This window comes from Pseudomonas sp. BF-B-15, assembly GCF_019946675.1.
Lineage (GTDB): Bacteria > Pseudomonadota > Gammaproteobacteria > Pseudomonadales > Pseudomonadaceae > Aquipseudomonas > Aquipseudomonas migulae.
This window is the reverse complement of sequence record NZ_JAGYFZ010000008.1, coordinates 1-55450: the sequence shown is the minus strand read 5'-3', so window position 1 is coordinate 55450 and position 55450 is coordinate 1. Positions and strand designations below refer to the sequence as shown.

General features: G+C 61.0%; 58 protein-coding genes (1 of these 58 cut by a window edge). 30 read left to right on the top strand and 28 right to left on the bottom strand.

The window, feature by feature from the left end:
- From mdcH to pilG, 13 genes are all read right to left on the bottom strand, one after another.
- Positions 1-686, bottom strand: partial view of a malonate decarboxylase subunit epsilon gene (gene mdcH / locus KGA97_RS04515; protein WP_192416725.1) — the 5' portion only. It extends 226 nt beyond the left edge of the window; 686 of the gene's 912 nt are visible here — the first part of the coding sequence; the start codon lies at positions 684-686; the stop codon falls past the left edge of the window.
- A complete protein-coding gene (locus KGA97_RS04510) occupies positions 683-1303 on the bottom strand; it encodes a malonate decarboxylase holo-ACP synthase (protein ID WP_223480268.1) in 621 nt (206 codons plus the stop codon). Before KGA97_RS04510 ends, mdcH begins: the two co-directional genes overlap by 4 nt.
- Positions 1297-2100: a biotin-independent malonate decarboxylase subunit gamma gene (gene mdcE / locus KGA97_RS04505; RefSeq protein WP_223480267.1), complete on the bottom strand. Its 804-nt coding sequence runs from the start codon at positions 2098-2100 to the stop codon at positions 1297-1299. The genes KGA97_RS04510 and mdcE overlap by 7 nt, the downstream gene beginning before the upstream one ends.
- Positions 2097-2960 carry a biotin-independent malonate decarboxylase subunit beta gene (locus KGA97_RS04500; RefSeq protein WP_008045051.1) on the bottom strand — a complete coding sequence of 288 codons (864 nt, stop codon included), beginning with the start codon at positions 2958-2960 and terminating at the stop codon, positions 2097-2099. The genes mdcE and KGA97_RS04500 overlap by 4 nt, the downstream gene beginning before the upstream one ends.
- Positions 2953-3252, bottom strand: coding sequence for a malonate decarboxylase subunit delta (locus tag KGA97_RS04495; protein WP_154912939.1), 300 nt, complete (start codon positions 3250-3252; stop codon positions 2953-2955). The genes KGA97_RS04500 and KGA97_RS04495 overlap by 8 nt, the downstream gene beginning before the upstream one ends.
- Positions 3252-4127: a triphosphoribosyl-dephospho-CoA synthase gene (locus tag KGA97_RS04490; protein WP_223480266.1), complete on the bottom strand. Its 876-nt coding sequence runs from the start codon at positions 4125-4127 to the stop codon at positions 3252-3254. The genes KGA97_RS04495 and KGA97_RS04490 overlap by 1 nt, the downstream gene beginning before the upstream one ends.
- Positions 4127-5797, bottom strand: a complete 1671-nt coding sequence (mdcA, locus tag KGA97_RS04485; protein WP_008026213.1) for a malonate decarboxylase subunit alpha — start codon at positions 5795-5797, stop codon at positions 4127-4129. The genes KGA97_RS04490 and mdcA overlap by 1 nt, the downstream gene beginning before the upstream one ends.
- 201 nt (positions 5798-5998) lie before the next feature.
- Complete coding sequence (locus tag KGA97_RS04480; protein ID WP_008026207.1) at positions 5999-6454, bottom strand: chemotaxis protein CheW; 456 nt, start codon at positions 6452-6454, stop codon at positions 5999-6001.
- The gene (locus tag KGA97_RS04475; RefSeq protein WP_223480265.1) at positions 6447-12452 is read right to left on the bottom strand and encodes an Hpt domain-containing protein; all 6006 of its coding nucleotides are present in this window, start codon (positions 12450-12452) and stop codon (positions 6447-6449) included. Before KGA97_RS04475 ends, KGA97_RS04480 begins: the two co-directional genes overlap by 8 nt.
- A gap of 37 nt (positions 12453-12489) precedes the next feature.
- Positions 12490-14547 (bottom strand): methyl-accepting chemotaxis protein, encoded by a 2058-nt coding sequence (locus KGA97_RS04470; RefSeq protein WP_008026203.1) that lies wholly within the window; start codon positions 14545-14547, stop codon positions 12490-12492.
- A gap of 145 nt (positions 14548-14692) precedes the next feature.
- A complete protein-coding gene (locus tag KGA97_RS04465) occupies positions 14693-15226 on the bottom strand; it encodes a chemotaxis protein CheW (protein WP_223480264.1) in 534 nt (177 codons plus the stop codon).
- Between the two features lie 10 nt (positions 15227-15236).
- Positions 15237-15602 carry a twitching motility response regulator PilH gene (gene pilH, locus KGA97_RS04460; protein ID WP_007897961.1) on the bottom strand — a complete coding sequence of 122 codons (366 nt, stop codon included), beginning with the start codon at positions 15600-15602 and terminating at the stop codon, positions 15237-15239.
- Between the two features lie 57 nt (positions 15603-15659).
- Positions 15660-16064 (bottom strand): twitching motility response regulator PilG, encoded by a 405-nt coding sequence (gene pilG / locus KGA97_RS04455; protein WP_008026200.1) that lies wholly within the window; start codon positions 16062-16064, stop codon positions 15660-15662.
- Here pilG and KGA97_RS04450 point away from each other — a divergent pair.
- The 8 genes from KGA97_RS04450 to KGA97_RS04415 all read left to right on the top strand — a co-directional run bounded on the left by KGA97_RS04450 (position 16053) and on the right by KGA97_RS04415 (position 22455).
- The gene (locus tag KGA97_RS04450) at positions 16053-16223 is read left to right on the top strand and encodes a hypothetical protein (RefSeq protein WP_157214348.1); all 171 of its coding nucleotides are present in this window, start codon (positions 16053-16055) and stop codon (positions 16221-16223) included. The genes pilG and KGA97_RS04450 overlap by 12 nt on opposite strands.
- 202 nt (positions 16224-16425) lie before the next feature.
- Complete coding sequence (gshB, locus tag KGA97_RS04445) at positions 16426-17379, top strand: glutathione synthase (RefSeq protein ID WP_008026199.1); 954 nt, start codon at positions 16426-16428, stop codon at positions 17377-17379.
- A 77-nt stretch (positions 17380-17456) separates the two neighbouring features.
- Positions 17457-18356, top strand: coding sequence for an energy transducer TonB (locus tag KGA97_RS04440; protein ID WP_223480263.1), 900 nt, complete (start codon positions 17457-17459; stop codon positions 18354-18356).
- Positions 18357-18559: 203 nt separating this feature from the next.
- The gene (locus tag KGA97_RS04435) at positions 18560-19132 is read left to right on the top strand and encodes a YqgE/AlgH family protein (RefSeq protein ID WP_032832312.1); all 573 of its coding nucleotides are present in this window, start codon (positions 18560-18562) and stop codon (positions 19130-19132) included.
- Positions 19132-19569, top strand: coding sequence for a Holliday junction resolvase RuvX (gene ruvX / locus KGA97_RS04430; protein ID WP_007945492.1), 438 nt, complete (start codon positions 19132-19134; stop codon positions 19567-19569). Before KGA97_RS04435 ends, ruvX begins: the two co-directional genes overlap by 1 nt.
- Before the next feature lie 82 nt (positions 19570-19651).
- Entirely contained in the window at positions 19652-20155 is a 504-nt protein-coding gene (pyrR, locus tag KGA97_RS04425) for a bifunctional pyr operon transcriptional regulator/uracil phosphoribosyltransferase PyrR (RefSeq protein ID WP_008026190.1), read from the top strand.
- Between the two features lie 27 nt (positions 20156-20182).
- Positions 20183-21187 (top strand): aspartate carbamoyltransferase catalytic subunit, encoded by a 1005-nt coding sequence (locus KGA97_RS04420; protein ID WP_008026189.1) that lies wholly within the window; start codon positions 20183-20185, stop codon positions 21185-21187.
- Complete coding sequence (locus KGA97_RS04415; protein ID WP_008026186.1) at positions 21184-22455, top strand: dihydroorotase; 1272 nt, start codon at positions 21184-21186, stop codon at positions 22453-22455. The genes KGA97_RS04420 and KGA97_RS04415 overlap by 4 nt, the downstream gene beginning before the upstream one ends.
- A gap of 94 nt (positions 22456-22549) precedes the next feature.
- Here the strand turns inward: KGA97_RS04415 and KGA97_RS04410 are convergent, their stop codons facing one another.
- Entirely contained in the window at positions 22550-22981 is a 432-nt protein-coding gene (locus tag KGA97_RS04410; protein WP_223480262.1) for an NINE protein, read from the bottom strand.
- Between the two features lie 250 nt (positions 22982-23231).
- On the opposite strand from KGA97_RS04410, the gene KGA97_RS04405 reads away from it, so the two are divergent.
- Positions 23232-23852, top strand: a complete 621-nt coding sequence (locus KGA97_RS04405) for a C40 family peptidase (RefSeq protein ID WP_008036675.1) — start codon at positions 23232-23234, stop codon at positions 23850-23852.
- Positions 23853-23983: 131 nt separating this feature from the next.
- Here KGA97_RS04405 and KGA97_RS04400 read toward each other — a convergent pair whose 3' ends face one another.
- Positions 23984-25018, bottom strand: a complete 1035-nt coding sequence (locus KGA97_RS04400) for a type IV pilus twitching motility protein PilT (protein ID WP_223480261.1) — start codon at positions 25016-25018, stop codon at positions 23984-23986.
- 57 nt (positions 25019-25075) lie between these two features.
- On the opposite strand from KGA97_RS04400, the gene KGA97_RS04395 reads away from it, so the two are divergent.
- From KGA97_RS04395 to KGA97_RS04355, 9 genes are all read left to right on the top strand, one after another.
- On the top strand, positions 25076-25762 hold the full coding sequence (locus KGA97_RS04395) for a YggS family pyridoxal phosphate-dependent enzyme (RefSeq protein WP_008026178.1): 687 nt from the start codon (positions 25076-25078) through the stop codon (positions 25760-25762).
- Between the two features lie 36 nt (positions 25763-25798).
- Positions 25799-26617: a pyrroline-5-carboxylate reductase gene (gene proC, locus KGA97_RS04390; RefSeq protein WP_223480260.1), complete on the top strand. Its 819-nt coding sequence runs from the start codon at positions 25799-25801 to the stop codon at positions 26615-26617.
- Between the two features lie 24 nt (positions 26618-26641).
- Positions 26642-27229 (top strand): YggT family protein, encoded by a 588-nt coding sequence (locus KGA97_RS04385; protein ID WP_192227547.1) that lies wholly within the window; start codon positions 26642-26644, stop codon positions 27227-27229.
- A gap of 210 nt (positions 27230-27439) precedes the next feature.
- Positions 27440-28579: a homoserine O-succinyltransferase MetX gene (metX, locus tag KGA97_RS04380; protein WP_008036684.1), complete on the top strand. Its 1140-nt coding sequence runs from the start codon at positions 27440-27442 to the stop codon at positions 28577-28579.
- Positions 28580-28586: 7 nt separating this feature from the next.
- Positions 28587-29207 carry a methionine biosynthesis protein MetW gene (metW, locus tag KGA97_RS04375; RefSeq protein ID WP_008026169.1) on the top strand — a complete coding sequence of 207 codons (621 nt, stop codon included), beginning with the start codon at positions 28587-28589 and terminating at the stop codon, positions 29205-29207.
- A 26-nt stretch (positions 29208-29233) separates the two neighbouring features.
- Positions 29234-29668 (top strand): DUF4426 domain-containing protein, encoded by a 435-nt coding sequence (locus KGA97_RS04370; RefSeq protein ID WP_008036694.1) that lies wholly within the window; start codon positions 29234-29236, stop codon positions 29666-29668.
- On the top strand, positions 29665-30261 hold the full coding sequence (rdgB, locus tag KGA97_RS04365) for an RdgB/HAM1 family non-canonical purine NTP pyrophosphatase (protein ID WP_008036695.1): 597 nt from the start codon (positions 29665-29667) through the stop codon (positions 30259-30261). The genes KGA97_RS04370 and rdgB overlap by 4 nt, the downstream gene beginning before the upstream one ends.
- Complete coding sequence (gene hemW, locus KGA97_RS04360) at positions 30258-31463, top strand: radical SAM family heme chaperone HemW (RefSeq protein WP_223480259.1); 1206 nt, start codon at positions 30258-30260, stop codon at positions 31461-31463. Before rdgB ends, hemW begins: the two co-directional genes overlap by 4 nt.
- Before the next feature lie 22 nt (positions 31464-31485).
- Positions 31486-31809 (top strand): DUF3392 domain-containing protein, encoded by a 324-nt coding sequence (locus KGA97_RS04355; RefSeq protein ID WP_008026163.1) that lies wholly within the window; start codon positions 31486-31488, stop codon positions 31807-31809.
- Between the two features lie 121 nt (positions 31810-31930).
- Here KGA97_RS04355 and trmB read toward each other — a convergent pair whose 3' ends face one another.
- The 4 genes from trmB to KGA97_RS04335 form a co-directional block, all read right to left on the bottom strand.
- On the bottom strand, positions 31931-32656 hold the full coding sequence (trmB, locus tag KGA97_RS04350) for a tRNA (guanosine(46)-N7)-methyltransferase TrmB (protein ID WP_008026161.1): 726 nt from the start codon (positions 32654-32656) through the stop codon (positions 31931-31933).
- Positions 32657-32665: 9 nt separating this feature from the next.
- A complete protein-coding gene (locus KGA97_RS04345; RefSeq protein WP_008036703.1) occupies positions 32666-33460 on the bottom strand; it encodes a thiazole synthase in 795 nt (264 codons plus the stop codon).
- Between the two features lie 60 nt (positions 33461-33520).
- Positions 33521-33721, bottom strand: coding sequence for a sulfur carrier protein ThiS (thiS, locus tag KGA97_RS04340; RefSeq protein WP_008026157.1), 201 nt, complete (start codon positions 33719-33721; stop codon positions 33521-33523).
- Between the two features lie 90 nt (positions 33722-33811).
- On the bottom strand, positions 33812-34183 hold the full coding sequence (locus tag KGA97_RS04335; RefSeq protein WP_223434048.1) for a DUF423 domain-containing protein: 372 nt from the start codon (positions 34181-34183) through the stop codon (positions 33812-33814).
- Between the two features lie 74 nt (positions 34184-34257).
- Between KGA97_RS04335 and mtgA the strand changes: the two genes are divergently transcribed.
- Positions 34258-34980: a monofunctional biosynthetic peptidoglycan transglycosylase gene (mtgA, locus tag KGA97_RS04330; RefSeq protein ID WP_008026152.1), complete on the top strand. Its 723-nt coding sequence runs from the start codon at positions 34258-34260 to the stop codon at positions 34978-34980.
- 181 nt (positions 34981-35161) lie between these two features.
- Here mtgA and rpoH read toward each other — a convergent pair whose 3' ends face one another.
- From rpoH to ftsY, 4 genes are all read right to left on the bottom strand, one after another.
- Complete coding sequence (rpoH, locus tag KGA97_RS04325; protein WP_223480258.1) at positions 35162-36016, bottom strand: RNA polymerase sigma factor RpoH; 855 nt, start codon at positions 36014-36016, stop codon at positions 35162-35164.
- Between the two features lie 112 nt (positions 36017-36128).
- The gene (gene ftsX / locus KGA97_RS04320) at positions 36129-37151 is read right to left on the bottom strand and encodes a permease-like cell division protein FtsX (RefSeq protein WP_008026150.1); all 1023 of its coding nucleotides are present in this window, start codon (positions 37149-37151) and stop codon (positions 36129-36131) included.
- The gene (ftsE, locus tag KGA97_RS04315) at positions 37148-37819 is read right to left on the bottom strand and encodes a cell division ATP-binding protein FtsE (RefSeq protein ID WP_008026149.1); all 672 of its coding nucleotides are present in this window, start codon (positions 37817-37819) and stop codon (positions 37148-37150) included. The genes ftsX and ftsE overlap by 4 nt, the downstream gene beginning before the upstream one ends.
- The gene (ftsY, locus tag KGA97_RS04310) at positions 37816-39312 is read right to left on the bottom strand and encodes a signal recognition particle-docking protein FtsY (protein WP_223480257.1); all 1497 of its coding nucleotides are present in this window, start codon (positions 39310-39312) and stop codon (positions 37816-37818) included. The genes ftsE and ftsY overlap by 4 nt, the downstream gene beginning before the upstream one ends.
- A gap of 343 nt (positions 39313-39655) precedes the next feature.
- On the opposite strand from ftsY, the gene KGA97_RS04305 reads away from it, so the two are divergent.
- The 6 genes from KGA97_RS04305 to KGA97_RS04280 all read left to right on the top strand — a co-directional run bounded on the left by KGA97_RS04305 (position 39656) and on the right by KGA97_RS04280 (position 46506).
- A complete protein-coding gene (locus KGA97_RS04305) occupies positions 39656-41011 on the top strand; it encodes a M16 family metallopeptidase (RefSeq protein ID WP_008026145.1) in 1356 nt (451 codons plus the stop codon).
- On the top strand, positions 41004-42494 hold the full coding sequence (locus KGA97_RS04300) for a M16 family metallopeptidase (RefSeq protein WP_223480256.1): 1491 nt from the start codon (positions 41004-41006) through the stop codon (positions 42492-42494). Before KGA97_RS04305 ends, KGA97_RS04300 begins: the two co-directional genes overlap by 8 nt.
- Positions 42494-43108 (top strand): 16S rRNA (guanine(966)-N(2))-methyltransferase RsmD, encoded by a 615-nt coding sequence (rsmD, locus tag KGA97_RS04295; protein ID WP_008040791.1) that lies wholly within the window; start codon positions 42494-42496, stop codon positions 43106-43108. Before KGA97_RS04300 ends, rsmD begins: the two co-directional genes overlap by 1 nt.
- 148 nt (positions 43109-43256) lie before the next feature.
- Positions 43257-44489 (top strand): M16 family metallopeptidase, encoded by a 1233-nt coding sequence (locus KGA97_RS04290; protein ID WP_207284880.1) that lies wholly within the window; start codon positions 43257-43259, stop codon positions 44487-44489.
- A gap of 186 nt (positions 44490-44675) precedes the next feature.
- Positions 44676-45674, top strand: a complete 999-nt coding sequence (locus KGA97_RS04285; RefSeq protein WP_223480255.1) for a hydrolase — start codon at positions 44676-44678, stop codon at positions 45672-45674.
- 4 nt (positions 45675-45678) lie between these two features.
- The gene (locus KGA97_RS04280) at positions 45679-46506 is read left to right on the top strand and encodes an AraC family transcriptional regulator (RefSeq protein ID WP_223480254.1); all 828 of its coding nucleotides are present in this window, start codon (positions 45679-45681) and stop codon (positions 46504-46506) included.
- 95 nt (positions 46507-46601) lie between these two features.
- Here KGA97_RS04280 and KGA97_RS04275 read toward each other — a convergent pair whose 3' ends face one another.
- Together KGA97_RS04275 and KGA97_RS04270 are read right to left on the bottom strand one after the other, a co-directional pair.
- Positions 46602-47456 carry a sulfurtransferase gene (locus KGA97_RS04275; RefSeq protein ID WP_008026135.1) on the bottom strand — a complete coding sequence of 285 codons (855 nt, stop codon included), beginning with the start codon at positions 47454-47456 and terminating at the stop codon, positions 46602-46604.
- Between the two features lie 33 nt (positions 47457-47489).
- Entirely contained in the window at positions 47490-48161 is a 672-nt protein-coding gene (locus KGA97_RS04270; protein ID WP_008026133.1) for a TetR/AcrR family transcriptional regulator, read from the bottom strand.
- Positions 48162-48307: 146 nt separating this feature from the next.
- On the opposite strand from KGA97_RS04270, the gene KGA97_RS04265 reads away from it, so the two are divergent.
- From KGA97_RS04265 to KGA97_RS04245, 5 genes are all read left to right on the top strand, one after another.
- The gene (locus tag KGA97_RS04265; protein ID WP_008040788.1) at positions 48308-49738 is read left to right on the top strand and encodes a coniferyl aldehyde dehydrogenase; all 1431 of its coding nucleotides are present in this window, start codon (positions 48308-48310) and stop codon (positions 49736-49738) included.
- A gap of 28 nt (positions 49739-49766) precedes the next feature.
- Entirely contained in the window at positions 49767-50312 is a 546-nt protein-coding gene (locus KGA97_RS04260) for a twin-arginine translocation pathway signal protein (protein WP_192227538.1), read from the top strand.
- A gap of 133 nt (positions 50313-50445) precedes the next feature.
- Entirely contained in the window at positions 50446-52041 is a 1596-nt protein-coding gene (locus KGA97_RS04255; RefSeq protein WP_192227537.1) for a GMC family oxidoreductase, read from the top strand.
- Between the two features lie 115 nt (positions 52042-52156).
- Positions 52157-52636, top strand: a complete 480-nt coding sequence (gene coaD, locus KGA97_RS04250) for a pantetheine-phosphate adenylyltransferase (RefSeq protein WP_003177462.1) — start codon at positions 52157-52159, stop codon at positions 52634-52636.
- A 175-nt stretch (positions 52637-52811) separates the two neighbouring features.
- Entirely contained in the window at positions 52812-53063 is a 252-nt protein-coding gene (locus KGA97_RS04245) for a YfhL family 4Fe-4S dicluster ferredoxin (RefSeq protein ID WP_003195146.1), read from the top strand.
- Positions 53064-53172: 109 nt separating this feature from the next.
- On the opposite strand, the gene KGA97_RS04240 is transcribed toward KGA97_RS04245, so the two are convergent.
- From KGA97_RS04240 to KGA97_RS04230, 3 genes are read right to left on the bottom strand one after another with little or no spacing between them, the layout of a single operon-like run.
- Positions 53173-53496, bottom strand: coding sequence for a multidrug transporter (locus KGA97_RS04240; protein WP_223480253.1), 324 nt, complete (start codon positions 53494-53496; stop codon positions 53173-53175).
- A gap of 53 nt (positions 53497-53549) precedes the next feature.
- Positions 53550-54362 carry a bifunctional DNA-formamidopyrimidine glycosylase/DNA-(apurinic or apyrimidinic site) lyase gene (mutM, locus tag KGA97_RS04235; protein WP_008026119.1) on the bottom strand — a complete coding sequence of 271 codons (813 nt, stop codon included), beginning with the start codon at positions 54360-54362 and terminating at the stop codon, positions 53550-53552.
- A 29-nt stretch (positions 54363-54391) separates the two neighbouring features.
- Positions 54392-55207, bottom strand: a complete 816-nt coding sequence (locus tag KGA97_RS04230; RefSeq protein ID WP_207284943.1) for an HDOD domain-containing protein — start codon at positions 55205-55207, stop codon at positions 54392-54394.
- Positions 55208-55450 lie beyond the last annotated feature (243 nt).

Sequence of the window (55450 nt, the reverse complement as noted above, 5' to 3'; positions counted from 1 at the left end):
AGGGCTTCGATGTTGATGATTGGCCGGGCGCGACTGCCGCTCAGGTAACCCACCGACGGGCTTTTCAACTGCACGCGGGTGAAAGCTTCGGCCAGTATTTTCGCCGGCGCATCCAGCAGCGGGCAGTGCGACGGCACGCTGACGGCAAGTCGCTTGGCCAGGCCTGCGCCGCGCCCTTTCGCCAACTCGGCGACGGCCTTCATCGCACCGTCGCTGCCGGCAATCACCACCTGGTTATCGGCGTTGATGTTGGCCAGGTAAACCGGCGTGTCGACGCTGTGAACCTGCGCCAGCAAGCCTTCCACCGTGGATAAATCGAGACCGATGATCGCGGTCATGCCGTAGCCCTGTGGATAAGCCTGCTGCATCAATTCACCGCGCAGGCTGACCAGATGCAGCGCATCGCTGAAGCTCAAGGCACCCGAAACCACGGCGGCCGGATAAGCACCAATGGACAAGCCCGCCACGTAATCCGGCGTCATGGATAACTGACGCGAAGCCGCGACACCGGCAATCAACAGGCACAGCTGAACCGCCCGTGTCGATTTCAATGCTTCAGCGCAATCCAGCTGCAATGCGTCTTCGCCAAGCACTTCGCTCGCCTCGATCACCGTCTCGCGAGGCAAACGATGGAGCATGCCCGGCTGCTGCGCGCCCTGACCGGGGAACACCAGCAAACTGCTCACGCTGCTTGCTCCTGCGGGTTCCACGGATCAATCACAAGATAGGCTTCACTGGCGTTTTTCAGCAACACCCGACGCGCAGGACCGGCCCATTCACGCAGGGCGACGGCACCAAATGGCGTCTGCAATTGCATGTCCACCTGGCACTTGGCGCGGTCCAGAATTTTCAGCAGTTCCTGCGCCTTCAACCGTTCCAGAACCTGCGGCGTACGCAGGATCAGATCCAGATCGCTGCCCTCATGCAAGGCAACAACGCCACTGGCCAATTCAAATCCGGCACTGCCGCTGACGCCCCACACCCAACCGCAGCCATCGAGCAACGGCCGCAATTGGTTGAGGGCCTGCACGGCGGGCAAATCCCGATCGATCGAGACATGACACAGCGCTTCCGGTGTGACCCGACGCTGAACCGCATCGACCGCCATCACCGTCGCATACCGCTGCTCACGCAACCGTCCACGAACCCCGACCGCGATGAAACCCGGCGTACTCAACGCACGCCGAACCACCACCGGCTGACCCGCGCTGATCGACTCGATCACCCACGCAGGCGCCTGCGCAGGCAACTGCTCCGGGGTCATCCCCCACAGCAGGTCGTGAGCCAGAAACGTGTTCACCACTGCGCTCTCAGCAGTTGGCGAACCGTGCTCGACGCGGCGCGGTTGCTCGCGCCCAAGCGGCTGCTCAAATCGCGACCGCTTGCGGCAACATCGCCAATCGCCAGATTCAGGCATTCCGTCACCCGCGCCAGATCCGCTGATGTTGGCTGCTCAATCTGGTCCACCGACAAGGTTTCCCACAGCAAACCGAGACTGGCGTAACTGTCGATGTCATACGCCATCGGCGGCACGCTGGCGGCCAGTGCTTCCAGTTCTTCGACACTGCGCAAGGTCACCCGCGCCGCTGACGCCTTGCCCATCGCATGCACCATCACGCCCGGATCACGCAGGGCGATCAGCCGGTTAGCCTGGTAGCCATGAGCCAAAAACGCTCCGGACATCGCCTTGCCTACCAGCAAACCAATCACGGCGTGGCCAGCCAACCGGGCGCGGGCATAACTGTCCGCCGCGCCCGCCAAGGCCTGATGAATGCCCAGCGCTTCTTCGCGCCGACCGTAAGCCTGACTCGGCACATCGATGATCGCGATCACGGCGCGCTTATGCGATTTATCAGCGTCAGCCACGATGATTTCATCCACAGCCTTGGCCAAGCCCCAACCTTCCAGCAAACCCACTTCACCGTTGCGAGCGCGGACGAAGCGGTTGTCGGGATCTGCCACCACCGCGACAAACCGGACCGGTTGTTCACCCACCACACCATCAGCGGCTTTCAGTGATGCAGGCAAACCCTCCACCGGTTTCGCGCCTGCACTCAAGGCGTTGAACCAGTTCAAACCTCTCAGGGAATACGAACTCATGAGCGCTCTCCTTGATACAGATCGCGAACCGTTGCCGCATCGATTTGCGGCTCGGCGTCCAGGCGGGCCAGTCGTTGCAGGAACAGATCGGCCTGACGACTGCGTTGTTGTTCCGGCAAGCCCTGTTGCAGCAAGTCACTGACCTGTTGCCGGACCTGCGCCACGTCGTCAGCAACAAAGCGATCCACCAGACCGCTGGCAAAGCGTTGCTCGCCACCGGTCAGGCTCCAGATGAACGGACGGTCGCGGGAGTCGTATTCCTCAAGCCCGGCTTCCTGTTCGATCACCTGCGGGCCGTTCAGGCCAAGACGCGCTTCCTGAGTCACCAACAAATAGCTGCACAACCCGGCGGCAATCGACATCCCGCCAAAGCAGCCGACGCTGCCCGCCACCACGCCGATCACCGGTTGGTACTGGCGCAGATCGACAATCGCCGCATGAATGTCGGCAATCGCCGCCAACCCGAGGTTGGCTTCCTGCAAGCGCACGCCGCCGGTTTCCAGCAGCAACACGGCGCGGGTTGGAATGCCGTTGCGGTTGTCTTCAGCGGCGAGTTCCAGCGCACCGGCAATCTTCGCCCCGCCGACTTCACCGAGGCTGCCGCCCTGGAAAGCGCCTTCGATGGCGGCGATCACCACCGGCAAACCGCCGAGGCTGCCCTTGGCAATCACCACGCCGTCATCAGCTTGCGGCACCACGCCCTGGCGCGACAGCCAGGGCGACATGACGCGTTGAAACGGGTCGAGCAATTCGCGGAAGGTACCGGCATCGAGCAAGGCTTTCGCCCGTTGCCGCGCGCCGAGTTCGATGAAGCTGCGTCTTTGTAGGTATGGCTGGGGGAGCGCTGCACTGTCAGTCATGGCCGATCTCCTCAAAGCCTTGTTCCAGACGCAAGCGCACCACACCGGGGGTCGCGCCGAAATCGTGGATATCGATGGCCATTGCCGGTGGTGTCTGGCCGTCGAACATCCGTGCGAACAGATGCTGCCAGCGTTGTTCGGCGCCATTGACCGAGGTCTGCACCTTGATGGTCAGCTTGCCGGTCTGACCCGGTTCGATCAGCACTTCCAGATCGCCCGAGCCGACACAACCCACCAGCGTACGACCGCGTGGCGGCTGCCCGGCGGGGAATTCAAAGGATAAGGTTTCCATCAAAACGCTCCCTGGTTGATGCCGTCAGCCGACGCAATGCGGTCGATAAACAGGCAGGCTGCGAGCAAGTCCGCAGCGCCGCCGGGCGAGGCATTCAACGCGATTAATTGTTCGTCCAGCTCATGCAAGCGCCGGCGACCGGCAAGGCTGGCGCTGCCACCCGCGTCGAGCACTGCCTGGGCGCCGAGTTGCATGGTGTGCAGGCCTTGTTCGCCGGCGCGGTAGAGCACGCAGGTGTCACTCAGTTGAGTCATGATCGCCAGCAGCGCATCGAGCCGGGCGTTCTGTTCGCCATGGCCGGCGGCGCGGCTGCGTTTGAGTTGCGGCAGTGCGCGTTGAATCACCGAAGGGAAACCGAGTTGCGCTTCTTCACGGGCACCACGCGCGCCGTAGCGTTGGGCGACTTGCGCGCCGTGGCTCAGAGGACGCGGGGCGAAACGGTCGCCGAGTATCGCCAGTCGGGCGGCGCGCAGCGTCACCGTGCTTGCGTGGATATTCGAGCAGTCCAGCGCGGCGGCAGTGACCAGCAGGCCCAACGCCCAGATCGCGCCCCGATGTGTATTCACACCGTTAGTGGTGGCGAGCATGGTTTGCTCTCCTTCCCGGCCAATCCGCCCAATCGCTTCGCGCAGCGGTACACCGACTTCGCCAAACGCGATGGCCGATTCCGCCATTTCCTTGAATGCTGGCCAAAGCGACAACGCCGAAGCGTGCATCAGCCCGAGGTGCAAATCGGTGTGTGCGCCGTTGCCGCGACGATCCACCAGCGCCGGTTTCGGTGACAGGTCCGCTTCGTCGATCAGCGCGTCCACTGCCAGGTCCGCCAGCCGTTCGGCCAGCGACAGAGGTTTGGGTTGCAGGTTGAATGCGTGCATTACCAGCTCCTGAACTTGGCGGGCGGGTTGTAGAGGCCACCGGACCACTCGACCAGATCGGCCACGCTTTTGGCGGCGAGCAATTCGCGGGTGGCGTCGGTGCGACGGATGCCGAGGTCTTCAGGCAAGGCGATCAAGCCTTCGCGACGCATCCGGGCGGTGTCTTTCGGGTTGTGACGCAGGCCGATGGCAGTCACCCCAGCGACGGCGGCGATCATCGCCTGACGCTCTTCCAGCGAACGCGCCTTGTACAAATAGGCGATGCCTTCTTCGGTCAGCAGGTGGGTGACGTCGTCGCCGTAGATCATGATCGGCGCCAGCGGCATGCCGCTTTTCTTCGCCACTTCAATCGCGTCGAGGGTTTCGACGAAGGTCGGTTTGCCGCCCTCCTGGAAGGTCTCGACCATTTGCACCACGAGTTTTTTGCCGCGTTCGAGCAAGGGTTCCGGCGCATCGCCGTGGCGCATGTCGAGCCAGGCCGGCGTGCCGTGACGCCGCCCACGCGGGTCGTGCCCCATGTTCGGTGCCCCGCCGAAACCGGCCAGGCGCCCGCGAGTCACGGTGGAAGAATGGCCGTCGCCATCGACTTGCAGGGTCGCGCCGATGAACAGGTCCACCGCGTATTGCCCCGCCAGTTGGCTGAACATCCGGTTGGAACGCAGCGAGCCGTCGCGCCCGGTGAAGAACACGTCCGGCCGCGCAGCAATGTAGTTTTCCATGCCCAGTTCGGTGCCGAAGCAATGCACGCTTTCGACCCAGCCGCTTTCGATCGCCGGGATCAAGGTCGGGTGCGGGTTGAGCGTCCAGTTTCGGCAGATCTTGCCTTTGAGGCCGAGGGATTCGCCGTAGGTCGGCAGGATCAATTCGATGGCGGCAGTGTTGAAACCGATGCCGTGGTTCAGCGACTGCACGTTATGTTTTTCGTAGATCCCGCGGATCGCCATCATCGCCATCAGCACGTGCACAGGCTTGATGTGCCGTGGGTCGCGGGTGAACAGCGGCTCGATGTAGAACGGCTTGTCGGCCACCACCACGAAATCGACCCAGGACGCCGGGATGTCGACACGCGGCAGGTCAGTAACGTCATCGACAAGCTGGTTCACCTGAACGATGACGATGCCGTCGCTGAAGGCCGCTGGTTCGATCAATGCGGGCGTGTCTTCGGTGCTGGGGCCGGTGTAGATGTTGCCGGCGCGGTCGGCCATGAAACCGGCCGAGAGCACGACGTTGGGAATCAGGTCGACCACCAATCGTGCGTAGAGCTCGATGTAGGTGTGGATCGCACCGATTTCCAGCAGGCCGTCTTCCAGCAATTGGCTGATGCGCAGGCTTTGGGTGCCGGCGAAAGAGAAATCGAGCTTGCGGGCGATGCCGCGTTCGAACAGGTCCAGATGCTCGGAGCGCCCGACGCTGGGCATGATCATGTGCAGGTCGTGGAGCCTGGCAGGATCGGCCTTGGCCAGGGAGCGCGAAAGGAAATCCGCCTGCTTCTGGTTGTTGCCCTCCAGTACCACGCGGTCGCCGGGCAGGATTAACGCCTCCAGCGCTGCCACGATGTTGTCGGTGGGCAGCACCACACCGTCAGCCAGGCCCTTGACCAACGCCAGACGCCGCTGCTTTTCGCTGCGCCGCCGCGTCCATCGCGAGTCGGGGGATATTGTTGTTGTCATGACCACTCCACGGGTTCGCTGTCGTGGGAGTCACCTTAGGAGGGTTGGGTGGGGGGCATCAATCAAGCAGAGAGACGGATCGTTACGGTCAGGGTAATGGTTGGCAGGACGGACGCCTTCGCGGGCAAGCCTCGCTCCTACAGGGGGTTTGTGTGCGCCCCGATCCATTGTAGGAGCGAGGCTTGCCCGCGAAGGGGCCAGTCAGACCAGCCCGGCACTCACAAGCAACTCCTCCAGCGCCAGCAAGTCAGGCACTTTGGCCACTTGATCACCCACCTGCACCGCCGCCTGTTCCAGCGCACACAACGGCACATCCACATAGCTGAGCTGGCTGTCGAGCTTGTAGGAGCGAGGAATCCCCTGCACCAGCAACGCGATGAATTTCAGCTCCGGTCGCCCGCCGAGGGCATTGAGAATCACGATCCGCGCGCGCTCGCCAATGACGATTTTATCGCCGCATGCCGACTCAAAACTGAGCAACGGAATCTGCCGCTCCCGCCAGCTAACCCGCCCCAGGTACCACGGCGGCGTATCGAGATCGAACGCCCCCGGCTGATAGTCGATCAACTCCGCCACCGCGACGTTGGGCAAAATCAGGTTGCGGTCAGCCAGGGGCAACAGCAGCCCGGTGAGGTTGCTGGTGCGATGTTCAAGCATGGGTTTTGCTCCACAGGGCGATGCTTTCGAGCAGCACCGATTCCTGATACGGCTTGCCGAGGTAGTCGTTGACGCCAATGGCCATGGCGCGGTCGCGGTGTTTCTGGCCGGTGCGCGAGGTGATCATGATGATCGGCAGGTGTTGCAGTCGCTCGTCGGCGCGCACTTGGGTGGCGACTTCGAAACCGTCCATGCGCGGCATTTCGATGTCCAGCAGCATCAGGTCCGGCATGTGATCTTCGAGCAGCAGCATGGCATCGACGCCGTCCTTGGCCGTCAGCACGTTCATGCCGTGGCGTTCGAGTAAACGACTGGTGACCTTGCGCACGGTGACCGAGTCGTCGACCACCATGACCAGCAAGGGCTTGTGCGGCTCGGGTTCGGGGTCTTGAAGCAGCCGTCGTTGCGGCACCTGCGCCTGCATCGCGCGGATCGGCGCCAGCAGATCGATAATCAGCACCACGCGGCCATCGCCCAGAATCGTCGCCCCGGACAAACCCTGCACCGCCGCAAATTGTGGGCCGAGGCTTTTCACCACAATCTCGCGGGTGCCGGCCATGGCATCGACCTGCACCGCGATGTGGCGCTCGTTGCATTGCACCAGCAACACCGGCAACGGCAGGCTCTGGCCCAGCAGTTTCGGGCGTGTACTGGTTTTCAGCAGTTCACCGAGGTAACACAGTTCATAGTGCTGCCCGGCGTATTTGTAGGTCGGCGGATCGAGCCGGTAATGCCCTTCGAGTTCGTTGGGCAACACACGCACGATGCCGTCGATGGTGTTCAGCGGGATCGCATATTGATCCTCAGCGCACTGCACCATCAGCGCCCGGTTGACCGACACGGTGAACGGCAGGCGAATGCGAAAATGCACGCCCTGCCCCGCCACAGAGTCGATGCTCATCGTGCCGCCGAGTTGCCGGACTTCTTCATGAACCACGTCCATGCCCACGCCACGCCCGGAAATCTGGGTGATTTTCTCGGCCGTGGAAAACCCCGGCTGCAGGATGAACTGCAGCACGTCGCGGTCGCTGATGTCGCTGTCAGCGGCGAGCAACCCGCGCTTGACTGCCTTGCGCCGCACCGCGTCCAGCGGCACGCCGGCGCCGTCGTCGCGGATGTCGAAAATGATGTCGCCGCCCTCGCGGGACAGGTCGAGGGTGATCCGCCCTTGCGCCGGTTTTCCGGCCGCGATGCGCACGTCTGCGGATTCGAGACCATGGTCCACCGCGTTGCGCAGCATGTGTTCCAGCGGCGCGGCCATGCGTTCGAGGACGTTGCGGTCCATCTCGCCTTCGGCGTTGCCGACCACGAATTCCACCTCCTTGCCCAGCTCGCTGGAGACCTGGCGGACGATGCGCTTCAAGCGCGGCAACATCCGCTCGAACGGCACCATGCGCGAGCGCATCAGGCCTTCCTGCAATTCGGTGTTGATGCGGCCTTGCTGTTGCAGCAGGTTCTCCGCGTCCTGATTGCGCCGGTCGAGGGTTTCCTTGAGGTCAAGCAGGTCGGATGCGGATTCGAACAGCGCCCGCGACAGCTGCTGCAACTGCGAGTGACGGTCCATTTCCAGCGGGTCGAATTCTTCGTAGCCCGAGCGTTCAGCGTCGACTTGCTGGCGGCTGAGAATCCTGCCCTGGGTTTCGGTATCGAGCCGGCGCAATTGGTCGCGCATGCGCTCGATGGTGGTTTCCATTTCGTTCAGCGCCACGCGCGCATCGTTGACCTGCTGTTCGATGCGACCACGGAAGATCGAAGTTTCCCCGGCCAGGTTAACCAGATCGTCGAGCAGTTCCGCCGAGACCTTGACCATGTCGGCACCGGTATCGGCTTGTGGCGCAAGCGGCTCGACCTTGGGTGCAACCGGTGTGGCAACGGGTGTTTCCAGCACTTCCGGATGGCTGAAATTCCTGATCGCATCGATCAGCCGATCCGCTGGTGGCAACGGCTGACCGGCGCGGGTCGCGTCGAGCATCTGCGCCAGTCGGTCATGGCTGCTTTGCAGCAGGCCGAACAGCGCGGCGGTCGGTTTCAACACACCGGCGGACAAGCCTTCGTAGAGAAATTCCAGCTCATGGGCGAGGTCGCCGATCGGGCCGATTTCCACCATCCGCGCACCGCCCTTGAGGGTGTGCAGATCGCGCAGCAGAGTTTCCATTTCCTGACGATTGGCAGGTTCGGCCTGCCAGCGAACCAGCGCCGCGCCGGAGTTTTCGATGATGTCGAAACCTTCCTCGAGGAAGATCTCCAGCAACTCCGGATCATGCCCCGGCGAGTCCTCGGCCCGCACAGGCTCGGCGACTTCTGGCGCACTGGCGTTGCCTTGGCGGAACTGGCGAATGGCTTCGATCAGCTCACCCGGATCCCCCAGTGGCTTGTGGTGCTGCAATTGCTCAAGCAGTTGCGCCAGTCGGTCATGGCTCTGCTGCAACAGCTGCGCCAGGGTTTCGTTGTGGCAGTAACGGCGATCGACAAGCCCTTCGTAAAGGCTTTCCAGCTCATGGGCGAGGCCTGCGACCGGCTCGACTTCGGCCATACGCGCACCGCCCTTGAGCGTGTGCAGATCCCGCTGCAACGACAGCAACGGCGCGGCGTTGTCCGGGTCTTTCAGCCAGCGCTGCAAGGCCTGACCGGCGCTTTCGAGGATGTCCACCGCTTCTTCGAGGAAGATCGAAACGATCTCGTCGTCGAGATCAACAGCGCTGTCCACTGTAGGAGCCGGCTTGCCGGCGATGGTCGTTAACGATGACGCGTTTTCACTGGATGAATGCGGCGCCTGTGAGTCCATCGCCGGCAAGCCGGCTCCTACAGGGGTTTGTGCCAGTTCGGCGGTGGCGCTGCTTAGTTCGCGAATGCTCAGGGTGCGGCTGCCGTCGCTGCGGATCAGGCCCATGGCCGATGGGTCGAGGCTCTCATCGAGCAAGCCGCGCAAGGCCCGGATGCGCTCCGGTTGCGGGCTGACTTCCTGACCGGCCGCGAGTTCGTCGAGCATGTTGATCAGCGCTTCGTGGGCACTTTGCGCCTCATGGAAAAACGCCTCGCTGACCGCCAGGCTGCTTTCTTCCACGGCGCCGTAGAGATCGAGCAAGGCTTCGCAGAGCTCATCCACCGGATGCAGATCGGCAAGGTGCGCGCCTTCGCCGAGGGTGGTCAATTCATCCAGAAGCGCGCTGAGTTCCTGACGTTCACCGGGGTGCTGCTGCCAACGCTGCAACAGGCTTTCGGCGTCCAGCAGGATGTCCATGCCCTGGGCCAGGAAATTGTTGATCAACTGCGGATCGCGCTTGGTTCTGAGCGCCATGCTCGGCGTGCTCAACAGGGCTTCCAGGCGTTCAGCCAGCAGCGCCTGAGTTCTTTCGATCAACGAACGGGCCCCGGGAATCTCGGCCAACGGATCGACCTTGAGCTGTCGCAGCCCGACGCGGAACACGCCTTCGGCCTCCAGCAGCAGTTCGACTTCGTCGAGGTCCAGCGCGATCAGGTGCGCCTTGTATTCACGAGCCAGTTTGTCCAGCGGCGTCGCCAGCTCGGCAATCGGCAACACGCCGGCCATCGACGCGCTGCCTTTGAGCGTGTGCAAGGCACGTTGCAGTTCGTCGCTGGCCTGCAACGGCACATGTTCGGCGGCCTGATCGAGGAAGCGGTTGAGGCTGGCCAGATGGGTTTCGGCTTCGTTGCGGAAGATCTCCAGCAGCAACGGATCGAGGGCGGCGACATCCTGCACGTCCTCATCGGCCAACGGCTTGTCACCCTTGGCGAGTGCGTGTGCGCGGGCGGCCAATTGGTCGACGTCGTTGCGCTGACGCTGAGCATTGCCGGCAAATTCAGCCACCAGCTCCGGCAGCAGGTTCAATACATCGCCGAGCAATTGCTGCACCGCCGGCCCCGGTTCAACGCTGCGTTCCAGCACGCGGTTGAGCAGGTTTTCCACGGCCCACGCCAGTTCACCCAGCACCAGCGCGCGCACCATCCGGCCACTGCCTTTGAGGGTGTGGAAAGCTCGGCGCAGTTCGCCCAGGGTCGATTCGCTCTCGGGGTTGGCCGCCCAGCGCGGCAAGTATTCCCGGAGGATTTCCAGGACCTCGTCAGTTTCTTCGAGGAAGACTTCGCGCAGTTCATCGTCCACCGGTTCTTCACCCGGAGGCGGTGGCAACAGGCTGCCCGGCGTATTCAGGGCGGGTGGATTGACCGCCGACACCGGGTTGGCGAGGACATCGGCCAGGGTCTGGACGACGTCGGGATCGTCCAGTTCCTGCTGGTCCTGCATCACCTGCGCCTCACTCGGGCTTAGCACTTCATCCAGCACAGGGACATTGTGTTCACTGGGGAAAAAGCCGAGCGCTGCCAGGCTCTTTTCCGCAACGTCGAGCAATTGTTCACCGGACGCTTCAGCGTCGTCGCTCAGACGTTCAAGGTAATACTCGATGCTGGTGATGACGTCGGCCAGGCTGTCCAGCGCCTGCCAGCCAGGCTGGTCCGGGTCGAGCAGCAGATGCTCGCGGATAAAGTGATTGCAGGCGTCGATCAGGCTCGCCGCACGGCTCAGCGGGATCATCGCCAGCGCGCCGCGCACCTGAGTGAGCAAGGCCGGCAACGGTTGCAAATGCTGGCGGTCCCAGTCGGCGTCGATGTAGTCGACGATCATGTCCTTGGCCTGTTGCAGGCAGATGCGTGCTTCCTTGATCACGATCTGGTGGATCTGCGTCAGGTCGGTGGTCGGCAAGCGGCTGTCTTCCTGGCTCTCCGGCTCGACCGTGCCGACCATCCCGGCGAGTGTCGCCTCGACGTAGAGCAAGGCGCCGGCGACATCCATCAGGATCGCGTCGTTGGGTTCGCGTTGCCCCTGAGCGAGGCTCAACACCACCGCGAGCTGATCGATGATGACCTTGCGCGGCTGACCAAAACCGAGCACCGCCAGGGTGTCGGCGATTTGCCGCAAGGGTGCCAGCAAGCTATCGAGGTCTGAGGCATGCTGGCGGTCGCTGCGCACGAACAGGTCGAGGCGTTCCTTGACCCGCACCAGTTCTTCGCACAGCGCGGCCAGCACCGAGCGCATGGCATCGCGATCTGGGCCGGCCAGCCGCGCCCGTTCTTCGTCGACCATCGCGCTGTCAGGCAGCGCATCGTCCAGTCCATAGCGATCTTTCATGGTCAGCATCTGCCCGGTGGGGTGTTCGGCTTTGGCGATGTAAAACAGCAAACTCTTGAGCAACTCCGGCGGCGCCGGCTGATTGATCGCGCACATGCCCTGTTCAAGCAGGCGCTTGAGTTCTTTGTCGGCGTCCTTGAACAGGCTGCGCAGGGCCGGGCTGTTGGCGATCGAGCCGCCGCGCATGCCTTCGACCAGCGCCGAGGCAACGTGCCACAACGGGCTCAGCGGCGCATTTCCGCACAGCCCTTCGAGGCGTAAAAATACGGTGCTCAGGTAACCGAGATGGGTGTCGTCATCCTGCTCGCGCAGCAACCCGACCAGGGCCATCTGCAACATCTGGCGCAATTTGCGCAGCACGTTCGGCAGGTCCGCCGGCTCCAGCAGCGCCAGCGCCTCGTCATCCAGTGGCGGCAAGTCCGGTAATTGCGGGGTGAACAGGCTGGTTTCCGATAACAGGCTTTCGCCACGGGCACTGCGCAGGTCGTTGATCAACGGCAACACCACCAGCGGCAGGTCGCGGCGCGCGCCTTGTACGCGGTCGAGATAGATCGGCAGTTGACCGATCGCTTGCAGCAACAAGTGGATCGCCTCGTCGCGATGGATGACGCGGTTCTGCTGCAAGGCGGCGGTCAGTTGTTCCATTTCTTCGGCGAGCAGGGCCGCGCCGTAGAACTCGACCATCTGCAAGCTGCCGTGAACCTGATGGATGCACGCCAGGCATTCACTGAGGGCGTGCGTCGCCTGAGGGTCATCAAGCAACGTTTCAATCGCCTGGTGAGCCACTTTCAGTGTTTCGGCAATCTCGCCTTTGACCCACTCGAGGGCCACATAGTCGTGCCGATCACCCATAACCACTCCGTTCATCGTTCGAACGCCCTCGGGCGCCTCACACTTTATCCACAGTCTGCGCCTTGGCGGCCGGCAAGGTGAAACCGGACACCGAACGTCGCAGCTGGCTGGCCATTTTCGCCAGGTTGCCGATGCTCTCGGCCGTGGCGGTGGAACCGGACGAGGTCTGCGTGGTGATCTGCTGGATCACGTTCATCGTCAGGGAAATCTGCCCGGCCGAAGACGTCTGCTGTTGTGCCGCGTTGGAAATACTCTGGATCAACGCCGCGAGGGTTTTCGACACGCCTTCGATTTCTTCCAGAGCCACACCGGCATCCTGCGCCAGACGCGCGCCACGCACCACTTCGGTGGTGGTCTGCTCCATGGAAATCACCGCTTCGTTGGTGTCGGCCTGGATCGCCCGCACCAGGGTTTCGATCTGCCGCGTCGCGGCGGACGAGCGCTCGGCCAACCGTTGCACCTCGTCGGCCACCACCGCAAAACCGCGCCCGGCATCACCGGCCATGGAGGCCTGGATCGCGGCGTTGAGTGCAAGAATGTTGGTCTGGTCGGCAATGTCATCGATCAGGCTGACAATGTCGCCGATCTCTTGCGAAGACTCGCCCAGGCGCTTGATACGTTTGGCGGTGTCCTGGATCTGCTCGCGAATGTTGTCCATGCCGTGGATGGTGTTGTGCACCACCTCGTTGCCCTTGTTGGCGATTTCCACCGAGCGCTCGGCCACCGCCGAGGATTCGGCGGCGTTGGCCGACACCTGATCGATGGACTGCGCCATGTCGTTGATCGCGGTGGAGGCTTCGCTGATTTGTTGCGCCTGATGCTCCGAGGCCTGCGCCAGGTGCATGGCGGTGGCCTGGGTTTCCTGCACGGCGGCGGCGACCTGGCCGGCGGTGAGGTTGATCGTCGCCACCAGATCGCGCAGCTGGTCCACGGAATAGTTGATCGAATCGGCGATGGTCCCGGTGAAGTCTTCGGTCACCGAAGCGGTCACGGTCAGGTCGCCGTCAGCCAGGTCTTCGATTTCGTCGAGCAAGCGCATGATCGCGTTCTGGTTGCGCTCGTTCTTCTCGGCGGTTTCGCGCAACTGACGATTGGTCTCGCGCACCATCACCATCCCGATAAGGATGATCGACATCAGCGCCGCCAGACCCAGTACGTAGCCACCAATGGTGTCTGTATTGCGCCCGCTGGCGAGGTTTTCGAACCCGGAGGCCAGGTGCGAGGCTTCGTCGAGCAGGGTTTGCGACAGGCTGAATATGTTGGTCGCCGATTCGCGGACCTTGAACAGTTCCGGCGAGGTTTCGAGGATTTCATCCACCGAACCCGAGACGAATTCGAACAGCTCGGAAATCTCGATCAAGCGGGCACGGGCATCGTGGTCTTCGACCTGGCTGACTTTCAGTGCCGGATTGCCCTGGAGCATACCCGTGAGCACCAGGCCGAAACGCGCGGCGTCGCGGCCAAACGCGTCGGCGGCCTGTTGCGAATTTTCGTCGCCGGACAGCACGGTGTTTACCGCGCCGAGGATACGTTCGGCCAACAACGACTGACGCTGGGCCATCGCCACCTGAGCGGCGGGCGCGCCGCGTTGCAGGAGTATTTCGACGACTTTTTCGTACTCGACCTGCAACTGCGGCACGGTTTCAGCGAGGGTGGCGGCGACTTGATGCAGCGACAAAACCGTCTGTTCGCTGGATAGGATCGCGTCGGTGTTTTTCAGCACGCGCTCCCAATCCAGCTGCACGGCGCGCATTTCCGGGCGCACGGCGGACGGTGCCGGCGGCAGCCCGGTGGAAGGGTCGCCCTTCTTCAGATAACCCCAGCGCTGGGCGAAATCGTTGCGCGCATCGCTGAGCAACTTGAACGCCGCGGCCTTGCCGGCGGCGGCTTCAGTGGCGTTTTTGGCGATGCGCTGGGACAGCACGCGCAGCTCACCGGCGTGGCCGATGTACTGTTTATCGTACGAGGCCTGGGTGTTGAGGTAAGCGAAGTTGGCGAACAGCAGCATGATGAAGACAATCAGCGCGATGAACAGCGCGATGATCTGCGAGCGGCTGCGCGATCCTTCTGGCTTGCCTGTTTTAGCTTTTATCATCGGTCCTCGCCTGTACTACCCAATTCACCCAAGCCCCTGTAGGAGCGAGGCTTGCCCGCGAAGCAGGCGAAGCGGTCTTGCAGGAATACCGCGTTATCGTTCTTCGCGGGCAAGCCTCGCTCCTACAGGATCGGCGTTGCCGCGTTTACAGCGCTACGTGCATGAAGCTTTGCGACCGCACCAGCGCAAACGGGCTGAACACCTGCCAATTCTGCTCACGCTGAAACCGGCCCTTGATGAACGGTGCAATCGGGCCACTCAAGTTATCCACCGGCTCCAGGCTGTCCTGGGCAAAGTGCTGAAGGCCGAACACCTCATCGACCATCAACCCGGCAAACACCTCGTTATGCTCCACCACCAGCACCCGCCGCTGCTTGCGTACCGCCGATAATTCGTGCCCGAAGAAGGCACTCAAATCCATCATCGGCAGCAAACGCCTACGCAGGTTGGCCACGCCCTTGACCCAAGGCTTGACCCCCGGCAACTGGGTGAAGCGCGGTTCATGCAGGACTTCGCTGACTTCACCCATCGGCGCGACGTACCACGCCTCGCCCAAACGAAAACCGATGCCGCTCCAACTGTCCTGTCGGGTTGGCTGCGACGGCAGATCCGCCGCCAGCAGACGACAGCGCTGGTCGATCTGCAGCAGCAGTTCGAAGGCGGTCAACGACTCGGTCATGGTCGGGTGATCAACCGGCCAGCACGTTGTTCAGGGTTTTGATCAGGGTGTCTTCGTCGACCGGTTTGGTCAGGTAATCCTTGGCGCCCTGGCGCGTGCCCCAGACCTTGTCGGTTTCCTGATCCTTGGTGGTGATGATGATCACCGGGATGTGCCCGGTTTCCGGGTCTTTGGTCAACTGACGGGTCGCCTGGAAACCGTTGAGGCCGGGCATGACGATGTCCATCAGCACGGCGTCGGGTTTTTCCTGACGGGCCAGGGCCACGCCGTCGGCGCCGTTTTCGGCTTTCAACACTTCATGACCGTGCTTTTCCAGCATGCCGGTCAGTTTGTACATTTCGGTCGGCGAATCATCGACGATCAGAATACGTGCCATGGTTTTCCCCATTCTTGTCGACGCCGGGCCCGCTGGCCGAGCGTCACTGTGCGTGTCCTACTGCGGCAAAACGGCGGCGAAGCCCGGTACATGGGCCTGGATCGCGTTAAGCAGTTCTTCCTTGCTGAAAGGCTTGGTCAAAAACTGGTCGGAGCCGACGATGCGCCCCTTGGCCTTGTCGAACAACCCGTCCTTGGACGACAGCATGATCACTGGCGTGGACTTGAACGCACTGTTGTTCTTGATTAAAGCGCAGGTCTGATAGCCATCCAGACGCGGCATCATGATGTCGACAAAGATGATGCCGGGATGATGATCGGCAATCTTCGCCAGCGCATCGAAACCATCGATGGCCGTAATGACTTCACAACCCACATTCTTCAACAGCGTTTCGGCGGTGCGACGAATCGTCTTCGAATCGTCGATCACCATGACCTTCAAGGCGCTGGAATGCTGGCCCATAAATGCTCTACCGTCGCCTTTGCGAATCAAATTGTCCGTTTTCCGGTTACCGGCGGCTTGAAACCCTTGATACTCAAGGGCCAGCACGACATGGCAGCCTTTTTAGCACAGTCTCCAAATGCAATCTATCGGGCGTCCTTTGAAGTGGTTTTTCCTTGACCGGGAACACACTCAGCGCCACTCTGACGCCACTTTTATACGGTCCTTTGGATTGATCTTTTGTGGGAGCGAGCCTGCTCGCGATGGTCGTCAACGATGACGCGTGCCAGCAGGATAAGCGCGGTGTCCTGAAGTCCATCGCGAGCAGGCTCGCTCCTACAGGGGACTTACACAGGCCTCCCCCACTTCAGAGGAAAAACCCATGAGCGTTCGCGTCGGGATTGTCATGGATCCCATTGCCAGCATCTCCTATAAAAAGGATAGCTCGCTGGCCATGCTGCTGGCCGCACAGAAGCGCGGCTGGGAACTGTTCTATATGGAACAGCGCGACTTGTATCAAGGCGAAGGTGAAGCCCGGGCGCGGATGCGGCCGCTGAAAGTTTTTGCCAACCCGGAAAAATGGTTCGAGCTGGAAGACGAGACCGACGCGCTGCTGAGCGATCTGGACGTGATCCTGATGCGCAAGGATCCGCCGTTCGACATGGAGTTCGTCTACTCCACTTATCTGCTCGAGCAAGCCGAGCGCGCGGGCGTGCTGGTGGTCAACAAGCCGCAGAGCCTGCGTGACTGCAATGAAAAACTGTTCGCCACATTGTTCCCGCAGTGCACGCCGCCGACCGTGGTCAGCCGCCGCGCCGACGTGCTGCGTGAGTTCGCGGCCAAACATGGCGATGTGATCCTCAAGCCGCTGGACGGCATGGGCGGCACCTCGATTTTCCGTCACCGCGCAGGTGACCCGAACCTGTCGGTGATCCTGGAAACCCTGACCGCGCTGGGCACCCAGCAGATCATGGGCCAGGCGTACCTGCCGGCGATCAAGGACGGCGACAAACGCATCCTGATGATCGACGGCGAGCCGGTGGATTATTGCCTGGCGCGGATTCCGGCGGCCGGCGAAACCCGCGGCAACCTCGCCGCCGGTGGTCGTGGCGAAGCCCGTCCGCTGAGCGACAAGGATCGCTGGATCGCCGCCCAGGTCGGCCCGACCCTGCGCGAGAAAGGCCTGCTGTTCGTGGGTCTCGACGTGATCGGCGAGCACCTGACGGAAATCAACGTCACCAGCCCGACCTGCATTCGCGAGATTGATAACGCGTTCGGCACCGACATCGGCGGCCTGTTGATGGATGCCATCGATCAGAAGCTCAAGGCCCGTTGATATAGAACACCCAAGATGAAACCAACATTGCGCTATCATGCGCGGCCTCTGAAAAACGCGATGTTGGTTTTCTTGTCATGACACTTCCGTCCGATCTGCCCGCTGAACTCGCCCATCGTGGCGTGCGCCCGGCTGATCGCCTCGGATTTACCCTGTTTCTAGCGGCGTTGATTCACCTGGCCTTGCTGTTGGGCGTCGGCTTTACGATGGTCGAACCCAAACAAATCAGCAAAACCCTGGAAATCACCCTCGCCACCTTCAAGAGCGAAAAGAAACCGGCGAAGGCCGACTTCCTCGCGCAGGAAAATCAGGAAGGCAGCGGCACCCTGGATAAAAAGGCGATTCCCAAGACCACCGAGGTCGCGCCGTTCCAGGACAACAAGGTGCAAAAAGTCACGCCACCGCCGGCCGCCAAGCCTGAAGTCCAGGAAGCAGCGCCCAAGGCTGCCGTGACCACCGTCGCACCGAAGCCGAAGAAAGCTGCGGCCAAGACCGAAGAGCCCAAACCTCCCACCAAACCCGCCATCGCCGCGCCGACGTTCGACAGTGAACAGCTGTCCAGCGACATCGCCAGCCTCGAAGCGGAACTGGCCAACGAACAGCAGCTGTACGCCAAGCGCCCGCGTATCCACCGCCTGAGCGCGGCCTCGACCATGCGCGACAAAGGCGCCTGGTATAAGGATGAGTGGCGCAAAAAGGTCGAGCGCATCGGTAACCTCAATTATCCGGATGAAGCGCGGCGTAAACAGATTTACGGCAATTTGCGCTTGATGGTCTCGATCAACCGCGACGGCTCGCTTTTTGAAGTATTGGTACTGGAGTCGTCCGGGCAACCGCTGCTGGATCAGGCAGCGCAGCGAATTGTGCGGCTGGCTGCGCCGTTTTCGCCGTTTACCGGGGATTTGTCGGACATCGACCGACTGGAAATCATCCGCACCTGGAAATTTGCACGCGGGGATCGCCTCTCCAGCAACTGACCGAAGGATTGCGGTTGTTTTGACCGACGCCTTCGCGGGCAAGCCTCGCTCCTACAGGTTTGCGGAACATGCAAAACCTGTAGGAGCGAGGCTTGCCCGCGAAGAGGCCCTCAAGCAAACAGACATCAAAAAGACACCCACGCAGGCATTTCCTGTGCATCCCCAGCTTGTCAGTTCGCCCCTCCAACGCCACACTAGCGCTCATGAAGAACGTCAGCCCAAGCTACCTCAAGCATCACTTCCTGATCGCCATGCCTCACATGGCCGACCCGAACTTTGCCCACACCTTGACCTACATCGTCGAGCACACGGCCAATGGTGCGATGGGGCTGGTGGTCAACCGTCCGCAAGACCTGAATCTGGCCGATATCCTCGAGCAATTGCGCCCCAATATCGAGCCGCCGCTGCTCTGCCAGCATGTGCCGATCTTCATCGGCGGCCCAGTGCAGACTGATCGCGGTTTTGTCCTGCACCCCTCGGGCAAGCAATTTCAGGCGACCGTTGATCTGGAAGGCGACCTCTCGTTGTCCACCTCCCAGGACGTATTGTTCGCCATCGCCGATGGCGTCGGCCCGGCAAAAAGCCTGATCGCCCTCGGTTACGCAGGCTGGGAAGCCGGACAACTTGAGGCCGAACTGGCGCAGAACGCCTGGCTGACCTGCCCGTTCGATGCCGACATCCTGTTCAACACCAGCAGCGAACTGCGCCTCGAAGCAGCGGCCAAGCACTTGGGCGTCAACCTCAGCCTGCTCACCAGCCAGGCGGGACACGCCTGATGGCCCTGCGGCTGATTCTGGGTTTCGACTACGGCACCAAACAGATCGGCGTGGCGGTCGGCCAGGTGATTACCGGCCAGGCCCGCGAGCTGTGCACCTTGAAGGCACAAAACGGCGTGCCCGACTGGAATCAGGTCGAAGCGCTGATCAAAGAGTGGAAACCCGATGCCGTGGTGGTCGGCCTGCCGCTCAATATGGACGGCACGCCCAGCGACATGTGCCTGCGCGCCGAGAAGTTCGCCCGCCGCCTCAACGGCCGCTACAACCTGCCCTTCTATACCCACGATGAACGCCTGACCACGTTTGAAGCCAAGGGCGAACGACGTGATCGCGGCGGGCAAAAGGGCAGTTACCGCGACAACCCGGTCGATGCCATCGCCGCCGCCCTGCTGCTGCAAGGCTGGCTCGATGAAAACAGCGCACTGTTCGAATCCTGAAGAGCCGTAACAAGCGACTCTCTATAGCGACAACCCGAGCCACCGCCAGCAGCACCCGGCCCGGGCCCAAGAAGGAGCAACCATGAGCCTGCCCAATCCCGCCGAACTGATCAGCCAGATGGCGATCCGTCTCAAGGCACATCTGGAACACCGTGGCATCAGCGAACCGCGCTACATCGGTATTCGTACCGGCGGCGTCTGGGTTGCCCAGGCGTTGCTCGAAGAACTGGGCAGCGACGCGCCGCTCGGCACACTGGACGTGTCTTTCTACCGTGACGATTTCAGCCAGAACGGCCTGCACCCGCAGGTGCGCCCTTCGGCGCTGCCGTTCGAGATCGAAGGCCAGGACCTGGTGCTGATCGACGACGTACTCATGAGCGGTCGCACCATCCGCGCCGCGATGAACGAACTCTTCGACTACGGCCGCCCGGCCAGCGTGACGCTGGTGTGCCTGCTGGACCTGGACGCCGGCGAGCTGCCGATCCGCCCGAACGTGGTCGGCGCGACGTTATCGCTGGCCGCCCACGAGCGCGTGAAGCTGTCCGGTCCGGAACTCAAGCTCGAACTGCAAGACCTCGCCCTTTAATTCGCCCTATTGAGAGTCCCCCTCGCGATGACGCCTCTAGAAACCAAGCGCCCGCTGCAGCTCAATGATCAGGGCCAGCTGCGCCACTTCCTCTCGCTCGACGGCTTGCGCCGCGAGCTGCTGACGGAAATCCTCGACACCGCCGACTCGTTCCTCGAAGTTGGCGCCCGGGCAGTGAAGAAAGTCCCGTTGCTGCGCGGCAAGACCGTGTGCAACGTGTTCTTCGAGAACTCCACCCGCACCCGCACCACCTTCGAACTGGCGGCCCAGCGCTTGTCGGCGGACGTGATCACCCTCAACGTCTCGACATCGTCGGCGAGCAAGGGTGAAACCCTGCTCGACACCCTGCGCAACCTGGAAGCCATGGCCGCCGACATGTTCGTCGTGCGCCACGGTGATTCCGGCGCCGCGCACTTCATCGCCGAACACGTGTGCCCGCAAGTGGCGATCATCAACGGCGGCGACGGCCGTCACGCGCACCCGACCCAAGGCATGCTCGACATGCTGACGATCCGTCGGCACAAAGGCAGCTTCGAAAACCTGTCCGTGGCCATCGTCGGCGACATCCTGCACTCGCGGGTGGCGCGCTCGAACATGCTGGCGCTGAAAACCCTCGGCTGCCCGGACATCCGCGTGATCGCGCCGAAAACCCTGCTGCCGATCGGCATCGAGCAATACGGCGTGAAGGTCTACACCGACATGACCGAAGGCCTGAAAGACGTCGACGTGGTGATCATGTTGCGCCTGCAACGCGAACGCATGACCGGCGGCCTGCTGCCGAGCGAGGGCGAGTTCTATCGCCTGTTCGGCCTGACCACCGCGCGCCTGGCCGGGGCCAAACCGGACTGCATCGTCATGCACCCGGGGCCAATCAACCGGGGCGTTGAGATTGAGTCGGCGGTGGCCGACGGTCCGCATTCGGTGATTCTCAACCAGGTAACCTACGGCATCGCGATTCGTATGGCCGTGCTGTCCATGGCCATGAGCGGGCAGACTGCCCAGCGCCAATTCGAGCAGGAGAACGTTCAGTGAAGCTCAGCATTCTCGGCGCCCGCGTGATCGATCCAGTCAGCGGGCTGGATCAAGTGACTGATATCCACATCGAAGCCTGCAAGATCGTCGCCCTTGGCGCCGCACCCGCCGGTTTTGTTGCCGTCGATACCATCGACGCCCAAGGCCTGGTGGCCGCACCGGGGCTGGTTGACCTGAACGTCGCCCTGCGCGAGCCGGGCTACAGCCGTAAAGGCTCGATCGTCAGCGAAACCCGCGCCGCCGCTGCCGGTGGCGTGACCAGCCTGTGCTGCCCGCCGAAGACCAAACCGGTGCTGGACACCTCGGCCGTGGCCGAACTGATCCTCGACCGCGCCCGCGAGGCCGGCAACACCAAGGTGTTCCCGATTGGCGCCCTGAGCAAAGGCCTGGACGGCGAGCAACTGGCCGAGCTCGTGGCGTTGCGCGATGCCGGTTGCGTAGCCTTCGGCAACGGTCTGGAAAGCTTCCGCAACACCCGCACCCTGTGCCGGGCGCTGGAGTACGCGGCGACTTTTGACCTGACGGTGATTTTCAACTCCCAGGACCATGATCTGGCCGAAGGTGGCTTGGCGCATGAAGGCCCGACCGCCAGTTTCCTCGGCTTGCCGGGTATCCCGGAAACCGCAGAAACCGTGGCGCTGGCCCGTGATCTGTTGCTGGTCGAGCAAAGTGGCGTGCGCGCGCACTTCAGCCAGCTGACCAGCGCTCGCGGCGTGGCCCTGATTGCTCAGGCCCAGGCGCGCGGATTGCCGGTGACGGCGGATGTCGCCCTGTACCAGCTGATCCTGACCGATGAAGCGCTGATCGACTTCAGCAGCCTCTATCACGTCCAGCCGCCGCTGCGCACCCGCGCCGACCGTGATGGCTTGCGTGAGGCGGTGAAGTCCGGGGTGGTTTCGGCGATTTCCAGTCATCACCAGCCCCATGAACGGGACGCCAAACTGGCGCCGTTCGGTGCGACTGAGCCGGGGATCAGCAGCGTTGAGCTGTTGCTGCCGCTGGCGATGACGCTGGTGGAAGACGGGTTGCTCGACCTGCCGACGTTGCTGGCACGCCTGAGTGCCGGGCCTGCGCAAGCCTTGCGCTTGCCGGCGGGGAAACTGGCGGTGGGTGGTGCGGCGGATATTGTGCTGTTCGATCCGGCGGCTTCGACCGTGGCCGGTGAAACCTGGTTGTCCAAGGGTGAGAACTGCCCGTTCATTGGGCATAGCTTGCCGGGCGTGGTGCGTTACACGCTGGTGGATGGGCGGATTAGCCACCAGGCTTAAGACCGCGTTGTCCCAATCGCTAGCAGGGCTAGCTCCCACACAGGATCTGTGAATTACACAAATCCCCTGTGGGAGCTAGCCTGCTAGCGATGACTTACTGGAAAGTGCCGCGATTCTGCGCGTTACGCACGGAAACCTGATCATTCAGCGTCCAGAAGTCATACAAAACCCCCAGAAAGAACAACCCGCCCGTCACCAGGTACAGCAACCCGCTGATCCACTTCCCCTGATACATCCGGTGCACGCCGAACACGCCCAGAAACGTCAGCAGAATCCACGCAACGTTGTATTCGATAGGCCCGGAGGTGAAACGCAGGTCCGCTTCACGATCCATGGCCGGGATCAGGAACACGTCGATCAGCCAGCCGATACCCAGTAAACCCAGGGTGAAAAACCAGATCGTCCCGGTCACCGGTTTGCCGTAATAAAAGCGGTGAGCACCGGTAAAACCGAAAATCCACAGCAGGTAACCGATCACTTTGCTGTGGGTATCTTGATGTGGAACGGGGTGTCGATAGGTGTTCATGAATGGCCTCGAATCACACGATAGATAAATATTCTTGAATTCTTTGTGACTTTTTTACAGGTGGCCGACGCATGGCAAATGCTACCGTGTCTCCCGTCAAACCCTTATAGCACCTGACTTCTGTCCGACAATTGCGTCTATTTGCCGCGTATTGGGCTCCGTTGACCGCCAGGTTGAATCGACCAACGGCCTCGGAATGACAAAAAAAGCTGTTATAAAGTTTCGCGCTAACCAACACGAGCCTTGCCTAATGCGTCCATTTTTCAAGACATGGCTAACCATTTGCCTTTTGATGCCACTGGCCGCCCACGCCACCAATCGTGAGCAACGTCTTCCTAACGTTAATGGTTACACCCCAAAATCCCATGTTTCTGCTCCTTCGAGCAAAAACAAACAAACTGCCAAGCAACCGACTTCGCTGAGCAAAGCCAACAGCAAGCTTGTCCCGCCGATGGCGACCAAGGAAAGCAGTAATGTGCTGAGCCGTGCCGTCAACGTCCTCGGTACACCTTACCGTTGGGGCGGCAGTAGCCCAAGTAAAGGGTTCGATTGCAGCGGCTTGGTGAAATACGCGTTCAACGACGCCACATTTGACCTGCCGCGCACCTCGAACGCCATGGCCAGCGGTCATGGCGAGAAAGTCGAACGCGGCGACCTGAAGCCGGGTGACCTGATTTTCTTCAACATCAAGAGCCGCCGGGTCAATCACGTTGCCATCTACCTGGGCAACGACCGCTTCATCCACGCACCACGCCGTGGCAAGTCGGTGACCATCGACACCTTGAAGAAACCGTACTGGGAAAGCCACTACGTGGTTGCCAAGCGGGTTCTGCCTAAAGAGAAGAACACGCTGCAGGTTGTTCAGCGTTGATTTGAAAATCCCGGGCCCAACCCGGGATTTTGCTTTGAACCTGATGCCCCCATCGCGAGCAGGCTCGCTCCCACATGTGAATGCGATCACCTGTGGGAGCGAGCCTGCTCGCGATGGCGTTTCCGGACTGGTCAAAAATTATCCGGCGACCGCGCCTTATCCCGCGCATGCTCGCGGCTGATCAAGCCCTTGGTCACCAACTCCTTCAAGCACATATCCAGCGTCTGCATCCCCAGATTCCCACCGGTCTGAATCGACGAGTACATCTGCGCCACCTTGTCCTCGCGGATCAGGTTACGAATCGCCGACGTTCCCAGCATGATTTCGTGCGCCGCGATCCGTCCGCCGCCAATTTTCTTCACCAGCGTCTGCGACACCACCGCCAGCAGCGACTCGGACAGCATCGAACGCACCATTGCCTTCTCATCCCCCGGAAACACGTCCACCACCCGGTCGATGGTTTTTGCCGCCGACGAGGTGTGCAACGTGCCGAACACCAGATGGCCAGTCTCGGCAGCCGTCAGCGCCAGGCGAATAGTCTCCAGATCACGCATCTCGCCCACCAGAATCACGTCCGGGTCTTCCCGCAACGCCGAGCGCAAGGCTGTGGCGAAGCTACGGGTATCGCGATGGACTTCGCGCTGATTGATCAGGCATTTGCGTGATTCGTGGACGAATTCGATCGGGTCTTCAATGGTCAGGATGTGGTGATGACGGTGGTTGTTCAGGTAGTCGATCATCGCCGCCAGGGTGGTGGACTTGCCGGAACCGGTCGGGCCGGTGACCAGCACCAGGCCACGGGGGGAGTCGGTAATCTTGCGAAACACTTCCCCCATCCCGAGGTCCTCCATGCTCAGGACCTTCGACGGAATGGTCCGGAACACCGCGCCGGCGCCACGGCTCTGGTTGAACGCATTGACCCGGAAACGCGCAACGCCGGGCACCTCAAAGGAAAAGTCGGTTTCCAGGTGTTTCTCGAAATCCACCCGCTGGGTGTCGTTCATGATGTCGTAGACCAGCTCCTGAACTTCCTTGTGATCCAGGGCTGGCAGATTGATGCGCCGCACATCGCCGTCGACGCGAATCATCGGTGGCAGGCCTGCCGACAGGTGCAAGTCGGACGCTCCTTGTTTGGCGCTGAACGCCAGCAGTTCAGTGATATCCATAGCACTCCTCAATTCCAGTAGAATGCCGCCAACCTCAGACCCGCTGGCGCCTCTTGAATGTCCACGATAGCAGACAACATAGCCCTGGTTAGTTCACGCATCCGGGCTGCAGCCCTCGCCGCCCACCGTGACGAACACAGCGTTCAGCTCCTGGCCGTGAGCAAGACCAAGCCCGCCGAGGCCCTGCGCGAAGCGCATGCCGCCGGCCTGCGCGACTTTGGCGAGAACTACCTGCAGGAAGCCCTGGGCAAACAGCTCGAATTGGCCGACCTGCCCTTGATCTGGCACTTCATCGGCCCCATTCAATCGAACAAGACTCGCGCTATCGCCGAGCACTTCGCTTGGGTGCATTCCGTGGATCGCTTGAAAATCGCACAACGCCTGTCCGAACAACGTCCTGCCGATCTGCCGCCACTGAACATCTGCATCCAGGTCAATGTCAGCGGTGAGGCCAGCAAATCCGGCTGCACCCCGGCCGACCTGCCGGCCCTGGCCAACGCCATCAGCGAACTGCCGCGCATCAAGCTGCGCGGGCTGATGGCGATTCCCGAGCCGACGGAAGATCGCGCCGCCCAGGACGCCGCTTTTGCTGCCGTGCAAAGCCTGCAAGCCAGCCTGAACCTGCCGCTCGACACACTTTCCATGGGCATGAGCCACGACCTTGAGTCGGCCATCGCCCAAGGCGCCACTTGGGTCCGCATCGGTACGGCCCTGTTTGGCGCCCGCGACTACGGTCAGCCTTGAACCCATGGCCGACTCTTCTATTTATAAGGACCTGACATGAGCAAAACTCGTATTGCCTTTATCGGTGCCGGCAACATGGCTGCCAGCCTGATCGGCGGCCTGCGCGCCAAAGGTCTGGACGCCGCGCAGATCCGCGCCAGCGATCCGGGCGCAGAAACCCGTGCCAAAGTGAACGCCGAACACGGCATCGAAGTATTCGCTGACAACGCCGAGGCCATTCAAGGCGCCGACGTGGTCGTTCTGGCGGTCAAACCGCAAGCGATGAAAGCCGTGTGCGAAGCGATTCGCCCGAGCTTGAAACCGGATCAACTGGTGGTGTCCATCGCCGCCGGCATCACCTGCGCCAGCATGAACAACTGGCTCGGCGCGCAACCGATCGTGCGCTGCATGCCCAATACCCCGGCGCTGCTGCGTCAGGGTGTGAGTGGTTTGTTCGCCACCGCCGAAGTCACCGCAGAACAGCGCCAACAGGCGCAAGAACTGCTGTCGGCCGTGGGCATCGCCTTGTGGCTGGATGAAGAGCAGCAACTGGACGCCGTCACCGCCGTCTCCGGCTCGGGCCCGGCGTACTTCTTCCTGTTGATCGAAGCCATGACCGCCGCCGGCGTGAAGCTCGGCCTGCCGGCGGACATCGCTGCCCAACTGACCCTGCAAACTGCCTTGGGCGCCGCACAAATGGCGGTTGCCAGCGATGTCGACGCGGCTGAACTGCGTCGCCGTGTGACATCGCCGGCGGGCACCACAGAAGCTGCAATCAAATCGTTCCAGGCTGGCGGCTTCGAAGCGCTGGTAGAAAAAGCACTCGGCGCCGCTGCGCACCGCTCGGCCGAGATGGCTGAGCAGCTCGGTCGCTAATCAGCCCTTACAAAGGAATAAATGATGCTAGGACTCAACGACGCTGCCATTTTCATCATCAAGACCCTGGGCAGCCTGTACCTGCTGATTGTGCTGTTGCGCTTCATCCTGCAACTGGTCCGGGCGAACTTCTACAACCCGCTCTGCCAGTTCATCGTCAAGGCTACCCAGCCGCTGCTCAAGCCGCTGCGCCGGGTCATCCCGAGCATGTTCGGGCTGGACATGTCCTCGCTGGTGCTGGCGCTGATCGTGCAGATGCTGCTGATCGCGGTCATCGTGTCGCTCAAAGGCTTCATGGTCGATTGGGTGCTGCTGGTGCCGTGGGCGCTGATTGCGCTGTTCTCGCTGTTTTTGAATATTATTTTCTGGGCGATGATCATCAGCGTGATTCTGTCCTGGGTCGCGCCGGGTAGCCACAATCCGGGCGCCGAACTGGTCGCGCAGATTACTGAACCGGTACTGGCCCCGTTCCGCCGGATCATTCCGAACCTGGGCGGCCTCGATATCTCGCCGATCTTCGCGTTTATCGTGATCCAGTTGCTGCAAAGCTGGCTGATTCCGCGGCTGGCGTACTTTGCCCTGATGCCGCAGGGTTTGCTCGGGCTGATCTGATACCGCGTCATCGTTCTTCGCGGGCAAGCCTCGCTCCTACAGATTTAGAGTCGATCGCGATATTGGCGAACGACACATTACCTGTAGGAGCGAGGCTTGCCCGCGAATGTAGCGCCTCGGTTCAACTGAATGAAATCAGGCCCGGCCTTTGCTTGCCGCTAACCCCACCGGTCTTTAGACTTACGCCTCATTTCAACGAGAGCAGGGTCGATGCCAACTGCCTTTCCCGCCGATTCTGTTGGTCTGGTGACGCCGCAAGTGGCGCACTTCAGTGAACCCCTGGCCCTGGCCTGTGGCCGTTCGCTCCCAGCGTATGACCTGATTTACGAAACCTACGGCACGCTGAACGCCACGGCGAGCAACGCCGTGCTGATCTGTCACGCCTTGTCCGGGCACCATCACGCCGCCGGCTTCCACAGCCCCGACGACCGCAAACCCGGTTGGTGGGACAGCTGCATCGGCCCCGGCAAGCCGATCGACACCAACAAGTTCTTCGTGGTCAGCCTGAACAACCTCGGCGGTTGCAACGGCTCCACGGGCCCGAGCAGCGTCAACCCGGAAACCGGAAAGCCGTTCGGCGCCGATTTCCCGGTGCTGACCGTGGAAGACTGGGTGCACAGCCAGGCGCGCCTGGCCGACCGGATCGGCATCAGCCAATGGGCCGCCGTGATTGGTGGCAGCCTCGGCGGCATGCAGGCGATGCAATGGAGCATCACCTACCCCGATCGCATTCGTCACTGCCTGGCCATTGCCTCGGCACCGAAGCTGTCGGCACAGAACATCGCCTTCAACGAAGTCGCACGCCAGGCAATCCTCACCGACCCCGAATTCCACGGTGGTTCGTTCCAGGAAGCGGGCGTGATCCCCAAGCGCGGCTTGATGCTGGCGCGGATGGTCGGGCACATCACTTATCTGTCCGATGACTCGATGGGCGAAAAATTCGGCCGCGGCCTGAAGAGCGAAAAGCTCAACTACGACTTCCACAGCGTCGAGTTCCAGGTTGAAAGCTACCTGCGTTATCAGGGCGAAGAGTTCTCCGGGCGTTTCGATGCCAACACCTACCTGCTGATGACCAAGGCGCTGGACTACTTCGACCCGGCGGCAAACTTCGACGATGACCTGGCGAAAACCTTCGCCGGCGCTTCGGCCAAGTTCTGCGTGATGTCCTTCACCACCGACTGGCGCTTCTCCCCGGCCCGCTCGCGGGAACTGGTGGACGCGCTGATGGCGGCCAAGAAAGACGTCTGCTACCTCGAGATCGACGCTCCGCAAGGCCACGACGCCTTCCTGATTCCGATCCCGCGCTATCTGCAGGCATTCGGCAATTACATGAACCGCATTACGTTGTGAGAAAGCCATGAGAGCTGATCTGGAAATCATCCAGGAATGGATCCCCGCCGGCAGCCGCGTGCTCGACCTCGGTTGCGGTGACGGCGAGCTGCTGACGTGGCTGCGCGACAACAAGCAAGTCACCGGCTACGGCCTGGAAAACGACCCGGACAACATCGCCGAGTGCGTGGCCAAGGGCATCAACGTGATCGAGCAGGACCTGGACAAGGGCCTGGGCAACTTTGCCAGCAACAGTTTCGACGTCGTGGTCATGACCCAGGCGCTGCAAGCCGTGCACTACCCGGACAAGATCCTCGACGAAATGCTGCGGGTCGGTCGCCAATGCATCATCACCTTCCCCAACTTCGGTCACTGGCGCTGCCGCTGGTACCTGGCGAGCAAGGGCCGGATGCCGGTGTCCGAGTTTCTGCCGTACACCTGGTACAACACGCCGAACATCCACTTTTGCACTTTCGAAGACTTTGAAGCACTTTGCCGCGAACGTGAAGCCAAGGTCATTGATCGGCTTGCCGTGGATCAACAGCATCGGCACGGGTGGGCCAGTAAGCTATGGCCTAATCTGTTAGGTGAGATCGGTATTTACCGCGTCAGCAGTCCAGGACTGCAGGATCACAAGGTCGCGGTCTGAACCACCCTATTTCAAGGAGAACGATCATGGGTCGTCTAGCGTTATTTCTACTTACTGCCTGCCTGAGCGTTACCGCCATGGCCGCCGACGTCATCAAGGGCGAGCGCAAGGAAACCTTCGGTGACGTGACGGTGCATTACAACACCTTCAACTCCACATTCCTGACACCGGACATTGCCAAGTCCGCCGAACTGATCCGCAGCAAGAACCAGGGCGTGATCAACATTTCGGTTATCAAGGAAGGCAAGCCACTGATGGCCCAGGTGAGCGGCTCGGTCAAAGACCTGACCAGCCAGACCGTGCCACTGAAATTCAAACAGATCACCGAACAAGGCGCGATCTACTACATTGCGCAATACCCTGTGGAGCAGCAGGAAGTCCGCACCTTCGATATCAAAGTGCAGACCGGCGACAAAACCAACACCATCAGTTTCCAACAAGAGCTTTTCCCCGGCCAATGATGAATTTCACGCAACTCGTACTGGCCAGCCACAACGCCGGCAAACTCAAGGAACTCCAGGCCATGCTCGGCGACTCGGTGCACCTGCGCTCGATCGGCGAGTTCAGCAGCGTCGAGCCTGAAGAAACCGGTCTGTCGTTCGTCGAGAACGCCATTCTCAAGGCCCGCAATGCCGCGCGCATTTCCGGCCTGCCGGCGCTGGCCGACGATTCCGGGCTGGCGGTGGATTTCCTTGGCGGCGCGCCGGGGATCTACTCGGCTCGTTACGCTGACGGCAAAGGCGATGCGGCGAACAACGCCAAACTGCTCGATGCCTTGAAAGACGTGCCGCAAGCCGAGCGTGGCGCGCAGTTCGTCTGCGTGCTGGCGCTGGTGCGTCACGCTGATGATCCGCTGCCGATCCTCTGCGAAGGGCTGTGGCATGGGCGCATCCTGACCCAAGCCAGTGGCGAGCACGGTTTCGGTTACGATCCGCTGTTCTGGGTGCCCGAGCGCGATTGCTCCAGCGCCGAGCTGAGCCCGAGCGACAAGAACCTCATCAGCCACCGCGCCCGTGCAATGGATCTGCTGCGCCAGCGTCTGGGCTTGAAATGACCCGTGAATCATCCGCGTCACCGCTGATCTACGGCGGCGGCGCACAATCGCCTCGGGCCGCGCTTCCCGTGCTGCCGCCCCTGGCGCTGTACATCCACATCCCGTGGTGTGTGCGCAAATGCCCTTATTGCGACTTCAACTCCCACACCGCAAGCCCCGTGCTGCCGGAAGAAGAGTACGTCGACGCCTTGCTGGCGGACCTCGATCAGGATTTGCACGCGGTTTACGGCCGCGAGTTGAGCTCGATCTTCTTTGGTGGTGGCACGCCGAGCCTGTTCAGCGCCGAAGCCTTGGGCCGTTTGCTCAAAGGCGTCGAGCAACGGATTCCGTTTGCCAGCGACATTGAAATCACCCTGGAGGCCAATCCGGGCACGTTCGAGCAAGAGAAGTTCGTCGCCTACCGCGCGCTGGGCATCAATCGGCTATCGATCGGCATCCAGAGCTTTCAGGAAGAGAAACTCAAGGCTCTGGGGCGGATTCACAACGGCGATGAAGCGGTGCGTGCCGCCGGCATGGCGCGCCAGGCCGGGTTCGATAACTTCAACCTGGACTTGATGCACGGTTTGCCCGATCAGTCGCTGGACGACGCCTTGAGCGATCTGCGCCAGGCCATCGCCCTGAAGCCGACCCACTTGTCCTGGTATCAGCTGACGCTGGAGCCGAACACGGTGTTCTGGAACCAGCCGCCTCTGCTGCCGGAAGACGACACGCTGTGGGACATTCAAGAGGCCGGCCAGGCGCTGCTCGCCGAGCACGGTTACGCACAATACGAAGTCTCGGCGTATGCCCTGCCCGGTCGTCCGGCGCGGCATAACCTCAATTACTGGAGCTTCGGCGACTTCATCGGCATCGGTGCCGGCGCCCACGGCAAGCTCAGTCATCCGGACGGGCGTATCGTACGCACCTGGAAGACGCGCCTGCCGAAGGATTACCTGAACCCGGCGAAAAGCTTCAAGGCTGGCGAGAAAGCGCTGACCAACGATGAACTGCCGTTCGATTTCCTGATGAACGCTTTGCGCCTGACTGATGGCGTGGAATCGCGGCTGTATCCAGAGCGCACCGGGCTGAGCCTGGAAAGCCTCGCCGAAGGCCGCCGCGAAGCCGAACAAAGCGGCCTGTTGCAGGTCGAACCGTCACGCCTGGCGGCCACCGAGCGCGGGCAATTGTTCCTCAATGACTTGCTGCAAACATTTCTGAGCTGATTTCAGCCGTAAGGGAAAACGAATGGATTTGATACTCGACCTGCTCGCCACCGTCTCCCGCTGGAGCCGCAGCAACCTGTCGGAAATCTCTCTGGCGCTGGTGGGCTGTTTGCTGGTGCTGTTCGGCGCGGACATCAAAGCCTGGATCGATCAACGCCTGGGTAGCATCGCCGGCGCTTTGCGCGTCCCGTTGCTCGCGCTGGTGTGCATGATCGGCAGCGGTGCCGCGCTGATCTACGCCACACCGTGGATCGTTCGTGGTTTGAGCCAGTTCAACAACTACAGCCTGGCGCCGGTGTTGTTGGTGGTGTTGGTGCTGATTGGCGTCGTCGCCGACCGCCGCTGATTTCCGAACACAAAAAAACCTGTAGGAGCAAGGCTTGCTGGCGATGGTGTGTCAGTCAACATTGATATGTCTGACACTCCATCGCCAGCAAGCCGGCTCCTACAGGTTTATAGCGTAGGGCTTAGGACTGCTTTTCGAACTTCAGGTCCCACACGCCATGCCCAAGACGTTCGCCACGGCGTTCGAACTTGGTGATCGGGCGCTCGGCCGGGCGTGGCACGCACTTGCCGTCTTCGGCCAGGTTGCGATAACCCGGCGCAACGTTCATCACTTCCAGCATGTATTCAGCGTACGGTTCCCAGTCGGTGGCCATGTGCAGAATACCGCCGACCTTCAACTTACTGCGCACCAGTTCAGCGAACGACGCCTGAACGATACGACGCTTGTGGTGGCGGCTCTTGTGCCATGGGTCCGGGAAAAACAGCATCAGGCGATCGAGGCTGTTGTCGGCCACGCAACGGTTGAGCACTTCGATCGCGTCGCAATCGTAGACCCGCAGGTTGGTCAGGCCCTGAGTCAGCACGCCATTGAGCAGCGCGCCCACACCCGGACGGTGCACTTCCACGCCAATGAAATCCTGTTCCGGCGAAGCGGCGGCCATTTCCAGCAGCGAATGGCCCATGCCGAAACCGATTTCCAGCGAACGCGGTGCCGAGCGACCGAACACCTGGTCGAAGTCCACCGGCGCGTCGGCCAATGGCAGCACAAACAGCGGCGTGCCCTGCTCCAGACCTTTTTGCTGGCCTTCGGTCATGCGCCCGGCGCGCATCACGAAACTCTTGATGCGGCGGTGTTGGCGCTCGTCGCCTTCTTCCGTCTGGATTGGCGTGTCGTTTGATTCAGTCATCAATGGCTCTTACTTGATCAGACCATCCAGCGGCGAAGAGGCGCTGGCATAGAGTTTTTTCGGCATGCGGCCGGCGAGGTAGGCCAGGCGGCCTGCAACGATGGCGTGTTTCATGGCTTCAGCCATCATGATCGGCTGCTGGGCATGGGCGATGGCCGAGTTCATCAGCACCGCCTCGCAACCCAGCTCCATGGCGATGGTGGCGTCGGAAGCGGTACCGACACCGGCATCCACCAGCACGGGAATCTTGGCCTCTTCGAGGATGATCTGCAGGTTGTACGGGTTGCAGATCCCCAGGCCCGTGCCGATCAGACCGGCCAGCGGCATGACCGCAATGCAGCCGATTTCCGCCAGTTGACGGGCGATGATCGGGTCATCGCTGGTGTAGACCATCACGTCGAAGCCTTCCTTGACCAGCACTTCGGCGGCCTTGAGGGTTTCGATCACGTTGGGGAACAGGGTTTTCTGGTCCGCCAGCACTTCCAGCTTCACCAGATTGTGACCACCGAGCAGCTCACGGGCCAGGCGGCAAGTGCGCACAGCCTCGGTAGCGTCGAAGCAACCGGCGGTGTTAGGCAGGAAGGTGTAGCGATCCGGCGACAGGACTTCGAGCAGGTTCGGTTCGCCCGGGGTCTGGCCGAGGTTGGTGCGGCGCACGGCGAAGGTGACGATCTCGGCACCCGAGGCCTCGATGGCCAGTCGGGTTTCTTCCATGTCACGGTACTTGCCGGTGCCTACCAGCAAACGCGACTGGTAAGTACGACCGGCCAGGACGAAGGGCTTGTCGCTACGAACGATGCTCATGGGAAATCCTCTGTAGGGGTGAGGTTCTTGCAGAATTCTGTGCCCTTGCGGGCCGGGCGACTAGCCGCCGCCGATGGCGTGTACCACTTCGACTGAATCGCCGTCGTTCAATGTGGTGTCCGCATGCTGGCTGCGCGGGACGATATCCAGATTGAGTTCGACCGCTACCCGGCGTCCGGTCAGTTCCAGACGGGTCAGCAGGGCCGCAACGGTTTCACCGTCGGGCAGTTCAAGGGATTCGCCGTTCAACTGAATGCGCATGCCGGATGCCGCCATCATTTTTAGGGGCTGGCATTCTAGCCCGATCAGTCTTGGCGACCCAAGCCATTCGTCATGAAATGGACCACCCGGTCAGCTCAACCGCCAGGCGGCAAGGCCCAGACAGAGCCAACCGATCAGGAATGCCAGGCCGCCGAAGGGCGTGATGATTCCGAGCTTGCTGATACCGGTCAGGGTCAACAGGTACAAACTGCCGGAAAACAGCAGGATGCCAATGGCGAAAGAGGCGCCGGCCCACGTGATCAAACGACCCTGAATCTGCGTGGCAAGCAGTGCGACACCCAGCAATGCCAAGGTGTGCACCAATTGGTAGGTGACGCCAGTGTGGAAAATCGTCAGGTATTCAGGCGTCAGGCGGCTTTTCAAGCCGTGGGCGGCGAATGCGCCAAGGGCAACGCCGGTGAAGCCGAAGAAAGCGGCCAGCATCAGAAAGCCACGCAGCATGAAGAACTCCAGTCAGACTCGATCAACAGGGTCTGTATAATGGCCCGCTCAATGGGTTCGGCCAAGCCATCTCTATGCTGCGTTTATTTTTACGACGATTTACAAAGGCCGTGCTCTGGTTCGCGGGCGGCAGCGTATTGCTGGTGCTGATTTTCCGCGTGGTGCCGCCACCGGGCACGACGCTGATGGTCGAGCGCAAGATCGAATCCTGGTTCGACGGCGAGCCCATCGACCTGCAACGCACCTGGAAACCCTGGGATGAAATCTCCGACGACCTTAAAGTCGCGGTGATTGCCGGTGAGGATCAGAAATTCCCGGAGCACTGGGGTTTTGACCTCGGCGCGATCCGCGCAGCCCTGGCGCACAACGAGCTGGGGGGTTCGGTTCGCGGCGCCAGCACCTTGAGCCAGCAAGTGTCGAAAAACCTGTTTTTATGGTCCGGCCGTAGCTGGCTGCGCAAAGGTCTGGAAGCCTGGTTTACCGGGCTGATCGAAGTGTTCTGGCCCAAGCAGCGGATTCTTGAGGTGTACCTGAACAGCGTCGAGTGGGATGACGGGGTGTTTGGCGCGGAAGCGGCGGCTCGCCATCACTTTGGTGTAAGCGCCAAGTCGCTGTCCCGGCAGCAGGCCAGTTATCTGGCGGCTGTATTGCCTAACCCACGGGTGTGGAGCGCGAGTCACCCGACGAATTACGTCGCACGTCGCGCCGGGTGGATTCGGCAGCAGATGAGCCAGCTGGGTGGCGACAGTTATCTGCTGGGGCTCAACGATTCACGCCGGGCGCCTTGGGCCCAGTGATTGACGCTATCCCTGTAGGAGCGAGGCTTGCCCGCGAAGGCGGTGTGTCAGTCGATGATGATAGTGACTGGTACGGCCCCTTCGCGGGCAAGCCTCGCTCCTACAGGGGGTTATGCGTACTCGATACAAACAAAAACGCCCCGATCAATGATCGGGGCGTTTTTTATTGCCTTCACGCAGCTTAGGCGGCGATCGACAGCTTGAGCTTGTTCATCGCGCTCTTCTCGAGCTGACGAATACGCTCGGCCGACACGTTGTACTTCTGCGCCAGGTCGTGCAGCGTGGCTTTCTCTTCAGCCAACCAGCGCTGATAAAGGATGTCACGGCTGCGGTCGTCCAGCACTTCCAGCGCTTCGTGCAGGTTGTGATTGGAGCTGTCGCTCCAGTCGGCGTCTTCCAGTTGACGGGCCGGGTCGTACCGGTGGTCTTCCAGATAGTTGGCCGGCGACTGGAAAGCGCTGTCGTCGTCCGCTTCTGCGGCCGGGTCGAAGGCCATGTCATGGCCGGTCAGTCGACTTTCCATCTCGCGCACTTCCCGCGGCTCTACGCCGAGGCTTTCCGCCACACGATGGACTTCCTCGTTGTTCAGCCACGCCAGACGTTTCTTCTGGCTGCGCAGGTTGAAGAACAGCTTGCGCTGGGCCTTGGTGGTCGCGACTTTCACAATGCGCCAGTTGCGCAGGATGAACTCGTGAATTTCCGCCTTGATCCAGTGCACAGCGAACGAAACCAGACGCACACCCATTTCCGGGTTGAAGCGCTTCACGGCCTTCATCAGACCGACGTTACCTTCCTGGATCAGGTCAGCCTGAGCCAGACCGTAGCCGGAATAGCTACGGGCGATATGTACGACAAAACGCAGGTGGGCGAGCACCATCTGCCGAGCCGCCCCCAAATCCTGCTCATAGTAGAGACTCTCGGCCAGTTCACGCTCCTGCTCCGGCGTCAGCAATGGAATGCTGTTCACGGTGTGCACGTAGGCCTCCAGGTTCGCACCCGGGACCAGAGCATATGCAGGTTGCAAAGAATTGGTCATACGAAAAAACCTCCGTCTTACAAACTCGTGCAGTTCAGCACTGCGAAAATTGACCGGAAACCAAAAGACAAGTTCCCATAAACGCTGAAAGGTCAATACGAGCAAAATGATACTACTTAGGCGCAAGCTCCCTCAGGTGGCGTGCGACTGCAATCCATGCACCGATATACCCTAACAGCACCGCGCCAAGCAAGAGAGACAGACCGTCGGCAACTGGCACTCCGGCCAGCGCAAAATTACTGCCATACAAACCGGCCAGTCCAACCACTGCCTCGTTCAGCCAGTTCAGGCCAAACGCCAATACGCCCCAGGAAAGTATCCCCGCACCGAAGCCATACAACGCGCCCATATATAGAAAGGGCCTGCGCACATAGCTGTCAGTGCCGCCGACGAGTTTAATCACTTCTATCTCTGTGCGGCGGTTTTCAATATGAAGACGAATGGTATTGCCTATCACCAAAAGTAATGCAGAAATCAGAAGCACGGTCAGACCGAAGACAAAACGGTCACCCAGCTTGAGGATGGCTGCCAGACGCTCGACCCAGACTAGATCAAGTTGCGCCTGTTGTACCTTCGGCAGCTCGGAAAGTTTTTGTCGTAATGCTTCAAGCGCGGGCTTGTCGACTTCGTTCGGGGTCACCAGCACCACGCCTGGCAGCGGGTTTTCCGGCAGTTCCTTCAACGCTTCGCCCAGGCCGGACTGCTGCTGAAACTCTTCCAGCGCCTGATCACGACCGACATATTCGGCATCAGCTACGCCCCGAATGCCTTTGATCTGATCGCGCAATGATTCGCCTTCAGCCGGGCTGACCTCAAGTTGCAGGTACAGGGAAATCTGTGCCGCGCGCTGCCAGGAACCGCCGAGACGTTCGACGTTACTTAGCAAAAGTGACAGGCCCATCGGCAAACTCAGGGCAACCGCCATCACCATGCAGGTGAAGAAACTGCCGATGGGATGCTTGCCCAGGCGCCGCAGACTGTCCAGCAGACTGGCGCGATGGCTTTCTATCCAGGCGCGGAACAGCGTGGCGAAGTCCGGACCGTCGTCATCGTCGTGTTTTTTCTTCTGCGGTTGCGGATCGGCGGCTTTCGGCGCCACGCGTTCGGAAACTTTAGGGCTGCGTGTCGCACTCATTCCCCAGCCTCCCCATCACCGATCAATCGGCCGCGTTGCAGAGTCAGCATGCGGTGACGCATACGGGCGATCAGGGCCAGGTCGTGACTGGCGATCAGCACGCTGGTGCCCAGACGGTTGATGTCTTCGAACACGCCCATGATCTCGGCCGCCAGGCGCGGGTCGAGGTTACCGGTCGGTTCATCCGCCAGCAGCAAGGCCGGGCGGTGAACGATGGCGCGGGCGATACCGACGCGCTGTTGCTGGCCGGTGGACAGGTCGCCGGGGTACAGATCGGTTTTGTCCGACAGCGCCACGCGCTCCAGTGCCGAATCCACACGCTTGGCGATTTCGGCCTTGGACAAACCAAGAATCTGCAACGGCAGGGCCACGTTGTTGAACACCGTGCGATCGAACAGCAACTGGTGATTCTGGAACACCACGCCGATCTGCCGACGCAGGTAAGGAATCTGCGCGTTGCTGATGGTGCCGAGGTCCTGACCGGCCAGCAGCAATTTGCCGGTGGTCGGACGCTCCATGGCCAGCAGCAGGCGCAACAAGGTGCTTTTACCGGCGCCGGAATGGCCGGTTACAAACAAGAATTCGCCCCGACGGACTCGAAAGCTCAGCTCATGCAAGCCGACGTGACCGTTCGGGTAGCGTTTACCGACCTGTTCGAAACGAATCATGAACGCTCCCGCTCGGCAAACAGTGCCTGGACAAAGGGTTCTGCTTCAAAGGTACGCAAGTCATCGATGCCTTCACCGACGCCGATGTAACGAATCGGCAGGCCGAACTGCTTGGCCAGGGCGAAAATCACCCCGCCCTTGGCGGTGCCGTCGAGCTTGGTCAGCGCCAGGCCGGTCAGTTCGACGGTCTGGTTGAATTGCTTGGCCTGGTTGATGGCGTTCTGCCCGGTGCCGGCATCGAGCACCAGCAGCACTTCGTGCGGCGCGTCGGCGTCGAGCTTGCCGATGACCCGGCGAACCTTCTTCAACTCTTCCATCAAATTGTCTTTGGTGTGCAGGCGACCGGCGGTGTCGGCGATCAACACGTCAATGCCACGGGCCTTGGCGGCTTGCACGGCGTCGAAGATCACCGAAGCCGAGTCGGCGCCGGTGTGCTGGGCGATCACCGGAATCTTGTTGCGCTCGCCCCAGACCTGCAATTGCTCGACTGCGGCGGCGCGGAAGGTGTCGCCCGCTGCGAGCATGACTTTCTTGCCTTCGAGTTGCAGCTTTTTCGCCAGCTTGCCGATGGTGGTGGTCTTGCCGGCGCCATTGACGCCAACGACCAGGATCACGAACGGCTTGTTCTGCGAGGTGATTTTCAGGGGTTGCTCGACCGGCTTGAGCATCGCCGCCAGTTCCGCCTGCAAGGACTTGTACAGCGCGTCGGCATCGGCCAGCTCTTTGCGGGCAACCTTTTGGGTCAGGCGCTGGATGATCACCGAAGTCGCTTCAACGCCCACGTCGGCGGTCAGCAAACGGGTTTCGATGTCTTCGAGCAGCTCGTCATCGATGATTTTCTTGCCAAGGAACAGGCTCGCCATGCCTTCGCCGATGCTGGCGCTGGTCTTGGACAGGCCTTGCTTGAGGCGGGCGAAGAAACCGGCTTTGGTTTCTTCGGTACGCACAGGCTCGACGGGTGTTTCGACCGGCACGACGGGCGCGGCGGTAACAGGGGCGGCGACCGGCGCAGGCACTGGTGCTTGAACAACTGGAGCAGCCGGCGCAACAAAGGCTGGAATCACAGGCTCAGGAATAACCGGCGCAGGTTCGGCCACAACAACTGGCTCAATCACTGGCACCTGAACGGGCGCAGGAGAAAACGCGCTCGGTGCAGGAATCGGCGGCGTAATGTGCGGCGCCAGCTCGTCTTCGACCAACGATACCGGCTCTTCCGCTACCGGCAAGGTCAGCCACGGCTCGGCGGCAGGCGTCAGCGGCTGTTCAGCCACGACGTCAGGTTGCGCCTCAACCACCGGTTGATGCACCGGCTCGGAGATCGGCAGGACAACCGGCGCCGGCGCTTCATCTATTACCGGCGCAGGTACTGGCTCAGGAATGGGCTGTGGCTGTTCGACGACGGTTTCCTGCGGCTTTTTGCGCAGCCATCCGAACAGGCTTTTCTTCTCGCCAGCCGCAGCTGGGGCTTTCTTGTCGTCGTTGGAACCAAACATGGAGGACGGCTATCTCACGGTAGCGACGCGCCAAAGGGCGCCTCGGCAAATAAATATTCGATGCAGAACAGACTGCGATTGACCCAGCTTGTTCACGCGCAACATTTTGTAGAGGTGCAAGTGGCACCTCACGGAAACGATTTCACGAAGGACTAACGCGGCAAAATCGGCGAAAAAGCAGAGTTTAGTTGATAAATTCCAACCTTCTGCCGCAAACCCATACAACCTGATCAAACGCAAAGGCCTGATAGGCGTGGCCGCCAGTAAAACGGATCAGTATCCTAGCACCCTCTCGCCCGCCGACGCTAAGACCAAGCGGGCAGCTCAACAGGTTTAAAAACGAATGAATGCTCTAGCCCGCCGCGCTGCAGGCCTGCTGCTCAGCACAGTTTGTCTGCCACTTTCAGTCTTTGCTGCCGATCCGCAACCCACCCACGAATTCACCCTCGACAATGGCCTGAAGGTCATCGTGCGCGAAGACCATCGCGCGCCGGTGGTGGTTTCCCAGGTCTGGTACAAGGTCGGGTCCAGCTACGAGACGCCGGGGCAGACCGGTTTGTCCCACGCCCTGGAACACATGATGTTCAAGGGCAGCGAGAAAGTCGGTCCCGGCGAAGCCTCGCTGATCCTGCGGGACCTCGGCGCCGAAGAGAATGCGTTCACCAGCGACGACTTCACCGCTTATTACCAGGTGCTGGCTCGCGACCGTCTGGGCGTGGCCTTCGAGCTCGAAGCCGACCGCATGGCCAGCCTGCGCCTGCCGGCCGACGAGTTCGCCCGCGAGATCGAAGTCATTAAAGAAGAACGTCGCCTGCGCACCGACGACAAGCCGATGTCCAAGGCCTACGAACGCTTCAAGGCCATGGCCTACCCGGCCAGCGGTTACCACACGCCGACCATCGGCTGGATGGCTGACCTGGACCGCATGAAAGTCGAAGAGCTGCGCCACTGGTACCAATCCTGGTACGTGCCGAACAACGCCACGCTGGTGGTGGTCGGCGACGTGACGCCGGACGAAGTGAAAACCCTGGCCCAGCGCTACTTCGGTCCAATCGCCAAGCGTGATGTGCCGCCGGCGAAGAAACCGATGGAACTGGCCGAGCCCGGCGAACGGCAGATTACGCTGCACGTGCAGACCCAACTGCCGAGCCTGATGCTGGGCTTCAACGTGCCAAGCATCGCCACCGCCGAAGACAAGCGTTCGGTCAACGCCTTGCGCCTGATCTCGGCCCTGCTCGACGGCGGCTACAGCGGGCGCATCCCGACGCAACTGGAGCGCGGCGAAGAGCTGGTGTCCGGCGGTTCGTCGAGCTACGACGCCTACACCCGCGGCGACAGCCTGTTCACCCTGTCGGCATCGCCGAACACCCAGAAAAACAAAACCATGGCCCAGGCCGAGGCCGGTTTGTGGAAGCTGCTCGAACAGCTGAAAACCACCGCGCCGTCCGCCGAAGAGCTAGAGCGGGTGCGGGCTCAAGTGATCGCTGGCCTGGTTTACGAGCGCGATTCGATCACCAGCCAGGCCACCGCTATCGGCCAACTGGAAACCGTCGGCCTGTCCTGGAAGCTGATGGACACCGAACTGGCCGAACTGGAAAGCGTCACGCCAGAAGACATCCAGAAAGCCGCCAAGCTGTATTTCACCCGCGAACGTCTCAGCGTCGCCCATGTCCTGCCACTGGAGACGACTCATGAGTGAGCGTAAAAAACCACGTCTGGCCCTGATCGGCCTGGTCGCTGTCGCATTGATTGGCTCCGCTGCCTTCTATTTCCTGAAGACCGACCACTCCAACGCCAGCGAAGCCCTCGACAAGGCCAAGTCCAGCCAGAAACTGCAATCGCTGGCCGAACTCGACGGCAAGGCACCGAGCCGCCGCTCGCTCAACGTGCAAACCTGGAACACCGCCGAAGGCGCCAAGGTGTTGTTCGTTGAAGCCCGCGAGTTGCCGATGTTCGACATGCGCCTGATCTTCGCCGCCGGCAGCAGCCAGGACGGCGATGCGCCGGGCCTGGCGGTACTGACCAATGCGATGCTCAACGAAGGCGTGGCCGGCAAAGATGTCGGCGCTATCGCTCAGGGCTTCGAAGGCCTGGGCGCCGACTTTGGCAACGGTGCGTTCAAGGACATGGCGCTGGCATCGCTGCGCAGCCTCAGTGCCGCCGACAAACGCGAGCCTGCGTTGAAGCTGTTCTCTGAAGTTGTCGGCAAACCGACCTTCCCCGCCGATTCGTTTGCGCGCATCAAGAACCAGATGCTCGCCGGCTTCGAATACCAGAAACAGAACCCCGGCAAACTGGCCAGTATCGAGCTGATGAACCGCTTGTACGGCGATCACCCGTACGCGCATTCCAGCGATGGCACGGCGAAAACCGTACCAGCCATCACCCTGGCTCAGTTGAAGACGTTCCATGAAAAAGCCTACGCCGCCGGCAACGTGGTGATAGCGCTGGTGGGGGACCTGTCCCGCGCCGAAGCCGAGGCGATTGCTGCGCAAGTCTCCAGTGCGCTGCCAAAAGGCCCGGCACTGGCGAAACTGCCGCAGCCTGAAGAACCGAAAGCCAGCATCGGCCACATCGAGTTCCCGTCCAAGCAGACCAACCTGATGCTCGCGCAACTGGGCATCGACCGTGACGACCCGGATTATGCAGCCCTGTCCATGGGCAACCAGATCCTCGGCGGCGGTGGCTTCGGCACCCGCTTGATGAGTGAAGTGCGCGAGAAGCGCGGCCTGACGTACGGCGTGTATTCGGGCTTCACCCCGATGCAGGCGCGCGGCCCGTTCATGATCAACCTGCAAACCCGCGCAGAGATGAGCGAAGGCACGCTGAAACTGGTGCAAGACGTGCTCGCCGACTACCTTAAAACCGGCCCGACCGAAAAAGAACTCGACGACGCCAAGCGTGAACTGGCCGGCAGCTTCCCGCTGTCCACCGCCAGCAACGCCGATATCGTCGGCCAGCTCGGCGCGATGGGTTTCTACAATCTGCCGTTGAGCTATCTGGAGGACTTCATGCAGCAGTCCCAGAGCCTGACTGTGGAACAAGTCAAAACCGCACTGAACAAACACCTGAGCACGGATAAAATGGTCATCGTCAGCGCTGGCCCGACCGTGCCGCAAAAGCCGTTACCGGCCCCTACTGATAAACCTGCCGAGCAGCCGCTCGGGGTTCCGGAGCATTAATGGCCACTTCCCGTCCAAAAAAACCTGTTCATAACGTGCACAACGGCGTGAACCAACTGCGCATCATCGGCGGCGAATGGCGCAGCCGAAAGTTGAGCTTCCCTGACGCGCCGGGCCTGCGCCCGACCCCGGACCGGGTGCGTGAAACCCTGTTTAACTGGCTCGCGCCGTATGTGGCCGGGGCCAAGGTGCTCGACCCGTTCGCCGGTAGCGGCGCGCTGTTTCTTGAAGCCTTGTCCCGTGGCGCAGCCATGGGCCAGGCGCTGGACGCGAGCAATATCGCGGTGTCCAGCCTGAAGGAACATCTGGGCACGCTGCGTTGCACCACCGGCCAGGTTCAGACTGCCGACGCCTTGCGCTATCTGGAAACCCAGCCAGCAGTGGCTTACGACCTGGTGTTCCTCGACCCGCCGTTCAACCAGAACCTGTTGCCGACCGTATGCACCCTGCTCGAAGAGCGCCAATGGCTGGCGGACGACGCGTGGGTGTACACCGAAAGCGAAACCGCCCCCTCGACGCTTGGCCTGCCGGCCAACTGGCGCCTGCACCGTGAGCAGAAATCCGGGCGCGTCTACTATTCGTTGTGGCAACGAAGCATAGAAACACCTTCTTAAAAATCACCGGGATGGGCAAGTTGCCCATCCTGTTACCCACTCCGCTTGTTTTTCAAACGGCAACACATTCCATGTAGCAGGGTTCTACTGCGTTAACCCATTGTGAACGTGCGAAATAACTCGCATGGACGCAAAGGATTGTTGACGGATGAATGCATCAACCAAAGAAACCCCATCCCGCCCGACTCATGATTTCACGCTTGATAATGGCTTGAGGGTTATCGTGCGCGAAGATCATCGCAAAGCCGAATTCTACTCGACGCTACTCTACAAAGTCGGGTCCAGCTATGAGCATCCTGATGAGCAAGATATTAGCTCTATCGTTATGAATGCACTCGTCGATGACTATGACCATAGCCTTGTGGAGGAAGTGGGCGGCGACTACTTTAACTACGCTGCACAAGACAGCACTTGCATTGAGCTACAGATGCCGCGTGGACAACTTGAAACGGCTTTTGTACTCCAGTCCACGGTGATGAAAAAAGAGCCATCAGACGAAGTATTCCGTCGTCACTGGGATGACAGTATTCTCAAAAGCAAAGAAAAGTCTTCGTTCATTTCAGCCACTTTATTCAGCCCGGAACTGGAAGCATTAATAGAAACAGGGTCGAGCTACTACCAGTCACCCGAGGGTATGACCGCAAGCCTTGAACGTTTAAACCTGGAAAAAATCCGGCATTGGCAAAAAACCTGGTATGGGCCAAACAATGCAGTTCTGGTTGTGGCGGGAGACGTCGAACCAGACGAGGTCAAACGCCTTGCCGAGCACTATTTCGGGGACATTGCCCAAAGCGATGTACCAGACCGTCCCTTTATCCTTGGGCCGTCAGAACCCGGATATCGCCAAATAACACAGCACCTGGATACTAAACGCCCCCTGATGTTGATCATCTTCAACGTACCGAGTTTAGTGACCACAACCGAACCGCATTCCCTCAGGGCGTTGCAAGTACTGAGTTCCGCTCACCTCGACCCGGCGTTCACGGGGGCACATCTTTCTCCACCCGCCTCTAACATGCCTCGATTCAATCGGGGTGATACCCGCCTAAGCCTTGCTTTTCATTTCGAGGGAGATCCAGGCGAAGCGGAAGCTCATTTCTGGGCGTTGTTGGAGGACGTTAAGCGCACGCCGTTCTCCCAGGCCGAACTTGTGGCAGCAATCGAAAACGCCAGCAATGAACAAAAAAACATCAACGACACACTCTCTGGACAGTCGGAAATTATTGGACTTTTAGTTGCAAACGGATTGCCGTGGGAATTGATAGATCTTGAGATCGCGCAACTGGAGAGTGTCACCCCGGATGATATCCAGAAAGCCGCCCAGACCTACCTGATCCGTGAGCGTGCCACAGTTGGTTATATTTTCCCCATGGAACAGTAAAAAGCTCCGGATCGGTTGGCGACATCATCGGATAGATTAGCCATTGCCTGCTTGAGATGAGGCAGCACCGATAGAAATTCGGGCAGATGCACTACTCGTTGTGGCAACGTATGGCAGAGATCGCCGGTTAACCGACCGGCCTGAAAAGGTGCGCACAGGTTGCGCACCGCTGCATCGAGAGCAATCGTGTCTTTTCCGTCAGAACGCTTCACCCCTGCCTTCGGCCTGGGCAACCCGCACTTGCAGACCTTGTGGGGACCGCTTTGGCGCAAAACCACGCACATCGAGCGCGAACGCGAACGCTTGTGGCTCGAAGATGGCGACTTTCTTGACCTGGACTGGCACGGCCCGCACAGCGCCGATGCACCGCTGGTGCTGGTGCTGCATGGTCTGACCGGCTCTTCCAATTCGCCTTACGTGGCCGGCGTGCAAAAAGCCTTGGGCGCCCAAGGCTGGGCCAGCGTCGCGCTGAACTGGCGCGGCTGCTCGGGTGAACCGAATCTGTTGCCGCGCAGCTACCATTCCGGCGCCAGTGAAGATTTGGCCGAAACCATCAAGCACCTGCGGGCCAAACGGCCGCTCGCGCCGCTGTATGCGGTCGGTTATTCCCTCGGCGGCAACGTTTTGCTCAAACACTTGGGTGAAACCGGCAGCGACAGTGGCGTGCTCGGCGCCGTGGCGGTGTCGGTGCCGTTTCGGCTCGATCAGTGCGCCGACCGCATCGGCCAGGGTTTTTCGAAGGTGTACCAGGCGCACTTCATGCGCGAGATGGTCGCCTACATCAAGAACAAGCAGCGGCAGTTCCAGCATGACGGGCGCGAGGATGGTCTGGCGGAATTGGCCGCGCTGGGTTCGCTGGAAAACATGCGCACGTTCTGGGATTTCGATGGCCGGGTGACCGCGCCACTACACGGTTTCACCGATGCGCAGGATTACTATCGCCGCGCCTCTAGCCGCTACTTTCTGGGCGAAATCCGCACGCCGACGCTGATCATTCAGGCCGCCGACGACCCGTTTGTATTTCCGCACAGCCTGCCGCAGGCCGAGGAACTGTCCGCCAGCACTCAATTCGAACTGCAAGCCAAGGGTGGGCATGTCGGCTTCGTCGATGGCTCGTTCCGGCAGCCGGGTTATTACCTGGAACGGCGCATCCCGCAGTGGCTGGCCGCTGCAGGTCGCGGGTAAACCGATGGACATCGATCAGGGCGAGTCGATCCGTTTCTGGCAAACGGCGCCTTTGGCCGGGGTCGAGTTGTTGTCCGCACGCTACATCGAACACCGTTTTGCCCCGCACGTGCATGACGGTTACGTGATCGGCATGATCATGGCCGGCGCCCAGCGTTACCGCTATCGCGGCGCCGAACACCTGGCGGGCAGCGGCACGCTCGTTTTGATCAACCCCGACGAGTTGCACACCGGCCACAAAGGCACGGAAGACGGCTGGTTGTACCGGGCGTTTTATCCCGACAGCGGGCAGATTCTGTCACTGCTCGATGAGCTGGAACTGCCGACCCATAACCTGCCGGCATTTGGCGCCACGCTGTATCGCGATCCGGACCTGGTGAAGGGCTTCTGCCAACTGCATCGTTTGCTTGAAACGCCCTCCACCGCCCTGCAACAGCAGACTGCCTGGCGAGAGTTGATGTTGTCGCTGCTGCAACGTCACGCCGCCGTTCCGGATGCCGGCAAACCCGGCAAGGAACACCGGGCGGTGACGCAGGCCAAGGAACTGCTGCAAGCGCAATTGGCGGCGCCGCCGTCGCTGGAAGAACTCGCGGCAGCGGTCAATCTGTCGCCCTTTCATTTCGCCCGGGTATTCCGTAGCGCCACCGGCATGCCACCGCACACCTGGTTGATGCAGCAGCGCATCGCTCGGGCGCGGGCGTTGTTGCAGGGCGGCTGTTTGCCGTTGGAAGTGGCGACGCAACTGGGGTTTGCCGACCAGAGTCATCTGAGTCGACAGTTCAAGCAGGTTTACGGAGTGGGGCCGGGGGCGTATCGCAGAGCACTCCTGTAGGAGCCAGCTTGCTGGCGATAGAAGCGCCGCGGTATTTCAGGCAGACCGCGTCATCGTTCATCGCCAGCAAGCCGGCTCCTACAGGGGATTTGTGTTTATTCGCCGGTGGCGATGCCACGCGCGGGGTCGTTGATCCATTCGCTCCACGAACCGGCATACAACGAACCCAACGGATATCCCGCGAGGCACAAGGCGAACAGGTTATGGCACGCCGTCACGCCGGAACCGCAATACGCCACCAGATCGGTCGGCGAACGTTGACCGAGTTTCGCGGCAAAGCGCTGCTTGAGCTGATCGGCCGGCAGAAAACGCCCGTCGCTGCCAAGGTTATCGGTGAACGCCGCACATTGCGCGCCGGGAATGTGCCCGGCAATCGGGTCGATCGGCTCCACTTCACCCTTGAAGCGCGGCAAGGCGCGGGCATCGAGCAAGGTCAAATCGGGCTGGCCGAGACGGTGCTGAAGCTGTTCGGCGTTCAACAGCAGCGTATTGTCCGGCGTTCCCGCGAAGGTGCCACGTTCAATACCGGGCGCATCAAGGCTCAAGGGCAAACCCGCCGCGTGCCAGGCCTTGAGCCCGCCATCGAGGATAAACACGCCGTCACGCTTGCCCAGCCAGGCCAGCAACCACCACGCCCGCGCCGCGTAGGCACCGGGGCCGTCGTCATACAAAACCACATCGCTGTCGGCATTGATGCCCCAGGCTTGCAGGCGTTCGATCAAGTCCGCAGGTTGCGGCAACGGATGGCGCCCGGTCACGCCCTTGACCACCGCTCCGCTCAAATCACGCTCAAGATCAGCGAAGCTCGACCCGGCGATGTGCCCTTCGGCATAGCTGCGCTGGCCGTAGTCCGGGTCTTCGAGGGCAAAACGACAATCAAGAATCACCAACCCCGGCTGGTCCTTTTTCAGGTCCAGTGCTTGCGGGCTGATCAGTTGCGCAATGGGCATAACGGGCTCCTGTGAGATGGTCGATTTTGAATCCTACTGCACTTCTTCCAGCGCCTGGGCCAGCGGCACGTAAAACTCCTCGTACAGCGCGTTCACCGCATCGCGAGACTGATCGGTGACAAAACCGGCCTCCAGCACCAGCACCTGATACACGCCGCGTTTGATCGCCTGCTCGCTCAGGTGATTGGAATTTTCCCGCGTGGTGCACAGGAAACGCACCCAGGACGTGAGGATGATCCACGCATTGAGCGTCAGGGATTCAATCTGCACCTTATCCATGGACAGGATGCCGGCCTCGACGAATCCCGCGTAGATGTGCGTGCCATAGATCAGGCAGCGCTGGGAAAAGCGCCGATAACGGGCGGCGAGCTCCGGATCGCTGTCGAGCAAGTGCTCGAGATCACGATGCAAAAACCGGTAGCGCCACATCGCCGCCAGCAACTCCTGAAGGTAGAAGCGCTTGTCTTCAACCGTCGCGGCGCGCCCCTGGGGCGGGCGCAGGAAGCTGTCCACCAGGCTTTCGTACTCACTGAACAGCACGGCGATGATCGCCTGCTTGTTGGGGAAGTGGTAGTAGAGGTTGCCCGGAGAAATGTCCATGTGGGCAGCAATGTGGTTGGTGCTGATGCTGCGCTCACCCTGCTGGTTGAACAGCTCCAGGCTGTTCTGCACGATGCGCTCGCTGGTTTTGATCCGAGGGGCCATGGCTTGAGCTTTAATTCAGAGTGCGTTGAGGGGCATCTTACGACCTAACCGCGAGCGGATAAAACAACGCGATGTCAGGATCTCATTTGACTTTATAGAGCATAGACTCTAAAAAGTTCTTCACTACAATAAATCCGGAGCCGACCATGACTGCTGACATCGCCTACCTGCAGAAGCTGCAGCAGCCCCTGGAGGAACTTCAAAACCGCTTCGACGATCAGCGCGCAGCCTATGCCGCCAACCCGATGCCGCCCGCCGCCCAGCGACTTCAATGGCTCAAAGCCCTGCGCGATTTGTTGAGCAATGAACGTCAGGCCCTGATCGATGCGATCAGCCAGGACTTCAGCCACCGCAGCGCCGATGAAACCCTGCTCGCCGAACTGATGCCCAGCCTGCACGGCATTCACTATGCCAGCCAGCACCTCAAAGGCTGGATGAAACCCTCGCGACGCAAGGTCGGCGTGGCCTTTCAGCCGGCCTCGGCGAAAGTCGTTTATCAGCCGCTGGGCGTGGTCGGGGTGATCGTGCCGTGGAACTACCCGCTGTTTCTGGCCATCGGCCCTTTGGTTGGCGCGTTGTCGGCGGGCAATCGGGTGATGCTCAAACTCAGCGAATCGACCCCTGCCACCGGTCTGCTGCTCAAGGAATTGCTGGGCCGGATCTTCCCCGAAGACCTGGTTTGCGTGGTGCTCGGCGAGGCCGATATCGGCGTGGCGTTCTCCCGCCTGCGTTTCGATCACTTGCTGTTCACCGGCGCCACCAGCATCGGCAAACACGTGATGCGCGCGGCGGCCGAGAACCTGACGCCGGTAACGCTGGAACTGGGCGGCAAGTCCCCGGCCATCGTCTCTCGTGATGTGCCGTTGAAAGACGCCGCCGAACGCATTGCGTTCGGCAAGACGCTCAACGCCGGGCAAACCTGCGTCGCCCCGGACTACGTAATGGTGCCGGAAGACCGCGTGGGTTCTTTCGTCGAAGCCTACCGTCAGGCGGTTCGCGGGTTTTATCCGACACTGGCTGACAACCCGGACTACACCGCGATCATCAATGACCGACAACTGGCCCGGCTCAACGGCTACATCAGCGACGCCACCAGCAAGGGCGCGCTGCTGATTCCGCTGTTCGACCAGGGCCAGGGCCGGCGCATGAGCCACAGCCTGCTGCTGAACGTCACCGACGAGATGATGGTGATGCAGGACGAAATCTTCGGTCCGCTGCTGCCGATCGTTCCGTACAAGGATCTGGATGAAGCGTTTGCCTACATCAACCAGCGACCTCGTCCGTTGGCGCTGTATTACTTCGGCTACGACAAGCGCGAACAAAACCGCGTCCTGCACGAGACCCATTCCGGAGGCGTGTGCCTGAACGACACGTTGCTGCACGTCGCGCAGGACGACATGCCCTTCGGTGGCATCGGCCCCTCGGGCATGGGCCATTACCACGGCCACGAAGGTTTCCTGACGTTCAGCAAGGCCAAAGGTGTGCTGATCAAACAGCGTTTCAACGCGGCGAAACTGATCTACCCGCCGTACGGAAAAACCATTCAGAAACTGATCCAGAAGCTGTTTATCCGCTAACGACCTTCACCGCCGGGTAATAACAATAATGAGCCCAAGCCTGTCCGATACACCCGCGCTGTCACGGCGTGGCCTGCTTAAATTCAGCCTTGGCGCAAGCGCGTTTCTGGCCACGGCCGGACTCGGCGCGAGCCTCAGCGGGTGCTCGTCGAGCATCCCGGCCAGCGGTTTCGCGATCCTGCGCAGCGGCGATCTATTGTTTTTACGGGCGCTGATTCCGGTGATGCTCGATGGCGCCGTGGTCGCCGGGAAAATGCCGATGGCACTCGACCAGACCCTGCACTGCCTGGATAACGGCCTCAATCACCTGTCGCCGGAAATGCTCAAGCTCACTCAGCAATTGTTCGATGTGCTGGGGATGGCCGTGACTCGCGGGCCGCTGACCGGGATCTGGGGCAGTTGGGAAAACGCCAGCGCCGATGAGATCCGGCACTTTCTTGATCGCTGGGAAAACAGCTCGTTGAGTCTGTTGCGCATGGGGCATAGCTCGTTGCTGCAACTGGTGATGATGGCGTGGTACAGCCGGGCTGAGTCGTGGGCGCATTGTGGGTATCCCGGGCCGCCTACGGTTTGAGACCGAGTTGGCCCCTTCGCGGGCAAGCCTCGCTCCTACAGGGATCGCGCGCCCCCTGTAGGAGCGAGGCTTGCCCACGAAGGCGGCCTGATGAACGACACATTTCTCAATATAAAAACAAGAGAACCCGAATATGCCCGTACCCGATCCGTTCCGCGAAGGCATGGCCCGTGGCTGGAAAACCCACAACGGCTCGCAACTGACCCAGGACCTGACCCTCGAAGCGGACGTGGCGATCATCGGCAGCGGCGCGGGCGGCGGCACCACCGCTGAAATCCTCAGCGCCGCCGGCTACAAGGTGCTGTTGATCGAAGAAGGCCCGCTCAAGACCAGCAGCGATTTCAAGATGCTTGAAGACCAGGCCTACACCAGCCTCTATCAGGAAGGCATCGGCCGCATGAGCAAGGACGGCGCGATCACCATCCTTCAGGGTCGCGCGGTGGGCGGCACCACGCTGATCAACTGGACCTCGAGTTTCCGCACGCCGGAGCCGACACTCGAACACTGGGCCCGGGAGCACAACGTCAAAGGCCACAGCCCGGCCGAGATGGCGCCTTGGTTCGAGAAAATGGAGCAACGTCTGGGCGTCGCACCCTGGATGGTCCCGCCGAACGCCAACAACGACGTGATTCGCAAAGGCTGCGAGCAGCTCGGCTACAGCTGGCACGTGATCCCGCGCAACGTGCGCGGCTGCTGGAACCTTGGCTACTGCGGCATGGGCTGCCCGACCAACGCCAAGCAATCGATGATGGTCACGACGATTCCAGCGACCCTGGAAAAGGGTGGCGAGCTTCTTTACCTGGCCCGCGCCGAGAAACTGATGATCAAGGACGGCAAGGTCACCGGCCTGCAATGTGTGGCGATGGATGATCGCTGCGTCGCCCCCACGGGCAAGACAATCACGGTCAAGGCGCGGCATTACGTGCTGGCCGGCGGCGGCATCAACAGCCCCGCGTTGCTGTTGCGTTCCGACGCGCCCGATCCGCACAAACGTTTGGGCAAGCGCACCTTCCTGCATTTAGTGAACATGTCGGCCGGGCTGTTCGACGAGGTGATCAACCCGTTCTACGGCGCGCCGCAGTCGATCTATTCCGACCATTTTCAATGGCAGAACGGCACCACCGGACCGATGGCCTACAAACTCGAAGTGCCGCCCCTGCACCCGGCGCTGGCGGCCACATTGCTCGGCGGTTTTGGCCAGGAAAGCGCCCGACACATGGAAAACCTGCCGCATACCCACGCCATGCTGGCGTTACTGCGCGATGGCTTTCACCCGGACAGCCCCGGTGGCAGCGTCGAATTGCGCGGCGACAACACGCCCGTGCTCGATTATCAGGTTTCACCCTACGCCTGGGACGGCTTGCGCCGCGCCTTCCACAGCATGGCCGAGATCCAGTTCGCCGGCGGCGCCAACGCCGTGATGCCGATGCACGCCGATGCGCGCTATGTGAAAACCCTGGCCGAGGCGCGCACGCTGATCGACGGCCTGAGCCTTGAGTTGTATCGCACACGCTTGGGCAGTGCCCATGTGATGGGCGGTTGCGCCATGGGCGAAGACCCGAAAAACGCCGTGACCGACAGCCTCGGCCGGCATCATCAGCTCAGCAACCTGTCGATCCACGACGGCTCGCTGTTCCCCACCAGCATTGGTGCAAACCCGCAATTGTCGGTCTACGGGCTGACGGCGCAACTGGCGACTTCGTTGGCCGAACGTTTGAAAAACCCATGAAAAGAGCGAATATTCCTATCGTCTATAGTGCTTTCTTACCCAACAGGCGACTTGGCCGACCGGGAAGGCTGCGATACCATCCGACTCCCCAACGGACTCCCGCCAGGACGACGCGATGAACCGAGTGTTGTACCCAGGTACCTTCGACCCTATTACCAAGGGCCATGGCGATCTGGTCGAACGCGCCGCGCGCCTGTTCGATCATGTGATCATCGCCGTCGCCGCCAGCCCGAAAAAAAACCCGTTGTTTCCCCTGGAACAGCGTGTGGAGCTGGCCCGCGAGGTCACTAAACATCTGCCGAACGTAGAAGTCGTCGGCTTTTCGACGCTGTTGGCGCATTTCGCCAAAGAGAAGAATGCCAACGTGTTCCTGCGTGGTTTGCGCGCGGTCTCGGACTTCGAATACGAATTTCAGCTGGCCAACATGAACCGTCAGTTGGCGCCGGATGTGGAAAGCCTGTTTCTTACACCGTCCGAGCGCTATTCGTTCATTTCCTCGACGCTGGTCCGTGAAATCGCGGCGTTGGGCGGCGATATCACCAAGTTCGTCCACCCTGCGGTGGCGGACGCCCTGACACTTCGATTTAAAAAATAACACCAGACCTGCAGGAGCCAGCTTGCTGGCGATGGATGTTAACGAGACGAGTGCTGCCTGAATGAACGCGGCGCTCTCCCGCCCATCGCCAGCAAGCTGGCTCCTACAGCGCCAATGCGGCACAATTGCGCATTGGTTTTTAGCGCCCGGGCCTGCCGCCCCGGCTGGAGTTAGCATGTCCCTGATCATCACCGACGATTGCATCAACTGCGACGTCTGCGAACCCGAGTGCCCGAACGCCGCCATTTCCCAAGGCGAAGAGATCTACGTGATCGACCCGAACCTGTGCACCCAGTGTGTCGGCCACTACGACGAACCTCAGTGCCAGCAGGTGTGCCCGGTGGATTGCATTCCACTGGACGAAGCGCATCCGGAGACTGAAGAGCAGTTGATGGAGAAGTACCGGAAGATTACCGGTAAGGCGTGAGCCATGAGGCGTCTGTGAGGACGCCTTCGCGGGCAAGCCTCGCTCCTACAGGTTCGCGGTATTTTCGTAAACCTGTAGGAGCGAGGCTTGCCCGCGAAGCTTTTAGGCTTCACTCCCGCTGCTCAAACCCTTCCCCGATACACCCCAGACACCTCACGAACGCCGCTTTCGCCGGGTCGACCACCAACGCCTGTCCCGCGTCGCCGACATTGCCGCCCAGCGCGGTAAACGGCAACGACACCACAAACGCCCCCGCACCAATCACCGTTGCCACGACCAGCAAGGGTCGGGCAATCAGCAAGTCGCCGAGCATGGCGTACGCCGGGGGATTCTGGATGGTGTAGCGCGGGTCACCGCTGCCGGTATTTGCTGCCAGCGCTGGCGCACCGGCACTCAGCATTAAAACCACGGCAAGGGTTCGGAACAGGTTCATGGCACAGTCCTTCGACTAGGCAGTGAGAACACTGACTATAGACCGCAGCAGTATCAGCTCTGGCAGCGCGGGCAAAAGACGCTGGCGCGCTGCCCGAGTTTGACTTCCCGCAGCTCTGTTCCGCAGACCTTGCACGGCTGACTGCCACGGCCGTACACGAACAATTCCTGCTGGAAATAACCGGGCTGACCGTCGCCGCCGATAAAGTCGCGCAACGTCGTACCGCCGCGCTCGATGGCAGCGGCCAGGATGCGTTTGATCTCGATCGCCAATTTCAAATAGCGCGCCCGGGAAATGCTCTTGGCCTCGCGGCGCGGGTCGATACCGGCCGCAAACAGCGCTTCGGTCGCGTAGATATTGCCCACGCCGACCACCACGGCGTTGTCCATGATGAACGGTTTGACTGCCATCGAACGCCCGCGAGACTGCTGGAACAAGCGCTCGCCGTCGAACAGGTCGGTCAACGGTTCCGGCCCCAGGCGAATCAGCAATTCATGGTTGAGCGGATCGAGGCTCCAGAGCATCGCGCCGAACCGTCGCGGGTCCGTGTAACGCAGGGCCAGGCCCGATTCCAGCTCGATATCCACATGCTCATGCTTGGCGGCCGGCAGGCCGACTTCCACCAGGCGCAGATTGCCCGACATGCCCAAGTGGCTGATCAGCGTGCCGACTTCGGCGTTGATCAGCAGGTACTTGGCGCGCCGCTCAACCAGCACGATACGCTGGCCGGAGAGCCGCACATCCAGGTCTTCAGGGATCGGCCAGCGCAGGCGACGGTCACGCACGATCACCCGGCTGACGCGCTGGCCTTCCAGGTACGGCGCAATACCGCGGCGGGTGGTTTCGACTTCCGGCAGTTCAGGCATGGTGCTCTCGAATCAGGCGCTGACGGCACTCAGCGGTGAGTGCCGAGGTCGCGAATCGTTTGTTTGAGGGTTTCGAAGTCGTAGTCCGAGAGGCCCACGTAATCGAGTACCAGCGGCGCGATGGTGTTCCATTCATGGTCCTCGTTCTGGTTGCCCAGTACCCGGTAGGACGCACAAATGTGCTCGGCCATTTTCAGGATCGCCAACAGGTTTTTCAGCTGGCTATTGCGCGAGGACTCATCGCTGAAAATCGCCAGCGCATTGTGGTGATTGGCGATCGCCGTGCTCACGTGCTCCGGCAGGCGCCAGGATTTGGCCGTGTAATAACCGACCACCGCATGGTTGGTATTGAACACCCGATTTTCTGTGTCCACTACCCGGCATTCGGCACTGGCGCTGGCGTAGGCTTCTTCCAGCGTGGTCATGTAGTCCGGGAAGCGTTGCAGCATCAGCGGCACGCCGCAGTCGTGGAACAGGCCCAGGGCGTACGCTTCATCGCCGGCCTGGACGCCGATGCGCTTGGCCAAGGTCAGGCAGGTCATCGCCACATCTTGAGCGGTGTCCCAGAAACGGTTCAGGGTGACGATGGTGTCATCGTTCATTTCACCCTTGATCGACTGCGCGTTGATCAGGTTGATGATCGAACGGCTGCCCAGCAGATTCACCGCACGCTGGATCGAGGCGATCTTGTTGCTCAAGCCGTAATACGGTGAGTTGACGATTTTCAGCAGGGAACCAGAGAGGCCCGGGTCCTGGGAGATCAGCTTGGCGATCACTTCCAGATCCGGGTCGGGCATGTACTGCTCCATCTGCAGATCCACCATGATCTGCGGCTGGGCCGGCACGCTGATGCCTTGCAGGGACTGTTGGATCTGTTCGGTGGTCAGCTCTTGGGACATAAGTACACACTCTGGGACAGGCGCCGATTCTAACCTTTATAAAGTTGGATCCGACAGGTCGGCGGGCAACATCGGCCAAAGTTTCATTTCCGTGGAGCATTTGAAATTGCCTTCGCGGGCAAGCCTCGCTCCTACATTTGGAATGCGTCCCCCTGTAGGAGCGAGGCTTGCCCGCGAAGGCGTCATCAG

Excerpts from the sequence above, each read along its gene's own strand:
- ruvX (WP_007945492.1), top strand. The coding sequence starts at position 19,132 with ATGGCCCTGCGGCTGATTCTGGGTTTCGACTACGGCACCAAACAGATC.
- KGA97_RS04270 (WP_008026133.1), bottom strand. The coding sequence starts at position 48,161 with ATGGCCCCTCGGATCAAAACCAGCGAGCGCATCGTGCAGAACAGCCTG.
- pyrR (WP_008026190.1), top strand. The coding sequence starts at position 19,652 with ATGAGCCTGCCCAATCCCGCCGAACTGATCAGCCAGATGGCGATCCGT.
- KGA97_RS04420 (WP_008026189.1), top strand. The coding sequence starts at position 20,183 with ATGACGCCTCTAGAAACCAAGCGCCCGCTGCAGCTCAATGATCAGGGC.
- KGA97_RS04370 (WP_008036694.1), top strand. The coding sequence starts at position 29,234 with ATGGGTCGTCTAGCGTTATTTCTACTTACTGCCTGCCTGAGCGTTACC.
- ftsY (WP_223480257.1), bottom strand. The coding sequence starts at position 39,312 with ATGTTTGGTTCCAACGACGACAAGAAAGCCCCAGCTGCGGCTGGCGAG.
- gshB (WP_008026199.1), top strand. The coding sequence starts at position 16,426 with ATGAGCGTTCGCGTCGGGATTGTCATGGATCCCATTGCCAGCATCTCC.
- ftsE (WP_008026149.1), bottom strand. The coding sequence starts at position 37,819 with ATGATTCGTTTCGAACAGGTCGGTAAACGCTACCCGAACGGTCACGTC.
- KGA97_RS04400 (WP_223480261.1), bottom strand. The coding sequence starts at position 25,018 with ATGGATATCACTGAACTGCTGGCGTTCAGCGCCAAACAAGGAGCGTCC.
- proC (WP_223480260.1), top strand. The coding sequence starts at position 25,799 with ATGAGCAAAACTCGTATTGCCTTTATCGGTGCCGGCAACATGGCTGCC.
- thiS (WP_008026157.1), bottom strand. The coding sequence starts at position 33,721 with ATGCGCATTCAGTTGAACGGCGAATCCCTTGAACTGCCCGACGGTGAA.
- KGA97_RS04240 (WP_223480253.1), bottom strand. The coding sequence starts at position 53,496 with ATGAACCTGTTCCGAACCCTTGCCGTGGTTTTAATGCTGAGTGCCGGT.
- KGA97_RS04435 (WP_032832312.1), top strand. The coding sequence starts at position 18,560 with ATGAAGAACGTCAGCCCAAGCTACCTCAAGCATCACTTCCTGATCGCC.
- pilH (WP_007897961.1), bottom strand. The coding sequence starts at position 15,602 with ATGGCACGTATTCTGATCGTCGATGATTCGCCGACCGAAATGTACAAA.
- KGA97_RS04480 (WP_008026207.1), bottom strand. The coding sequence starts at position 6,454 with ATGCTTGAACATCGCACCAGCAACCTCACCGGGCTGCTGTTGCCCCTG.
- metW (WP_008026169.1), top strand. The coding sequence starts at position 28,587 with ATGAGAGCTGATCTGGAAATCATCCAGGAATGGATCCCCGCCGGCAGC.
- trmB (WP_008026161.1), bottom strand. The coding sequence starts at position 32,656 with ATGACTGAATCAAACGACACGCCAATCCAGACGGAAGAAGGCGACGAG.
- KGA97_RS04410 (WP_223480262.1), bottom strand. The coding sequence starts at position 22,981 with ATGAACACCTATCGACACCCCGTTCCACATCAAGATACCCACAGCAAA.
- KGA97_RS04300 (WP_223480256.1), top strand. The coding sequence starts at position 41,004 with ATGAGTGAGCGTAAAAAACCACGTCTGGCCCTGATCGGCCTGGTCGCT.
- ftsX (WP_008026150.1), bottom strand. The coding sequence starts at position 37,151 with ATGAGTGCGACACGCAGCCCTAAAGTTTCCGAACGCGTGGCGCCGAAA.
- mutM (WP_008026119.1), bottom strand. The coding sequence starts at position 54,362 with ATGCCTGAACTGCCGGAAGTCGAAACCACCCGCCGCGGTATTGCGCCG.
- KGA97_RS04490 (WP_223480266.1), bottom strand. The coding sequence starts at position 4,127 with ATGCACGCATTCAACCTGCAACCCAAACCTCTGTCGCTGGCCGAACGG.
- KGA97_RS04495 (WP_154912939.1), bottom strand. The coding sequence starts at position 3,252 with ATGGAAACCTTATCCTTTGAATTCCCCGCCGGGCAGCCGCCACGCGGT.
- rdgB (WP_008036695.1), top strand. The coding sequence starts at position 29,665 with ATGATGAATTTCACGCAACTCGTACTGGCCAGCCACAACGCCGGCAAA.
- KGA97_RS04265 (WP_008040788.1), top strand. The coding sequence starts at position 48,308 with ATGACTGCTGACATCGCCTACCTGCAGAAGCTGCAGCAGCCCCTGGAG.
- KGA97_RS04470 (WP_008026203.1), bottom strand. The coding sequence starts at position 14,547 with ATGATAAAAGCTAAAACAGGCAAGCCAGAAGGATCGCGCAGCCGCTCG.
- mdcA (WP_008026213.1), bottom strand. The coding sequence starts at position 5,797 with ATGACAACAACAATATCCCCCGACTCGCGATGGACGCGGCGGCGCAGC.
- mdcE (WP_223480267.1), bottom strand. The coding sequence starts at position 2,100 with ATGAGTTCGTATTCCCTGAGAGGTTTGAACTGGTTCAACGCCTTGAGT.
- KGA97_RS04440 (WP_223480263.1), top strand. The coding sequence starts at position 17,457 with ATGACACTTCCGTCCGATCTGCCCGCTGAACTCGCCCATCGTGGCGTG.
- KGA97_RS04290 (WP_207284880.1), top strand. The coding sequence starts at position 43,257 with ATGAATGCATCAACCAAAGAAACCCCATCCCGCCCGACTCATGATTTC.
- KGA97_RS04305 (WP_008026145.1), top strand. The coding sequence starts at position 39,656 with ATGAATGCTCTAGCCCGCCGCGCTGCAGGCCTGCTGCTCAGCACAGTT.
- pilG (WP_008026200.1), bottom strand. The coding sequence starts at position 16,064 with ATGGGCCAGCATTCCAGCGCCTTGAAGGTCATGGTGATCGACGATTCG.
- KGA97_RS04260 (WP_192227538.1), top strand. The coding sequence starts at position 49,767 with ATGAGCCCAAGCCTGTCCGATACACCCGCGCTGTCACGGCGTGGCCTG.
- KGA97_RS04475 (WP_223480265.1), bottom strand. The coding sequence starts at position 12,452 with ATGGGTGATCGGCACGACTATGTGGCCCTCGAGTGGGTCAAAGGCGAG.
- KGA97_RS04385 (WP_192227547.1), top strand. The coding sequence starts at position 26,642 with ATGCTAGGACTCAACGACGCTGCCATTTTCATCATCAAGACCCTGGGC.
- KGA97_RS04395 (WP_008026178.1), top strand. The coding sequence starts at position 25,076 with ATGTCCACGATAGCAGACAACATAGCCCTGGTTAGTTCACGCATCCGG.
- metX (WP_008036684.1), top strand. The coding sequence starts at position 27,440 with ATGCCAACTGCCTTTCCCGCCGATTCTGTTGGTCTGGTGACGCCGCAA.
- rpoH (WP_223480258.1), bottom strand. The coding sequence starts at position 36,016 with ATGACCAATTCTTTGCAACCTGCATATGCTCTGGTCCCGGGTGCGAAC.
- KGA97_RS04450 (WP_157214348.1), top strand. The coding sequence starts at position 16,053 with ATGCTGGCCCATAAATGCTCTACCGTCGCCTTTGCGAATCAAATTGTC.
- mtgA (WP_008026152.1), top strand. The coding sequence starts at position 34,258 with ATGCTGCGTTTATTTTTACGACGATTTACAAAGGCCGTGCTCTGGTTC.
- hemW (WP_223480259.1), top strand. The coding sequence starts at position 30,258 with ATGACCCGTGAATCATCCGCGTCACCGCTGATCTACGGCGGCGGCGCA.
- KGA97_RS04280 (WP_223480254.1), top strand. The coding sequence starts at position 45,679 with ATGGACATCGATCAGGGCGAGTCGATCCGTTTCTGGCAAACGGCGCCT.
- KGA97_RS04500 (WP_008045051.1), bottom strand. The coding sequence starts at position 2,960 with ATGACTGACAGTGCAGCGCTCCCCCAGCCATACCTACAAAGACGCAGC.
- KGA97_RS04345 (WP_008036703.1), bottom strand. The coding sequence starts at position 33,460 with ATGAGCATCGTTCGTAGCGACAAGCCCTTCGTCCTGGCCGGTCGTACT.
- KGA97_RS04405 (WP_008036675.1), top strand. The coding sequence starts at position 23,232 with ATGCGTCCATTTTTCAAGACATGGCTAACCATTTGCCTTTTGATGCCA.
- KGA97_RS04245 (WP_003195146.1), top strand. The coding sequence starts at position 52,812 with ATGTCCCTGATCATCACCGACGATTGCATCAACTGCGACGTCTGCGAA.
- KGA97_RS04355 (WP_008026163.1), top strand. The coding sequence starts at position 31,486 with ATGGATTTGATACTCGACCTGCTCGCCACCGTCTCCCGCTGGAGCCGC.
- KGA97_RS04255 (WP_192227537.1), top strand. The coding sequence starts at position 50,446 with ATGCCCGTACCCGATCCGTTCCGCGAAGGCATGGCCCGTGGCTGGAAA.
- coaD (WP_003177462.1), top strand. The coding sequence starts at position 52,157 with ATGAACCGAGTGTTGTACCCAGGTACCTTCGACCCTATTACCAAGGGC.
- KGA97_RS04465 (WP_223480264.1), bottom strand. The coding sequence starts at position 15,226 with ATGACCGAGTCGTTGACCGCCTTCGAACTGCTGCTGCAGATCGACCAG.
- KGA97_RS04275 (WP_008026135.1), bottom strand. The coding sequence starts at position 47,456 with ATGCCCATTGCGCAACTGATCAGCCCGCAAGCACTGGACCTGAAAAAG.
- rsmD (WP_008040791.1), top strand. The coding sequence starts at position 42,494 with ATGGCCACTTCCCGTCCAAAAAAACCTGTTCATAACGTGCACAACGGC.
- KGA97_RS04335 (WP_223434048.1), bottom strand. The coding sequence starts at position 34,183 with ATGCTGCGTGGCTTTCTGATGCTGGCCGCTTTCTTCGGCTTCACCGGC.